Consider the following 56,878-nt stretch of genomic DNA (forward strand, 5'->3'; position numbering starts at 1 on the left):
GCCGACGGCGGCACGGCGGTCGAGCTCGTCCGTGAGCTCGGGGTGGGTGTCCGTCAGGCCCAGGCGCGCGACGACGTCGTCCGCCACGTGCTCGGCGTAGTCCCGGCCCGTGACCTGCTCGATGATCGCGCCGAGGACCCCGTAGCCGATGTTCGAGTACTTGAAGTGCTCCTGCGGGGCATAGGCGGCGCCGTGCTCCCGGACGACCGCGAGGAGGGCCTCCGGGTCGAGGAAGTCCTTGTCGAGCACCCAGAAGTCGGCGTCCACGCCGTCGCGGATCGCGCCGGAGGTATGGCTGAGCAGCTCGCGGACGGTGGCGCCTGCGAGGGGGGTGTCCGCGCAGCGCGGGAGGAGGTCGGCCACGGTGTCGTCCAGCCGCAGGCGGCCGGCCTCGACGAGGCGCAGCACGGCGACGGCGGTGAACGTCTTGGAGTGGCTGGCCACCCGGAAGAGGTGGTCCGTGGTGAGGGGATCGCCCGAGGACTCGTCCGCGACGCCGAACGCCTCGGAGAGGACCAGCTCGTCCCCGATGCGGACGGCGACCTGAGCGCCCGGGACCTGGCGGGTCTCCACCTGCGTGGCGATCCATCGGGAGAGGTAGGGGGCGATCTCGCGGAGGCGGGCGGGGGTGAGCTGCGGCAGCGTGCGGGTGACCATGGTCACCCAGCCTACGACCGGGCCGAGGCGCTGGAGGGCACCGCCGGTGTCGACCGGCGCACCCTCGCCTTCGAGAGCACCTCGGTGGGCTACACGACGACGGCCCAGCACGTCAGCCGCACGCGACGCCTGTATTCCCTTGCGGAGGGACGCACACGCCTGCACAGCGAGTTCGACGTGGCGGCCGCGTCCTGCCGGCTCGCGGTGGGACGCTCGCTCGAGGGGTGCTCGGGGGCGCTGCGCCCCTGCCGCATCCATTCGACTTCGGCGAGCGAGGGATCGGCGGGGCGTCCGCCTCCTCCGCTCGGCGCGACACCGCCCTCAGCGTCGGGGCTTGCGCCGCGGACGCCCGGTCCACGCCAGGTAGACGCTGCCGCCGGTGAGCGCGGCTCCTCCGGCGGCGACCACGGGCGCCGCGTACCGGCCGAGCTGGTCCTTGTAGGCCACGAGCACGTTGGTGCCGCCGGAGATCATCGCGGCCACCACCATCGCGGCCACGATCCGGTCCCCCGTGCGCTCGACGCGGGCGACGAGGGGCTCGAGCTCGCCGGTCTTGAGGTTCACGTCCACGCCGCCGTCGTCGAGGCGCTCGAGGAACTTGCGCGCGTACCCGGGCAGGTCGAAGCCGAGCTCGGCCGCGGCCGCGGCTGCGCCGGCCACGCGTGCGGCGAGGCGCCGGGGGTTCAGATGCTCCCCGGCCATGCGCGCGGCGAACGGGGTGAGGACGAAGGAGTAGTCGAAGCCCGGGTGGAGCCGCACGCCGACGCCGTCCACGATGATCAGCATCCGGCACAGCTGCACGAGCTCCGGCGGCAGCGCCAGCCGGTGGTGCCGCACGATCGCGAAGACCTGGGAGACGATCTGGTCCACGCGGATCTCCGCGAGCTCGGCGCCGTCGAGGCGGGAGGTGATGCGGAAGACCTCCCAGCGCAGGCGGCGCCGGTCCACGGTGCCGCGCGGAGGCGCGATCTCCAGGAGCCCCCGCACGAGCCCGTCGGTGTCCTGGCTCGCGAACGCCATCGCCATGCGGGCGAACTGGCGTCGGACAGCGGGGCTGATCCGGCCGACGGAGCCGAAGTCGATGAACCCGATCGTGCCGTCGGACTCGATGAACAGGTTGCCCGCGTGAGGGTCCGCGTGGAACACCCCGTGCTCGAACACCATGCGCAGCAGGACGTCGGCGGCGCGGTAGGCGAGGTCCTCGCGGTCCACGCCGGCGGCGTCCAGGGCGTCGACGTCGTCCACCCGCAGGCCGGAGAGGCGCTGCATGGTCAGCACGCGCGAGGACGTGGTCTCCCAGTCGATCCACGGGAAGCGCACGCCCGGAGTGCCCGCGAAGTTGGCCGCGATCTCCTCGCACGCCCGCGCCTCCACCAGGTAGTCCAGCTCGGCCCGCAGGGAGCGGTCGAACTGCTCCACCATCCCCACGATGTCCATGTCCTGCAGCGTCTGGAAGGCGCGGGAGAGGCGCCCGGCCAGCGTCCGCAGGATCTCCAGGTCGGTCTGGACCTCCTCCACCACGCCGGGCTTGCGGATCTTCACGACGACGTCGCGCCCGTCCCGCAGCCGCGCCAGGTGCGCCTGGCCGATCGAGGCGGTCGCCAGCGGCGTCGTGTCGAACCACGCGAAGATCTCGTCCACGGAGGCCCCGAAGTCCTCGCGCACGGTCTCGGCGAGCGCCTCGAACGGGATCGGGGTGGTGCTGTCCGTCAACCGGGCGAACGCACGGCAGTAGCTCTCCGGGAAGAGGTCGGGCCGGGTCGAGATCAGCTGGCCCAGCTTCACGAACGTGGTCCCGAGCTCCTCGAAGGTGCGCACCACGAGCTCGGGGCGGGCGGCGGCGTCGACGCCTCCCAGGTGAGCCTGCCGGTCCGTGGCCGGCAGCCAGCGGCCGAGCCCGGCCTGCACGGCCGTCGCGTAGAGGCCGTTCCGGGACATGACGTGGGCGATCTCACGGTAGCGCTGGAGCTGGCGGGCCATGGGGTCCACGCTACGCGAGGGGACGGCCCGCCCCTACCGCCTGGCGTAGCGCAGCATGTTCGGCCGGCACGGCGCCTCGGCGGCGATCAGCATGTCCGGCGCCACCGTCCCCTCGGCCCGGAGGGAGAAGAGCCGGTCCACCACCCGGTCTCGCACGCCGTACGGGCTGATCGCGTTGACGTTGATCTTCGTCGCGCCCTCGAAGCCGGCCAGCGTGGAGACACGCCACTTGAGGCACACCCGCCACGGCATGCCGGCCTCGACGTCGGCCGGGCGGGTGTGCCACTCCTCGTTGCAGGGCACGTCCGCGCCGGTCGCGGCGTGGGCGGCGTGGAGCAGGTCGGACATGCCGCGCAGCTCCTCGGGCGCCTGGGCCCACGGATCCGACTCCGCGCTCTTGGAGTACACCTCGAGGGTCGGGTAGCGGTGCCCGAAGCCGGCGAACATGACGGCGTGCTCGTTCTCCGCGATCACCAGGCTGTGGCGGGCCGCGTAGTTGACGGCGTCCTCGTTGAAGACGTTCGGGTCGGCGCGCAGCCGCGCGAGCACCGCCTCGTTCTGCGCTCCACGCTCGTCGATGGCCACCAGCTGCTTGTGCAGGTGGTCGAAGGAGGCGCCGGCGGGCTTGAGCCAGTTCTGGAACACCGAGACGTAGCGAACGTCGCGGTTGGCCTCGTACAGCGCGCGGGCGGCCTCCGCGGTGAAGGCGATGAACGCGTGGTGCTCGTCCAGGGTCAGCGTGCCGGCGCTGGCCAGCCGGTGGTCGTCCGCGGCGCCGTCCACGTAGTGGCGCCGGGCGATGATCACGTCGTGCCCGCCGCCGAAGAACCCCGAGGCCGCATCGATCGTCTCGTCCTCGGACATCGCGTCGATCTCGTCGGGGCTCCTCCCCGCGGCCCGCAGCTTCGTCTCGACGACGGCGCGCACGTGGGCCCGGCCGGCCTCCGAGGCGAGGTAGTCATCGCGGTGGCGCCGCGCCGCCGTCGTGAGCTCGTAGCCGTAGTTGGCGCGCCAGTAGTCGTAGCTGAGGATCTCGAAGAGGTTGGGGACCCGGCGGAACGCGGCGACGGTGTCGAAGAGGTGCTCAGCACCGAGGCCGGCGAGGGTCTCGAAGGACCCCCCCGCGCCGCGGACGACGCGGGCCTTCTCCGGCGGGGTCTCCAGGTATCGCCCCGCGCAGAACGCGCAGTGACGGTCGTGCTCAGCCGGATCGAGGGGGCGCGGCTCCGGCCGCGCGAGCCCCAGCGGGCGGTTGGCCCGCCCCGGGACGGTCCACACCTCGGTGCCGCTGAACGGGTTGACCTGCTTGATCGTGCCGTCCGCCATGGTGCGGAGGAACTGCGGCGCGTGCTGGTGGGGCTGGAGCATGGCTCTCCTCGCGGGGCGGCGGCGTCGGGACCAGGCTAGCGGCCCCTCCCGTGCCGTCTCGGCTCACCGGGCCATCCGCGGCGCGAGCGTCTGCCGGATCTCGCTGACCACGACGGGACCGACGTTCCGACGCCGGAGCGGTGGGGCGCCGATGCGTCTGCCTGCTGCCACGGATGGCGGTGGTCTGCGTCCTTCGCCCAGACTCGGGCGCGCAGCTGACCTCGTCTACAGGGTCCCCGCCGCGCTCGCGATCGCCCGGTAGTCCGCGGCGAGCGAGTCCAGCGTCGCGTGGGCATTGAGCCCGCTCGGATTCGGCGCCACGAACAGGCGGATGCTCGGCCACGGCGAGTCCTGCTCCCCCAGGCGCGCCTTCGGCACGCCGAACGCCGTCCGGTAGGAGGTCACCCCCAGCACCGCGACGGCGGCGGGCGCGTGCGCGGTGACGAGGGCGTCCAGCCGGGCGGGGGCGGCCTCGAGCTCGGCCCGCGCGAGCTCGTCGGCGCGGGCCGTGGCCCGCGGGACCAGGTTGGAGATGCCGATGCCCTTCGCCCGGAGCTCGGCCAGGCCGACGTCGGGATAGCCGCCGGAGGCGTCGATGAGGTGCGAGGTGATGCCGGCCCGGTGCAGGGCCGGGTAGAAGCGGTTGCCGGGTCGGCCGAAGTGCGCGCCCGTGGCGGCGCTCCACAGGCTCGGGTTGATGCCCACGAACAGCAGGCGCAGCGGGTCCGGGAGCAGGTCCGGCACGGTGCGGTCGCGGAACTCCTGGAGCTCGGCCTGGGTGAAGCGCATGCCGACACCCTGGCACAGGTACCCTGGCCCTTGCCCGTCCTCGTCCGCATCACGCCCCTGGAGGCTCCATGTCGTCTCGCATCCATCATCCCGGACTGAAGGCCAAGGTGATGTCCGCGGCGGAGGCGGCGGCGTTCATCCAGCCGGGGACCACGGTGGGCATGAGCGGCTTCACCGGATCGGGCTACCCGAAGGCCGTGCCCATGGCTCTCGCCGAGCGCATCAAGGCCGCGCACGCCCGCGGCGAGGACTTCCGCATCAACCTCCACACCGGCGCCTCCACGTCCACGGAGATGGACGGCGCGCTCGCCGAGGCCGACGGCGTCGCGCTGCGCACCCCGTTCAACACGGACCCCACGATGCGCGCGAGGATCAACGCGGGCGAGACCGAGTACGTCGACACGCACCTCTCCCACCTGGCCCAGACCGTGTGGGAGGGCTTCTACGGCCCGATGCACACCGCCGTGGTCGAGGTGTCCGCGATCCGGGAGAACGGCCGGCTCGTGCCGAGCTCGTCCGTGGGCAACAACAAGTCCTGGCTGGACCTCGCAGACCAGGTGATCCTCGAGGTGAACTCGTGGCAGAGCGAGGACCTGGACGGCCTGCACGACGTCTACTACGAGACCGCCCTGCCGCCGCACCGCAAGCCGGTCGGGGTCACCCACCCGGCGGATCGCATCGGCGTCACGGACTTCGGCGTGGATCCGGCCAAGGTGGTGGCCGTCGTCGAGACCCATGCGCCGGACCGCAACTCGGCGTTCAAGCCCGCCGACGCCGACTCGGTGGCCATCGCCCAGCACCTCGTGGAGTTCTTCGAGCACGAGGTGGCCCAGGGCCGGTACGACGAGCGCCTGCTGCCGTTGCAGTCGGGCGTGGGCAACGTGGCGAACGCCGTGATGGCCGAACTCGTGAAGTCCCGCTTCCACGGGCTGACCGCCTTCACCGAGGTGGTGCAGGACGGCATGCTCGACGCGCTGGACTCGGGAACCCTCTCCATGGCCTCGTGCACGGCGTTCTCGCTCTCCACGGAGGCCGCCGAGCGCTTCAACTCCCACGTGAACCAGTACCGGGACAAGCTCATCATCCGCACCCAGGAGATCTCCAACCACCCGGAGCTCGTGCGCCGCCTCGGCATCCTGGCGATGAACGGCATGCTCGAGGCCGACCTCTACGGCAACGTGAACTCCACGCACCTCATGGGCACGAAGATGATGAACGGCCTCGGCGGCTCCGGCGACTTCGCCCGCAACGCGTTCACCTCGTTCTTCCTCACGCCGTCCGTCGCGAAGAACGGGGCGATCTCCTGCATCGTGCCGATGGTCTCCCACGTGGACCACACCGAGCACGACGTGCACGTGCTCGTCACCGAGCAGGGCCTGGCCGACCTGCGCGGCCTCTCCCCCAAGCAGCGCGCCCGGGTGGTCATCGACAAGTGCGCCCACCCGGACTACAGGGAGCAGCTGCGGGACTACTTCGACCGCGCGATGCGCGGGTCGGACGGCCTGCACACACCGCACCTGTTGGGAGAGTCCCTGTCCTGGCACCAGCGCTTCCTCGAGACCGGGACGATGCGTCAAGGCTGACGGCCCGCAAGACCGGACACGTGCGGGACACCTGGGGGACACCTGCGACGGGGCGCCCTACAGGGGGCCGCGCCTCGCGGCGGGGTGAGATCACGCCGGCTCCGGGCACGTGCCCGGAGCCGGCCCAGGGCCGCAGGACCGGCGTCAGCGGCGCCCGCCCTGCTCCCGTTCGGGGATTCCCGCGGCCCACAGGGCGGCCGCGATGAGGGCGGGCTGGCCGAACAGCCGCGCCAGGCGGCGGCCATCGGTGTCCAGCCCGAAGCCGTCCTTGCGCTCGGCGTACTGCCCGATGTTCCCGGGGTAGATCGCCGTGTAGAAGGCCGCCAGGGCGGTGCCGGTCAGGCGGCGCTGCCCGGGGAGCGCCAGCAGAGCGGCCCCGAGGCCGATCTCGGCCACGCCGGATCCGAGCACCACGAGGTCCGCCGGGAGCGGGACCCACGAGGGCACCTGCGCACGGAACTCACGGCGCGCCACGGTGAGGTGGGACAGCCCCGCAGCGGTCATGAACCCGCCGAGGCCGAGGCGGGCGGCGGTCTGCGAGAGGGGGACGGACTGCCGGCGCTTCGTCATCACGCCTCCCCGAGCTCGAGGACGACGTCGATGTTGCCCCGGGTGGCGTTCGAATAGGGGCACACCTGATGCGCCTGCTCCACGAGGGCGCGGGCCTGGTCCGCGGGGACATGGGGCAGCACAACCTCGAGGGTGACCTCCAGGCCGAAGCCCTCACCCTGGCGGCCGATGCCCACGCGCGCGCCGACGGAGGAGTCGGTGATGTCGGCACGGGAGGCGCGGGCGACCATCTGCAGGGCCGAGTGGAAGCACGCGGCGTAGCCGGCGGCGAAGAGCTGCTCGGGGTTGGTGCCCTGGCCGGAGCCGCCCATCTCGGTGGGCACGGCGAGGTCGAGGTCGACCCGCCCGTCGGTGGTGCGGACATGGCCGTCGCGGCCGGCGCCGGTGCTGAGCGCCTCGGCGGTGTAGATGGTCTCCATGAGAGGTCCTTTCATCCGCCCGCCCCGTGCGGGACGAGTCGGCTCCAGCCTGCCACCCCGTTAGGTCGCGCGCAACCAAGTTGTTCCCCAGCGACCACTAGAATGCTCCCATGGATGCCGCGCCGACCCCCAGCCTCGCCCTCGAGGACCAGCTCTGCTTCGCCCTGCACCGGGCGACGCGCGCCGTCACGCGCGGCTACGGCCCCCTGCTCTCCCGCCTCGGCCTCACCTACCCGCAGTACCTCGTGATGCTCACCCTGTGGCAGGTGGGGAGTGACGCCTCGGCTGAGACGGAGGCGTCGACGTCGGACGCCGCCGGCGCACTGGGGGTCGGCGCGCTGCGGGACCGGCTCGGCATGGACAACGGGACGATCACACCCCTGGTGCGGCGCCTCGCCGGCATGGGGCTCGTCACGCGGGAGCGCGACGTCCACGACGAGCGACGCGTGCTGGTCCGGCTGACGGACGAGGGACGAGCGCTGCGGGAGTCCGCCCGGACGGTCCCGGTGGACGCACTCACCCGGATCCCCCTCGACGCCACCGAGCGCCAGGTCCTCATGGACCTGCTGAACCGGATCACCGAGGCCGTCGGGCCGCGCTGAGCCGGCGGGAGCGGCCCGCGCGCCGAGCGCGGGTCAGCGCACCCGGTCCAGGATCGCCCGGGCGACGGCGTCCGCCTCGCGCTCAGGCAGCCAGTGGTCCGCGTCGAGCGCCACGAACCGGTACTCCCCCGCCACCTGCCCCGCCGTGAGCTCGGCGGCCCGCGGGCCCAAGGCCGCATCCCGAGTGCCCCACACATACGTGGTGGGGACCGACACGGGCGCGTTGCGCGTGGTGGTCACCAGATCCGGGTTCGCCCGATACCAGTTCACCGGGCCGCGCAGGCTCTGCGGGGTGGAGAACCGGCGGGCGTAGTGCTCCGCCCCGGGGACCTGCCCCCGCTGCAGCAGGGAACCCAGCCGTCGCGCGAGGATCCGTTCGGGGAGGGCCGGTGCCTGGAAGGCGGCGATGTACCAGCTGCGGCGCAGCTGGTCCGGGCCACGCAGGGCGCGGGCCAGGGCGGCCGGATGCGGCGTGGACAGGACCGTCAGGGACGCGACGCGCTCGGGGTGGGCGGTGGCCAGCGCCCAGGCGACGGCGCCGCCCCAGTCATGGCCGACGACGTGGACGCGCCGCGCCCCCGCCGCGTCCGCCAGCGCGACGGCGTCCCCCACGAGCGCCGGGAGGCGGTAGGCCGCCGTCGCCCGCGGAGCGGCCCCCGGGGAGTAGCCGCGCTGGTCCGGGGCGAGGGTGCGCAGCCCCGCGGCGTGCAGCAGCGGCTCGACGTGCCTCCAGGACGTGGCGTCCTGGGGGAAGCCGTGCAGCAGCAGCACCACCTCCCCCTCGGCCGGCCCGCCGTCCCGGACGTCGAAGGTCAGGCCCTGATGCCGGAAGGTCGCCATGCCGCCCCCGAGTGCGCCGTCGCTCGTCACAGCCGCACGACCATCTTCCCCGTGTTCGCGCCCTCGAGCAGGTCGATGAACGCCTGGGGCGCGTTCTCCAGACCCTCCCGGACGGTCTCGTCCCACTGGATCTTCCCGTCGGCGACCCACGGGCCCACGCGCTCGAGGAACTCGGGGCGGACCTGCGCCGCGTACTTCTGCAGGACGAAGCCGCGCAGGGTCAGCCGCTTGCCGATTGCCAGCGCGAGGTTGCGCGGGGCGGCCGGCGGCTCCGTCGAGTTGTACTGGGCGATCGCACCGCACATCGCCACGCGGCCGTCGACCCGCATCGCGGCGATGGCGGCCTCGAGGTGGTCGCCGCCCACGTTGTCGAAGTAGACGTCGATGCCCTCCGGCGCGGCCTCGGCCAGCAGGTCCGTGGGCGAGCCGTCGTGGTAGTTGAACGCGGCGTCGAAGCCCAGCTCCTTCACCCACGCCACCTTCTCGGCCGTGCCGGCCGAGCCGACGACGCGCGAGGCGCCCAGGAGGCGGGCGATCTGGCCGGCGACCGAGCCGACGGCCCCCGCGGCGCCCGAGATGAACACGGCGTCGCCCTCCTGCATCTCGGCCACGTGCACGAGGCCGGTGTAGGCGGTCAGACCCGTCATGCCCAGCACGCCCAGGTAGGCGCTGTCCGAGAGCTGGGAGGTGTCCACGGCCTGGACGGTGTCGCCGTCGAGGACGGCGTGCTCGCGCCAGCCGAGGCCGTGGAGCACGGACGTGCCCTCCGGCACGTCGGCGTGGCGCGAGGCGATCACGGTGCCCACCGCGCCGCCGTCGAGCGGGGCGTCGAGCTGGAACGGGGGCACGTAGGACTCGACGTCGTTCATGCGGCCGCGCATGTACGGGTCCACGGACATCACGGTGTTGCGCACGAGGACCTGGCCCTCGGCGAGTTCGGGGAGCTCGACCTCGGTGAGGCGGAAGTTCTCCGGCGTCGGGGCGCCGTGGGGGCGGGAGGCGAGGTGGATCTCGCGCGTGTGGGTGGGGGTGCTCATGGTGGTCTCCTCGGGGTCGGGGCGGCGGGCTCGGCGGGGGGTCAGCGCGCGAGCAGGTCCAGGAGGCGGCGGGCGGCGTCGGCGGAGGAGGCCGGGTTCTGGCCGGTCACCAGGGTGCCGTCCGTGACCACGAAGCTCTCCTGATCCGGGCCCTTGCGGTAGTCCGCGCCGGCGGCGATCAGGGAGTCCTCGACGAGGAACGGGACCACGTCCGTCAGCTGGGCGGCCTCCTCCTCGCCGTTGGTGAACCCGGCGACCTGACGGCCGCGCACGAACGGGGTGCCGTCGGCGGCGGTGATCGGGTGCAGGATCCCGGGCGCGTGGCAGACGAGGCCGAGCGGGCGTCCGGCCGCGTCGCTGTCGAGGATGATCCGCGTGGAGTCGGCGTCGGACACCAGGTCCCACAGCGGGCCGTGACCGCCCGGGTAGAAGACGGCGTCGAACCCGTCCACGTCCACCTGGGCCAGAGGCGTGGTGTGGGCCAGGGCGGCCTTGGCCTCCTCGTCCTGGTCGAACCGGCGGGTGGCCTCGGTCTGCATCTCCGGCTTCGAGCTCGTCGGGTCGATGGGCGGCTGGCCGCCGCGGGGCGAGGCGAGGGTGACCTCGTGGCCGGCGTCCGTGAAGACGTAGTAGGGCGAGGCGAACTCCTCGAGCCAGAACCCGGTCTTGCGGCCGGTGTCGCCCAGCTGGTCGTGCGAGGTGAGGATCATCAGGATGCGGGACATGTCGGGAGCCCTTTCGTTGGTGGGGACTGAACTCTCATGGTCGTACACAACCGAATCTCGGGCAAGGGTGACGGTGCCCGGGTCGTCAGCGCTCCGTCACCCGCCCGTCCTGGACCTGCCAGCGGCGGTCCAGGCGGACGGTGTCCAGCATGCGGCGGTCGTGGGTGACGAGCAGCAGGGCGCCCTCATAGGTCTCCAGGGCCTGTTCGAGCTGTTCGATGGCCTCCAGGTCCAGGTGGTTGGTGGGCTCGTCGAGCACCAGGACGTTCACCCCGCGGGCCTGGAGCAGGGCCAGGGATGCCCGGGTGCGCTCGCCGGGAGAGAGCTCGTCCACGGGGCGGTTCACGTGGTCGGCCCTGAGGCCGAACTTGGCCAGCAGGGTGCGCACCTCCCCGGAGGCCATCTCGGGCACGAGCGCCTCGACGGCCGCGGCGAGCGGGACGGTTCCGGCCAGCAGCGAGCGCGCCTGGTCGATCTCCCCGATCTGCACGCTGGACCCCAGGGCGGCCGTGCCCTCGTCCGGGGCCTGGCGGCCCAGCAGCCCGCGCAGCAGGGTGGACTTGCCGGCCCCGTTGGGCCCGGTGATGCCGATCCGCTCCCCCGCGTTCACCTGGAGGGACACCGGGCCGAGCGTGAAGCCGCCCTGCCGGAAGACGGCGTCGTTGAGGGTGGCGACCACCGAGCTGGAGCGCGGCGCCGCACCGATGGTGAACTCGAGCCTCCACTCCTTGCGCGGCTCCTCCACCTCCTCCAGGCGCGCGATGCGGCTCTCCATCTGCCGGACCTTCTGGGCCTGCTTCTCGCTCGACTCACTGTTGGCCTTGCGGCGCAGCTTGTCGTTGTCCGGGGACTTCTTCATCGCGTTGCGCACGCCCTGGCTGGACCACTCCCGCTGGATGCGGGCGCGGGAGACGAGGTCCTGCTTCTGCTCGGCGAACTCCTCGTACTTCTCCCGGGCCTGGCGGCGCAGGGTGGCCCGCTCCTCGAGGTAGGCCTCGTAGCCGCCGCCGTAGACGCGGTTGGTGCGCTGGGCGAGGTCGAGCTCCAGGACGCGGGTGACGCAGCGGGCCAGGAACTCGCGGTCGTGGCTCACCAGCACGACGCCGCCGCGCAGCTCCTGCACGAAGGCCTCCAGGCGGGTCAGACCGTCCAGGTCCAGGTCGTTGGTGGGCTCGTCCAGGAGCACGACGTCGAAGCGGGAGAGCAGCAGCGCGGCGAGGCCGACGCGGGCGGCCTGCCCACCGGAGAGGGAGGTCATGAGGACCTGTTCCGGGGAGGCGGAGAGGTCCAGGCCGAGGTCGGCCAGGACGGCGGGGAGGCGCTCCTCCAGGTCCGCGGCCCCGGAGGCGAGCCAGCGGGAGAGGGCCGAGTTGTAGCGGTCCGCGGCGGCGTCGGTGACGTCCGGGTCCGCCAGGGCCTCGGCGGCCTCGTCCATCTCGGTCTGCGCGGCGGCGCACCCGGTGCGGCGGGCGATGTACCCGGCGACCGTCTCCCCCGGCACCCGCTCGTGCTCCTGCGGCAGCCAGCCCACGAACGCGTCGGCCGGGGCCAGGCTGACCGTGCCGGCCTGCGGCGCGAGGTCCCCGCCGAGGATGCACAGCAGGGTGGACTTGCCCGCGCCGTTGGCCCCCACGACGCCGACGACGTCCCCGGGCGCGACCGTGAGGTCCAGATCCTCGAAGAGCGTGCGGTGGCCGTGGCCGCCGGCGAGGCCGGAGGCGACGAGGGTGGCAGTCATGCTTCTCCTGGCTCGGGTGGGCTTCCCTGGGGCGGGTCACCGCCATACTGCTACAGATCCCCCGGGGCACCGGCCCCGGGCCCGGGCTCCCAGACCTGCAGCGCGCTTCCTTCCTTGCCCTGACACGGGGAGAGTCATAGCGTCGCAAGGGTCAGGTGCGCGGCTCCGCGCGGCGCACACGGCGCTCCAGAGAGGGAAGGCAGAGCACTGATGACTGAACCGGTGACGTACACGCCCGACATCGAGCACTCGGTCGACCGCGAGGAAGACCTGACCCGCGAGATCCTGGCCCAGATGGGCGCGGCACAGCGCCGCGCGGCGGGAGAGCACAAGCACGCCCACCGCGACGCCCACGCCAAGAGCCACGCCGTCCTCAAGGCCACGCTGGAGGTGCATGAGGGCCTGGCTCCCGAGCTGGCGCAGGGCATCTTCGCCCGTCCGGGCACCTACGAGGCGGTGGCGCGGCTCTCCTCCGCACCCGGGGACATCCACACCGACCGCACTCCCGCCCCGCGGGGCTGGGCCTTGAAGGTGCTGGGGGTGGAGGGCAGGAGGTTGCTGCCGGATCTGGACAGCCACAATCAGGACTTCCTCATGGTGAACTTCCCGACGCTCGCCTTCGGCACCGTGGCCCGCTACAAGGAGATGCTGAGCCTGCTGGAGAAGAACTCCCAGTCCCCCGAGCTGCTGCAGCGCCTGACGACGGGCGCTGCGCGCGTGGTCCGGGGTGCGGTGGAGACCGTCGGGGGGACCCCCAGCGCCACCTTGGAGGGCCTGGGGCGGGACAACGCCCACGTCCTCGGCGAGACGTACTTCACCCAGGGTGCCCTGCGCTACGGGGACCACGTCGCGAAGATCTCGCTGGCCCCGGCGTCCGAGAACGTGCGCGCCCTGACCGGCCAGGACATGAAGGTGGAGGACTTCTCCTCGATCAGCGACATCGTCGCCGACTTCTTCTCCCATGAGAGCGCAGAGTACGTCCTGCGGGCGCAGCTGGCGACCGACGCGGAGCGCATGCCGGTGGAGGACGCCTCCGTCCTGTGGGACGAGGAGGAGGCCCCGCACCAGCCCGTCGCCACCCTGCGCATCGAGGCGCAGGAGAGCTACAGCCATCCCCGCCGCGTCTACGGCGACGATGCGCTCACCTTCAACCCCTGGAACGGCGTGGTCGAGCACCAGCCGTTGGGCTCCATCATGCGCGTCCGCAAGCGCGCCTATGAGCAGTCCACCCGCTTCCGCCACGAGTTCAACGACCGCCCGGCCCCCGAGCCGACGTCGCTCGACGAGATCCCGGACTGATCCCGGCCTCGCCCCTCACCACTCACCACTCACCCCAAAGGATTCTCGAAGGAGGACCTCATGACTGACCGCTCAGACCCCCGGCTCCAGGACGAGAGCCGTCTCGACGACATCAAGCGCGCCGTCGAGGACGCCGCCCAGGACGCCCCCACGCTGGCCAAGATCGCCCTCGAGGCGATGGTCCGCGACCACAACCCGGACCTGTCCGGCACGGCCGACTCCGCCGGCCGCGTGGGGATGCGCTCGGGCAAGGTCTCGGAGCTGACCGCGATCGCCCGCCTCAAGCCAGGCGGCGCCGAACGGCTGCAGCGCATCTTCGACCTGACCCGCGGCAACATGGACGGCGCCCAGCGCGTGTCCACGCTCCACGACATGCGCTTCGTCTTCTTCGACGACAACACCCGGATCCTCTTCGCCACGGCCTACGACGGCGACTGGGATGCGTACATCAACGACTTCGCCACCAAGATCCCCGAGCTGATGGACCTCCTCTTCCAGAACGTGGAGGGGTGGCCCGGCATCGACAGCCCGGCCGTGAAGGACTTCATCGCCGAGCACCAGATCACCGCCTCCGGGTGGTTCGTGGCGAACCCGCAGGTCACCGTGGTGGACACGCGTCGGCTGCAGCGCACTGAACACGCGGTGAACACCTTCCTGGACCAGATGGCCGGGCGCACCGACCTGGACAAGGACACCGCGGCCGCCCTGAAGCAGCTCACCGACACGATCTCCACCCCCGAGGCGGTGGACTACTGAGATGGGCGTGCTCAAGGACCTGAAGGAACGTTTCGATCGGGAGCGGGTCGAGCTGGACCTGGACGACATCCAGGGCCTGGTGTTGCGGGAGCGGCCCGAGCCCTACGTGGGCGCCCACGCCATGCTGACCGTGGAGGAGGCCGAAGGCGGCCGGGACTTCGTCCGCCGCCTGGCCGAGCACGTCACCTCCGCGCAGGACTGGGCCGACGACCTGCAGTCCTGGACCGGCGTGGCGATCAGCTTCGCCGGCCTGTGCGCCCTGGGGCTGCCTGAGGACTCCCTGTCCAGCTTCCCTTTGCCCTACCAGCAGGGGATGGCTGCCCGCGCTCAGCAGCTCATGGACACCGGGCCGAACGCCCCGGAGCACTGGGACGAGGCGTTCACCCAGGACGCCTGCCACATCGCGCTGACGATCTACGCGGCCGACGCCGATGCCCTGGACGCCGCCCTGGACCAGGCGCGGCAGGTGCTGGATCACTCCACCGGAGTGACCCTGGCGGCCACCCACCGGTTCGGGGTCGACGAGCTGAACAAGAACCCCTTCGGCTTCCGGGACTCCATCTCGCAGCCGACGGTGGCCGGCAGCGGGGTGCGGCCACAGCCGGGCCAGGAGCGCTCCATCTCCGCCGGCGAGTTCATCCTCGGCGAGAACAGCGAGACCGGCTCCCCGCTGGCCGTGCCGCAGCCGGATGTGCTGGGCCGCAACGGGACCTACGTGGTGCTGCGCAAGTTCGCCAGTCGGGTGGGCGCCTTCAACGAGTACCTGGCCTCGCAGAGCCCGGACCCGGAGGAGCAGCACCGGATCGCCGCGAAGATGTTCGGCCGGTGGCGCAGCGGCGCCCCGCTGGTGCTCTCCCCGGACCACGACGACGAGGCGCTGGGCAACGACCCGGAGCGGCGCAACGACTTCACCTTCGCGGACGACCCGAAGGGCCTGATGTGCCCGCACTCCAGCCACATGCGTCGCCTCAACCCGCGGGACAGCGATCTGTCGATCATGACGGACGTGAACATCAAGCGGATCATCCGGCGCTCCTCGACCTACGGTCCCGGGTGGTCGCCGGAGGTGACCTCGTCCGACGACGCGAAGGAGGACCGCGGGATCTACTTCATCTTCATCAGCGCCCGGGCCTTCGACACGATCGAGTTCATGCAGCAGGAGTGGATCAACGGAGGCAACTTCGTCGACCTCGGCTCCGAGCGGGACCCGATCGTCGGTCTGCACGAGGACGACCCGACGCAGGGACGGTTCACCATCCCCGCCGAGCCGGCCCGCAAGCGCATCGACGGCATCACCACATTCAACCGGATGGCCGGGGGCGAGTACCTCTTCATGCCCTCGCTCAGCGCCCTGCGGTGGATCGGTGAGGGGGGCTGGACCTCGGACCAGTCGGGCGCCGAGGCGTGATGCAGCTTCCGCCCCCGGGCGGCCCCGCGGGCGCCCAGCCGTGGCAGGTGGACCTGGACTGGCTGTGGGGCACCCCGCCGGGCAATGACGGCTCCCCCGCGACTCTGCGGCTGGACGTCGTCGGCCCCGGGGCGGCCCGGGCGGCCGCCGCGTGGCTGGGCTCCCTGCCCGGGGACGAGGACGACGTGCGGGGCAGGGGCGGCTGGCGCGCCGACCCGGGCGAGCAGCCCGACGCGGACGACCACGCGGTCCTGCTGCTCACCTCTGCCGGTGAAGACGTGGCGGACGGGCTGGAGGAGGCCGCCGACGACGCCCACGCGGCGCTGGCCGCCGTCGGGGGCCTCACCCTGCGGTGGACTCCCCTGCGCCGTGACCCGTCCCTCTGAGGCGCTCCGCCGCGTGACTTTCGCGCGAGAACCCCACCAACGTGCAGGATGCGTTGGTGGGCCCCATGCGGATGACCCGTAGTAGAGGGGCTACTCATTGAAGCGGAGCCCCGCCACGATCCGCAGTCGATTCGCATCAGCGGGGGCGGTCAGCAGGAGCACCGTGAGCCCGGCCGGTTAGGGCAAGCCGTCGAACCTGTCGTGACGGCCACGCCATCCCCGATAGCCGCGCTTGTGACAAGCACGGAGGGGACTCGATCAGTCAATCCGTCGACCGCGAACCGCAGGGGTGCTGTACCGTGCGCGTCGAACCTAGTGCATTACATCGATTTAGGGACAGCCCCACCGCGCCTACAAGATGTTAAAGCAGTCGCCCGCTGTCGCGGCCAAGCACGACCGCATCCGTGCAGGCCCTGGCTACTTCGCGTGGCAGGCCCACAGCTGCTCGCTGCTCATCCGGCTACGGCGCGGGTGGACCACACACTGACGGGAAAAGCTATTTGCGGGCCGCCGCCCGCATCCAGTACAGGACGGCCTTAGTGCACTGCGCTGCATATCGAGAACGCCGAGGGGTTCGAGTTCGAGGGCTCCGCGGACCGGCAGTCCTCAAAAAACGAGCCCGCGCAACCCAGGCCGGTACAGGAGCGGAACTACACATTGGGCCTCAATCCGAGCGCCTAACGAAACCGTTTCGCATCCCCTATTGCGGACCGTGCAGGGATGAGACACCCGGAGCCATCCGACGGTGACGTGTGTTGCGCGCCGAGATCAAGGGCGACAAGCTCTCGCTGCTAGCCGCCGGCCGGTATCGGACGACGATCGGGTGCTCCCGCGAAAGCCAGACGCGGGCGACACGAGCGGCACCCCGGCCCGTGGCGCCGCACACGCGCACGACGACTCGCCCACGCGGCCAGACTGCACCCATCTGGAATACCTCCAAGGCCCCTGCACGACCCCCGAGGTGCCCTACATCACTATAGTGAGACTCCATGAGCACCCCTATGAACACCACGCCCACCGAAGAGGACATTGACTTCGACGATGTCGCCTCCGAGCTTGAGGATCGTCAAAGTTCTCCCCCTACATATGAGATCGCGACATATCCCGCCGACTTCACACTGGAGGTCCTGGTCGGCAAGTGGAAGTCTAAAGAAATATTCATCCCGCCATTCCAACGAGGATATGTTTGGAATCAGGTGCAGGCAAGTAAACTCATCGAGTCATTTTTGGTAGGTTTGCCTGTGCCCTCAATATTCCTCTATACAGAGAGCGACACCGAGCGTTCCATGGTGGTCGACGGACAACAGCGCCTAAGGTCTGTGTTTTACTTCTTTGAAGGATTCTTTGGTGAACCCAATGCACGCGGTATGCGTCCCGTATTTTCTCTCAAGGGCCTCAATGAGGACTCCCCATTCGCTAACAAAACCTTTGCTGACCTTGAAAGTGAAAATGAAACTGCAGCCAGAAGACTTAAGAACAGCGTCCTACGCGCCTTTATGCTTCGCCAACTAAACCCAAATGATGACACCTCCGTTTTTCATGTTTTTGAGAGGCTCAATACCGGTGGCACACTCCTTCATAATCAGGAGGTGAGGAATGCCATCTGCGCCGGCTCATTTAACGAGATGCTCCATGAGTGCAACAGCTATGGACCCTGGCGAAGACTGCTGGGAAAGCCCCGCCCTGACAGTCGAATGCGCGACATCGAGCTGATCCTGCGCTTCTTCGCGCTTCGACACGCGAGCGACCGTTACGAGAAGCCCATGAAGGATTTCATGTCAAAATATATGAGCACCCACAAGAATGACGATTCGTCAACTATCGAGCAATTTCGCAAAGAGTTTCACGAAATGATCGACGTCATTGATTCCGAATTGGGGGAGCGCCCATTTCATCTGTACGCGGGATTCAACTCAAGTGTCTTTGACTCGGTGGCCGTCGCGGTGTCGAAGCACATCGACGAGATCCCCCGCGACCTTAAGAATCGATGGGACGAACTCGCTAAATCCGAGGATCTCCGGGAGAACGTGATGGGGGGGACAACAGACGTAGACCAGGTCAGGTCTCGTATACGCCTCGCGGAAGATGCCCTTTTTCATGATTGACCTGCCGCGATCAAGCGAGATAAAGAAAACTTGTGAATCCCACATTCACGACTCCCGCGGATACGCAAGCATGTCGGCTCATGCTGCCATTGAATCAGTACTGGCTAGACACACGGCATCTGTTATATATGCGGAAGCGGAGGCAATTATCCGCGTCTTAGTAGCACAGCGCGCCGCGCATGGTACTGAGGATCCTCGAGTGAACTCTTTCTCGAAGGTTGCGTCCCAAAGATTAATCCGGTCAATTAAGATCAGCGAACTGTCGGGTATCCTTGGTCACTTCAGCTCGGATTGCAAGAACCATTTCTCTCAGTCGCTGACTAGCAAACAAAAAACCGATTGGGACTCTTTAATGGGCTACAGACATGACACCGCGCACGAGAATAGCGGATCTGTCGAGCACCTCACCCTCGCGGACATTGACGGCTACTTCGCCAGCATCGCCGAGGTTCTGGACGTATTTGCCGACAGCTTGCACCATTAGGAGACAGTAGAGGGATGAACGGTGACTGACACTTCAGTCGCCTGCCGGAAGAAATAGACGCCGGTTCACACAGATGGGAGGGCTTGGAAAAATATGAATCGGAAGTCAAATAGAACTAAATGAGGCGGGGAAGCCGATGCCGTCTCGAGTCCACCGAGGACGAACTTAATAGCGAGGGAACCCCACCAGTCACACGAGCCGGGCAAATGAAAACGACCGGCCCACGTAGTAAACCTAAACTCCACCACGTCGCCGACCTTCATGACTCACGCTGTGTGCACCTTGCCAGCAGCCTCGGCGCAGCCGGTACGGCGGGCGATGTACCCGGCGACCGTCTCCCCCGGCACCCGCTCGTGCTCCTGCGGCAGCCAGCCCACGAACGCGTCGGCCGGGGCCAGGCTGACCGTGCCGGCCTGCGGCGCGAGGTCCCCGCCGAGGATGCACAGCAGGGTGGACTTGCCCGCGCCGTTGGCCCCCACGACGCCGACGACGTCCCCGGGCGCGACCGTGAGGTCCAGATCCTCGAAGAGCGTGCGGTGGCCGTGGCCGCCGGCGAGGCCGGAGGCGACAAGGGTGGCGGTCATGGTGCTCCTGACGGAAGTGCGGCGGGCGTCAGGCCATTCTGCCGCGACTGAGCTCCACGAGCTTCTCGGCCCGGGCGCGCGTCGCCTCCTCTCCCGCCGCGATGGCGACGCCGGAGCTGCGGAAGTCCGCGACCGTCATCCCCTCGATCGGCGGGCTGATGAGCACGTCCGGCCGGTAGAGCGAGAGACGGACGGTGGTGAGCTGGGCCTGCATGACGTCGATCGCCCGCATGGCCTGGCGCAGCGACGTGGCGGGCGAACGGCGGGTGCGGGTGCGCGCCCCGGCCTCCGGCCGCTCCAGGGGCTCGAGCGTGGTGGCATCGACGGCGATCACCCGCTGCGCGCCCAGGAAGCGCGCCCCGTCCACCGGGATCTGGTTGAGGATGCCGCCGTCCACCAGCACGGAGTCCCCCACGGTCACGGGCTCCAGCGCGCCGGGGTAGGCGGTGGTCGCCTGAATCGCGGTGATGAGGTCCCCGGTGTGCAGGTAGCGGGTCTGGCCCTCGACGACGTCGGCCGCGGTCAGCACCAGGGGGATCTGCAGCTCCTCGAAGGTGTCCGGGAGCAGCTCGCGGAGCCAGGCCCGCAGCCGCTGGCCAGAGAGGATGCCGCCGGTCAGGCCCCAGTTGATGAGCCGCGGCCAGTCCACGCTCCGCGCGATCTTCTCGAGCGAGGCGGCGTCATGACCGGCGGCCATGAGCGCGCCGAGGAGGCCGCCCATGCTCGTTCCCGCGAGCACGTCCGGGCGGATGTCGAGCTCCTCGAGCACCCGCCAGACCCCAATGTGGCACAGCCCGCGCGCTCCTCCGCCGCCCAGGGCGAGGCCCAGCCGACCCGTGGGCCGTTCGTCACGCATCATGGGCCCAGCGTGCCACGGACGTGACCGTGAAGGGAGCGATGCCGGTCAGTCCGTCTCCGGCAGGCCGGCGGCCCACAGGGCGGCGAGCACCACGAGGTCCTCGTCGATCGGGAGCCAGGACGGCGCCTGTGAGCGGGGGGTGGGGCGCGCCGCACGGGACGTCCGCGGTGCCGTGGCAGGATCTCCGGCATGACAGGCGTGGATCACCAGCACCAGAGCGACGAGGACGGCACCGAGGATCCGGTGAGGCGGACCCACGAGGAGGCGGCAGACGAGGGCGCGGAACGCCTGCATCGGTCCCTCACCGTCCTGACGACCACCGGGTTCCTGGGCGGCGTCGAGATCACGATCGGCCTGCTCGCGTACCTGCTCACGCTCCACGAGACGGGCAGCCACCTGCTGGCCGGACTCGCGTTCTCCATCGGCCTGGTCAGCCTGTTCCTCGCCCACTCCGAGCTCTTCACGGAGGGGTTCTACTACCCGATCACCGCGATCGCCGCCGGCCGGGGCACGTGGGTGGAGCTGCTGCGTCTGTGGGCGGTGACCCTCGTGATGAACCTCCTCGGCGGCACCGTGATGATCGCCCTCGTGGTGGCGGGGTTCCCCGACCTGCGCGGCACCCTGGCCGAGAGCGCCCACCACTTCCTGGACATCGGCTTCAGCTGGCAGGGCGCCGCCCTGGCGGTCCTGGCCGGGGTGGCGATCACCCTCGTGACGCGGATGCAGGCCGGGACGGACAGCCCGACGGCGATGATCGTCGCGTCCGTCGCCGGAGCCATCGTCCTCGCGGGCGGTTCACTCTTCCATTCGGTGATGGACTCAATCCTCATCATCGGAGCCATCCTGTCCGGAGCGCACGGCGTGGGCTGGCTCGAGTGGCTCAGCTGGGTGTGGTGGGTGATCCCCCTGAACATCCTCGGCGGGTTGGCGCTGACGACGGCGCCGCGCCTGCTGCGTTCCAAGGAGGTGCGGGAAGAGAAGGGGCGGTGAGGGCAGGGTCCGAATGGCAGGGGTCAGACGGCGTCACGCGTCCCGTCGGCGGCGGGCTCGGGCAGCTCCTCGGTCACCCGGGAGGTGTTGGGGAAGACGAAGCGGTAGCTGAGACCGGCGACCGCGGCGCCCAACAACGGGGCCACGAAGAACAGCCAGACCTGGCCGAGGGCGTCCCCGCCTGCGAACAGGGCCACGCCGAAGGAGCGAGCGGGGTTCACGGAGGTGTTCGACACGGGGATGGAGATCAGGTGGATCAGCGTGAGGGTCAGGCCGATGGCCAGCGGCGCGAAGCCGGACGGTGCACGGCGGTCCGTGGCGCCGAGGATGACGTAGAGGAACACGGCGGTCAGCAGCACCTCGGTCAGGAACACCGCGCCCATCGAGTAGCCGGCGGGCGAGAGTTCGCCGTAGCCGTTGGTGGCCAGGCCGTTCTCCGCAAGCGAGTAGCCCGGACGACCGGAGACGATCGCCAGCAGCACGCCGCCGGCCGCCACGCCGCCCACGAGCTGGGCGATCCAGTACGGCACAGTGAGCTTCCACGGCAGGCGACCCGCGAGCGCCGCACCCAGGGTGACTGCCGGGTTGAAGTGACCGCCGGAGACGTGGCCCACGGCGTAGGCCATGGCCACCACGGTCAGGCCGAAGGCGAGGGCGACGCCGAGGAATCCGATGCCCATGTTGACGCCTGTGGCGTCGTCGATCACGGATGCGGAGAACACGGCCGCACCGGCGCCGCCGAAGACGAGCACGAAGGTGCCGAGGACCTCGGCGGAGAGCTTGGAGACGAGCGGGGAGTCGTTCATGGTGGTCCTGTCAGAAGGTCTGGGGGTGGGATCCTTTCGGTACGGTACCCGAGCCGGGGCATCCTCCCCGGAGGGTCCTCGACCTCTTCCGCTGCCACGGCAGCGCCGTCCGCGGGACCGTCCCGCCGTTGCCTGGGCGCACCGTCTCGTCCCGCGGCCACCCTCCTGGCCGGGCCGCCACGATCACCTCCGCAGATCAGGCGGCGGCCCTCATCCGGGACGGGGACGCCGCCGGGCACCGCTCGTCCGGCCGGGGGCCGGGCCTCAGCCCGCCGGCTGATCCACCCCCGCGGCGGGACGCCCGTCCTCCAGGTAGACGCAGTGCGCGGCGTCCCAGGCGGCGTCGACGCGGCGGGCGATCGCCGGGCGCAGGAGCTTCCGGGCCTCCTGGCGCGTCACGAGGCGATGCTCGGAGGCCTCGTCCTCCTGCAGGCCGATGGCGGCGACGTCGGCGGCAGTGAGCGGGTGGACGGCGCGGAAGAGGAAGCGCAGGCCGATCCGACCGTCGGCCTTGCTGGGCCGCGTGTCGACGGCGACGAGCCGCCCCGCGCGCACCTCCAGCCCCGTCTCCTCCCAGACCTCGCGGCGGCAGCCGCCCCAGGGGGTCTCGCCGTCGTCCTCCATGATCCCGCCGGGGATGGTCCACCCCTTCTTGTAGGTGGGCTTGAGCACGAGCAGGCGGCCGGCCTCGTCGAGGAGGAGGCAGCCGCAGGAGACGGGAACGGAGGGCAGGAGGAAGGACATGGCGCCAGCCTAGAGGCGGGCGCCGGCGGGGCGCTGGCCGGCGGGCTCGTGCCCCGCGCGGCGGGCACGCACCGTGCAGACAGCCAGGATCAGCCAGGCGAGCACGGCCAGGATCAGCCAGGCGAGCACGGCCAGCGCGGCGAACACCGCGGGCAGCACGTGCCCCAGGAGCACGGAGGAGGCGACGGAGGCGAGGAACGCGGCCAGGTTGAGGACGACGTCGTACACCGGCGCAATGAACCGCCGATTCACCACGTGGAGCCCGGCGATCGCCACGCCGCACGCGAACGTCACCGAGAGCAGGAGGTCGACCACCGGGGGAGGGTATCAGCGGCGGTCGAGGCGGACGGCCTCGAGCATGCGGCGGTCGTGGGTGACCAGCAGCAGGGCGCCGTCCTAGGCCTCGAGGGCCTGCTCCGGGCGTTCGAGGCCCGCAGACGGGCGTCAGCCTTGCCGGGCATAGGCGCGCTCGCGTTGCGTCACTGACCCTTTGCGTCATGGCCGCGAGGCTTTGTCCGCGAGAGGCGGGCATCCCCTCGCTACGCTGAGGCCATGGCGACGGTTCTCCTCGTGCGGCACGGCCGCACCACGGCCAATGCGACGGGACTGCTGGCAGGCCGGACCCCCGGGGTCAGCCTGGACGAGCACGGGCGGGAGCAGGCGGCACGCACCGGGGAGCGGATCGCGGCCGTGCCCGTGGCCGCGGTGGTGGCCAGCCCCCTGCAGCGGTGCGCGCAGACCGCGCACGCCATCCTCGAACGGCAGCCGGACGCGATGCCCTCGCTGGTCGACGATGGCCTCACCGAATGCGACTACGGCCAGTGGCAGGGACGGACGCTCAGCGACCTGGCCACCGAGCCCCTGTGGGCGAGCGTGCAGACCCAGCCGTCCGCCGTCGTCTTCCCGGGCGGCGAGTCCATGGCGGGGATGCAGGCCCGGGCGGTGGCGGCGATCCGCCGGCACGACGCCGCCGTCGAGGCCGTGCACGGGCCGGGGGCGGTGTGGGTGGCGGTGAGCCACGGGGACGTCATCAAGTCGATCCTGGCCGATGCGCTCGGCACGCACCTGGACCTGTTCCAGCGGATCGAGGTGGGCCCCGCATCCGTGTCCGTCGTGAGCTACGGCCCGAGCCGCCCGCGGGTCTGGGCGATGAACACCGACGCCGGGGACCTCTCCTGGCTTGCGAAGCTCGGCCCGTCCGACGAGGCCCCGGTGGGCGGCGGCGCGGGCGCACCGACGACGGCGGCGGACACGTCCGCTGGCGCGGGCACCGGCGCGGCGGGCGAGCAGCCGACGCCTAGGATCGGCGCATGACCGAGACGCCTGCCCATGTCCATGAGTTCGACTGGCCGGATCGGGTGGTGATCGGGACCGTCGGGCGTCCCGGTGCCCGGACGTTCTACCTGCAGGTGCGCGCCGGGGCGCGGCTGATGAGCGTCGCGCTGGAGAAGCAGCAGTCCGCCATCATGGCGGAGAAGATCGACGAGATCCTCGACGAGCTCATGGCCCTGGAGGGCAACCCGCACAGCGTCCCGGCGGGCACGCCCGCAGAGCTCGTGGACAACGATCCGCTGGAGCCGGTGCAGGAGCGGTTCCGCGTCGGCGCCATCGGCCTCGGCTGGGATCCCTCGACGGCACAGGTTGTCGTAGAGGTGCACCCGCTCGTCGAGGACGAGTCCGACCAGCTCCTCGGGGCGGAGTCCGAGGCGGTGTTGGTTCGGATGCCGGTCGGCGCCGCCCGCGCGTTCACGCGGCGCACCCGGGAGGCCGTGGACGCCGGACGCCCGATGTGCTCGGACTGCGGCCACCCCATGGACCCGGACGGTCACGTCTGCGGCGGCCCCGAGGCCTGATGAGCGCCGAGGATGGGGTGGGCGAAGAGCTGATGACCGGCGAGCTGACGCTCACCGGCCGCATCACGACGGCGTCCAATGCCACGTTTCTGGGCGCCATCGGTGACACGGTGGTGGTCTACAAGCCTGTGGCGGGCGAAGCGCCGCTCTGGGACTTCCCCGCCGGGACCCTGGCCCGCCGGGAGGTGACGGCGTACCTGGTGTCCGAGGCGCTGGGGTGGGACATCGTGCCGCGCACGTGGCTGCGGGACGGGCCGTTCGGGGAGGGCATGGTGCAGCTCTGGCAGGAGGAGGATCCTGAGCAGGACGCCGTGGACCTGTTCCCGGCGGACGAGGTGCCGGCCGCGGGATGGCTCACGATCCTGGAGGGCGAGGACGAGGACGGGGATCGGCTGGTCCTGGCCCACGAGGACTCAGCGGCCCTGCGCCGGATGGTGGTGTTCGACGTGGTGGTCAACAACGCCGACCGCAAGGGCGCCCACATCCTCGCCATGCCCGGCGGGCACCGTTACGGGGTGGACCATGGGCTCACGTTCCATGTGGCGGACAAGCTGCGCACGGTGCTGTGGGGATGGGTCGGGGACGCCCTGAGCGCGGAGGAGCGCGCCGGCGTGGGGCGCGTTCTGGAGGCAATTGACGGGGAGCCGGGTGAGCGGCTGGCGGAGCTGCTGAGTGCCGAGGAACGCGAAGCCCTTGCCGAACGCTGTGCCCAGTTGGTCGACGACGGGATCTTCCCTGCCCCGAGCGGGCTGACGCCGGCCGTGCCCTGGCCGCTCTTCTGACGGGCCTGAGGCGTCAGGCAGGACTCGCTGGCGCCGAAGTCCTTCGCGATCTGGTTCAACCGGGCGCCAGGTTCGCGGTTCAGTGTGACGCGGACGACGTCATCACGGAACTCTTTGGGGTATGGGGCGGGCATGGTGCACATCCATCCCTGCGGTGTGGGAGCACCACAGATCGTATGTCACCTGTACCTGCACCAGTCCCTGCGCTGCTGGGCGATCCACGGTTGCAGGCGGCCACCGACCGACACAGCGCATCCCTGTGACCGACATCCTGTAGTTCGCGATCGGAACCGGCTGCCTCGCGGTGCTCGTGGCACAGGCTGGTGACGCTCACCGGCCGCGCACCTGGTGTCCGAGGCACTGGGGTCGGACATCGTGCCGCGCACGTGGCTGCGCGACGGCCCCTTCGGCGAGGGCATGGTGCAGCTCTGGCAGGAGCAGGATCCTGAGCAGGACGCCGTGGACCTGTTCCCGGTAGACGAGGTGCCGGCCTCGGGGTGGCTCACGATCCTGGAGGGCGAGGAATCCTCGATCCGGAAGTTCACGAATGGCACGCGCCAGTTGTGTCGTGAACTCCTCCCAGCCCAGTCCCGCCCGCTGCAGGCTCACGTGGCCCACTCCTTGTTCGCCTTCCGCAGGTCGACCTCGGGTTGAGTGAGGTACAGCGCCTCCACAACTTTCGAGCGGACGATCATGACACCGCCCCGTGACTCCAGATCGAAGTAGGCGCGATCAACCTCGCCGCGACATAATGCGCCTTTACCCCAGAGCTTTTCGGCCCCGTCGACATACTCGGGGAAGCGGCCGGCGATGAATCGAGCAAAGTCGTCGGTGATGTGCTTCTCGTGATCGGTGAGAGTCAGCAGGATCCTCTTCACGGGGTCATCTGCCGGTCCGATGCCCTCGATGTCGGGAAAGCTCAGTCCAAAGAGGTCGTTGGACACCCAGCCGTCCTGGTCCTGGGTCCAGCCGATCTCGCTGGACGACTCCGCGGCTTCCCGCTCGGTCATCGGCCAGTTCGCGTCCACCCAGAACTGCAGCATGTCGAGCGCTTCATCGACCGGAATCGACTTCCAGATGGACCGCACCGTCAATGACGGAAGCTCGTCGAGCCCGTTCAGCTCGAGCGTTTTCTGAGTGGCATCGACAACCTGTTGGGCGGACCAGTCGTCGGGCAGGGTCAGCAGGGTGCCGGTCTCTACTCGCTCTGCCTGAACCCCGTCGGCGATGTGATCGATTCTGCCGACGGCGTCAGCGAGCCAGAGCCGATACCCGGGAGTGATCTTCCAGTTTCCGCGGCGCGCCAGACGCTGCATTTCGATCGTTCCGAGCCGAACCATCAGGGGATCCCACCCCTCGACCGCTGAACTGACGACAGCATCGGTGAAGGCCCGCGGGATATGTTCACCGTCGACCGCGGTGACCTCGATGTCAGCGCGTTGGGCCGGGATGCGTCCCCCCGTGTGATCCTGACCCGCGCTGACATGCGCGACTGCCATCGCCTCACTGGTGAAGCCTCGCACCCAGAACGCGTAACCGTCCCCATCGCCCTGCCGCGCCAGCCCTTCGGTCGACTTCATCTGCGAGACCAGTTCCGCTTGTTCTGCCTGGTCCTTGGGCCACGGCGTGCGTTCGGTCCCCAGGGTCCACACCGAGATACCGGTACGTTCTCGCATTCCGTGCATGAACAGATCGACCTGGCGGGCGATCTCCTCGGGGGTTTCCTGCGGCCGCGCCCAGACGACGCGGACGCTGACCTCTCCGACCGGCGCGGTGGTGGTCGTGTTCATCTGCTCATACCTCCAGTGTTGAACGACAGCGACGTCGGGACGACTTCGTCACCTACGCGTCATCGGGACGGTGAGGCTCTCGACCGGCAGGGGGTTCTGCCCCGCATCGAGGGAAGAGATCTCCTCGTCGGTGTAGGTGCGGCCTGCGTGCATGACTTCCGGCTCACGCCATGCGGCGTAGCTGAGTTGCTCGGGGGCCGAGGTTACGTACACATCGCGCAACGCGACGACACAGCTGTATGCGAGCTGGTCGAACCGTGCTGTGATCGCCGGAAGGTCGAGGCGCTGGGGTGGGACATCGTGCCGCGCACGTGGCTGCGAGACGGCCCGTTCGGCGAGGGCATGGTGCAGCTCCGGCAGGATCTCCGAGACGATCCGCTCCGCACTCTCGATAGAGATGTCCACATCCACGCTCCTGACGCAGGTCCCCGCGGGGCCGGTCTGTTGTCCTGAGGACCATCGAGACGGCCGAACCCTGTTCGCCAGAACATCGCCGCTGAAGTCCCATCGGTCCTAGTCTGGCTGGAATCCCCTGCCGCCCAAAGGACTCCCGATGACTGGAATACCGTTTTTGCTCGTCTTCATCCTCGCCGTCGCCCTGATGATCGTCATGATCTCCAGATGGAAGATCCACCCCTTCCTCTCGATCATGGTCGTCGCCTTCGCCTTGGGGATCATCGGTGGGATCCCGCTGGTGAAGTCGACCGGCGCCGAGGGGGAAGCGCCCGTCAAGGGCATCGCCGACGTGATCGGGGAGGGATTCTCTGGGATCTTCACCTCGATCGGCATCGTCATCATCCTGGGCACGCTCATCGGCCTCATCTTGGAGCGCACCGGCGGTGCCTTCAGGATCGCCGATGCGCTCGTGCGGGTCGTCGGCAGGCGCTACCCCGTCCTGGCTATGCAGCTCATGGGTTGGGTGGTCTCCATCCCCGTGTTCTGCGACTCCGGATTCGTCATTCTCAACCCCATCCGCAAGGCCCTGGCCCGTCGCACCGGGGCGTCGCCCGTGGCCATGACCGTGGCCCTGGCGGCAGGCCTGTACACCTCGCACGTCTTCATCCCGCCGACCCCGGGGCCCATCGCAGCCGCCCAGAACCTCGGCATCGGTGACCACCTTCTGTTGGTGATCGGCCTCGGCGTCCTCGTCTCGATCCCCGCACTCCTCGTCGCGTACCTGTACGCCCTCTACATCGGCAAGAGGGTGACCTCCCCCGAGGAGACCGGCACGGAGGACGCGGATGAGCTCGAGGCGGCCTACGACGCGCTTCGCCGGTCCTACGGGCGGATGCCTGGGACCGCTGCGTCCTTCGCGCCCATCATCGTCCCCATCCTGCTCATGGCTCTCGGCTCGCTCGCATCCGTCCTGAAGTGGACCGGCCCCGCGGGCGACTTCGCCCGATTCCTCGGCACGCCGATGATCGCGCTCGCCGTCGGCACCCTCTGTGCAGTCGGCGTGCTGTTCAGCGTGCGCCGTGGCGAGACGTTCTACAACCTGACAGAGGAGACCCTCCGGGTCGTCGGCCCCATTCTGTTCATCACGGCGGCCGGCGGTGTGCTGGGGCGCGTCATCGCCGCCACCGACCTCGTCACCTTCATCGAGAGCAACGCTGCGCAGTTGTCGGTCATCGGACTGTTCTTCCCCTTCCTCGTCTCCGCCGCCCTGAAGACCGCGCAGGGCTCCTCCACAGTCGCACTCACGACTACGTCGGCCATGGTCTTCCCGATGATGCCTGCATTGGGCTTCGAGACCCCGGTGGCCAGCGCGCTCGTGGTCATGGCCATTGCGGCCGGCGCCATGACCGTCTCCCACGCCAACGACTCGTACTTCTGGGTGGTCACCAACTTCAGCGGCATGACGCCCTCGCAGGGTTACCGCACCCAGACGATGGTCACGCTTCTGATGGGACTCACCTCCATCGTGTTCATCTGGGTCCTCGGCCTCGTCCTCATCTGACCCCGTCCCCTGACCTAGGAGATCCACGCGTGCAGCGCATCATCGTCATCCCCGACTCGTTCAAGGGGGCCCTGTCGTCGCGGGAGGCGGGCTCCGCGATCGCGGCGGGTCTCGCGTCGGTCACCGACGCCGAGGTTCTCGTGGTGCCCATCGCCGACGGCGGGGAGGGCACCGTCGAGGCCTTCGTGGCTGCCGCAGGGGGCGCCTTGCGATCCGCGACCGTCTGCGGGGTGTTCTACGGCGAGCGTGTGCCCGTCCACTACGGACTGGTCGAGCCGGACGTGGCGGTGGTGGAGACAGCCTCATGTGCCGGGCTCCCGCTCGCCTCCGGACGCGAGGACACGGGACGGGCGACGACGTTCGGGGTCGGCGAGCAGATCCTCGACGCGGTGTCCGCTGGCGCGCGCAAAGTCATCGTCGGGGCTGGCGGGAGCGCCACGACGGACGGCGGCACGGGCGCTGCCGCAGCCCTCGGTGTCCGGTTCCTCGACGCCGCGGGTGAGGAGTTCGTTCCGACCGGCGACACCCTCACCCGGATTGCGCGGATCGACTCCACCCCCGCACGCGACCGGCTCCGCGACGTCGACGTGGAGGTGATGTGTGACATCAGCAACCCCCTCACGGGATCGCAGGGTGCAGCCCACGTGTTCGGCCCCCAGAAGGGGGCGGACCCTGCATCAGTGGCGAGCCTGGACACCGGACTGGTCCATCTCGCGGGCATCGTCGAGCGAGACCTCGGGGTCGCGATCGATGCGCTCCCCGGTTCGGGAGCGGCGGGGGGTCTCGCCGGTGGCCTGCACGCCTTCATCGGGGCCACCTTGAAGTCGGGTATCGACGTCGTCCTCGAGACGGCGGGTTTCCACGACCTCGTGAAGACCGCTGACCTCGTCATCACCGGGGAGGGGCGCATCGACGGCCAGTCCTTGGCCGGGAAAGTGCCGATCGGCGTGGCCCAGGCCGTGCGCGCAGCCGGCTGCGTGATCCCGGTGATCGTCCTCGCCGGCTCCGTGAGCCAGGACGCGGACACCCTCTACGACGAGGGCATCACCGCGATCATGCCCATTGGCCGCGGGCCCCAGGACCTGGCGACAGCGATTCGCCGCACGGCAGAGGACCTGACCGCGACCGCCCGCAACGTCGGGCGGCTGGTGATGGCCTGCTCCCCCGCCGGGCTCACACGTTGAGGAGGGTGGGGACGGGTGCAAGCTGGTCTTGACCCATGAGGACGCGCCTGTGCTGCGCCGCATGGCCGTGTTCGACGTGATCCTCAACAATGCCGGCCGCAAGGGCGCCCACATCCTCGCCATGCCCGGCGGGCACCGCCACGGCGTGGACCACAGGCTCACGTTCCATGTGGAGGACAAGCTGCGCACGGTCCTGTGGGGATGGCTGGGCGAGGGGCCGACCGAGAAGAAGCGCGACGGCGTCGCCCGGGTTCTCGCCGGGCTCGACGGTGAGCTGGGGCGGGGGCTGGCGAAGCAGCTGGGTGCCGAGGAAGTCGACGCCTTGGCCGAACGCTGTACCCAGTCGCTCGACGACGGGATCTTCCCTGCCCCGAGCGGGCTGACGCCGGCCGTGCCTTGGCCGCTCTTCTGAGCTGAAGGGGCCCTGAGTACGGCGGGCCAGGAAGGCCGAGAGTCACCGCGTCCGTCGCCCATCACGTGACTCAAGGCGAGCCGACTCCCCTGCGGCGTTCCATAGTTGTGAGCCAGGAGGGACAGAGCACCTCGGACTTAGTTGGATGGAAGCTACGCCCGTGGCATAAAAGCCGACCGGGCGGGATGGCGCAGCCGTCGCAACGCGTGCGTCCGTTACTAACTTCCTGTGCCACTCTCATTCTCACGGCAGCTGTGGCCATGAAACTCTGAGGGTGTGCCTTTTCAAGCACTCTTACGGTAGGTCGCGTCGAATACCGCGTTCGCAAGCCACTGCTTGAAGCTGCTGTTGTCCTGGAACTCCTTGAAGAGCTGAGTGTCGTCGGAGATGAGGCGCAGCATTGCCTGGCTGAGTGCGCGGTCGCTCTCGACGCGGGCGTTCACTGGATCGTCGTTGGCCTGCGCGTTCTTGTAGGCCTCGTCCTCGGACACCAGCCGCGGGATCTCTTCGGTGATGAACCGCTGCACACGATCCGCATCGTTCCACTCGATGTTGCCGAAGTGATCGTTGAAGCTGCGCACAATCGCGGAGAGCCTCTCGAGCTCTGGGTCTGAGCGGTGCCCACCGCCGGCGGCTGGCACCGGATCGAGAGTGCCATCCTCATCGTCAAGGACGATCTTCATGGCGCTGAGCTTCTCGGCCCGGTACGACTCCAGATCGATATTCTCCAGGATGCCGGCCGAGAGGTCCTCCTCCTTCGGCGCGGGCAGCTTTGGCACCAGGTGGTCGAGGAAGATCGAGCGCTTCTCCCACTCGCTGCTCCCGTACGGCAGCACAGTCGAGAGGAAGTTGTAGGTGCGCAGGAACGCCTTTGCGCCGCCCTTGAACGCCACCTGCTCGTCCTCGTCGGGCATCTCGATGTACTCCGCGACACTCCCATCGAGCAGCGGGTCGAGCTGGTCACGGCTCTCGCCAGCCAGGTAGCGACTCACGAACTCGTCGATCTGCTCGGTCGTGTAGACGGCGAAGGTGTCGAGATCGTTGACCAGGTCATGAAGCTTGTTGGCGTCGGTCTCCTCGGCCAGCACGGTCGTACGGTAGTACGGCTCGAACGCACGCTGGATCTCGTCGGCGTCGTTGGCGAAGTCGAGCACGAACGTGTCGTGCTTCGCGGGATGGGCACGGTTGAGGCGCGACAGTGTCTGCACTGCCAGCACTCCGGAAAGGGCCTTGTCGACGTACATCGTGTGCAGCAGCGGTTCGTCGTATCCCGTCTGGAACTTGTTGGCGACCACCAAGATCCGGTATGGATCGGACTTCACCTGCGCGGCGATCGCGTTGGACGGGAAGCCGTTCAGGCTGGCCTCGGTCACCTTCATTCCCTTGTACTCGTGCTCCCCGGAGAAGGCGACGACTGCTCGATACGGACTCTTGCGCGCAGCGAGTGCATCACGGATCGCGTGGAAGTACTCGATGCATCGCGCAATCGACGAAGTCACCACCATGGCCCGGGCCTGCCCATCGATCTTGCGCTTCGCCACTACCTGGCCGAGGAAGTGCTCGACCATGATGTCGGACTTCTGCGCAATGGCGTGTGCGTTGCCCTCGACGTACGCGCGGAGCTTCTTCGATGCACGCTTCGCGTCGAACTCGGGGTCGTCCTCGACGGTCTTCATCAGCTTGTAGTAGCTGCCGACGGGGGTGTAGTTCGCGAGGACATCGACGATGAAGCCCTCCTGGATCGCCTGCTTCATCGTGTACGAGTGGAAGGGGCGGAATCCCGTGCCACCCACTGCGTTCGGTACTGGCTCGCCGAACATCTCGAGCGTCTTGTTCTTCGGCGTCGCGGTGAACGCGAAGTAGCTCGCGTTCGGCAGCAGCTTCTTCCCCTCGATGATCCGGTTGATCTGGTCTTCGACGGTGTCGTCTTCGATGTCGTCGACGCCGGCGAGAGCTCGGGAGACTGCCGCCGATGTCTTCGACCCCTGCGACGAGTGTGCCTCATCGATCACGATGGCGAACGTGCGGTCCCGATGGTCCGCTCCGATGTCATCCAGGATGTATGGGAACTTCTGCACCGTCGTCACGATGATCTTCTTGCCGGCCGAGATCGCGCGGCGCAGGTCCCCCGACCGATCCGCATGGACAACCGTTGAGCCCACCTGCAGGAATGACTTGATGGTCTGTGTGAGCTGGTTGTCGAGGATGATGCGGTCCGTGACGACGATGATCGAGTCAAAAGCGATGCGACTTTCATGGGCCGTCTCGGTCAGCTGGTGGGTCAGCCAGGCGATTGAGTTCGACTTGCCGCTGCCTGCGGAGTGCTGGATCAGGTACCGGCGACCGGCTCCGTTCGCTTCGACATCGGCGAGCAACTTTCGGACAACGTCGAGCTGGTGGTAGCGCGGGAAGATCGCCTTCGAGACCTTCTTGCCGGTCTTCTGGTTCTTCTCAACGACGATCTGTGCGTAGTTCTCGATGATCCCCGCGAGGCTGAGCGGAGCGAGCACCTGCCGCCAGAGGTAATCGGTCATCACGCCGTCGGGGTTCGGCGGGTTGCCGGCCCCGTCCTTGAAGCCCTGGTCGAAGGGCAGAAACCAGGAGGAAGCGCCTTTGAGCTGGGTGCAGAATCGGGCTCGCTGGTCGTCGAGGGCGAAGTGAGCGATGGTCCGGCCGAACGCGAACAGCGGCTCACGGGGGTCCCGGTCGCGCTGATACTGCTGAACCGCGTCCTCGACCGTCTGGTTCGTGAAGTTGTTCTTCAGCTCAAACGTGAACACCGGCAGCCCGTTGACGAACACGACCAGGTCGACAGCGTCGCCAGTGTTGCTCACGCTGTAATGCACCTGTCGTGTGACCACAAATCGGTTCGCCTCGAAGAGAGCGGCAGCCTTCGGGTTCGCCGCATCGGGCGCCGGATAGTAGAGATCTACATGCAGACCGAGGTGGTCGATGCCGTTGCGCAACATGTGCACGACGCCACGGCGCGTGATCTCCCCCTGGAGCCGCGCAAGGAACTTATGAGCTGTGGGCGTGTCCGACGTCAGTCCAAGTGGCTCAACGAGGCCGGGCTGGGTCGCATCGATGAACTCGCTGAACTGGCCGAGATCGAGCCCGTAGGACGCGACATAGTCGGCAGGCGCGCCCTCGGCCCATCCGCCGTCGACCATCTGGTCGACGATGAGCGCCTCCAGGCTCTCTTCATTGAGACGTCGCATGCTCACTCCTCGCCTTCGCCCAGTACGTCCGCAACGTCATCATCCAACATGAAGTCCAGATCGACGTACTGGTCCAAGCCGTCAGGCAACGACGCGGCGATCGCACGGACGTCAACCTGGCCCGTCACGACATCAGCGACCAGGCGGGCTCGAAACTCTTGTAGCAGAATCATCTCATTTCGAGCTTTTCTGGCGGCTTCGTCAGAATTGCGGCGGACTTCTTCAATCTGGGCAACAACTCGCCTCTGGACGTCGAGTTCAGGGACTGCCACTCGCATCCAGCCGATGTCGTCCATGTTGAAATGCCCGACAGTGGACCCCTGGGTCGCGAGTGCAATTCGCTCCCGAGGCAACCCGCCTTAGATCTGATGAACAAGGAACTGCGGGCACATAATTTCGTTGCGGAGCTTCATTAGGACAGTTCGCTGCCCAAGTGCAACCTTACGGCCGGGAGGAATCACGGCCGCCTCACCAACCGGTGCCTCTCGTGTAAAGATTACGTCACCGGGGTCGGGCACCGCTCGCTGGGTCCAGGCCTTATATGAACTTGCACCCGTCGTGTACGCCCCAGACCAATCAATTTCTCCGCGCTTCACCGAGGAAGTGCGAAGAATCCAGAACTCGCCGCCTTCGACGTACGGGGCGGTCTTATGCTCGCAATCCACGATCCTATGCAACACGTGTCGCAATTCACGACTGGGGGCATCGAGATTCCTGAAAGTTTCGGCGGTTACTGCTTGCTTCCTCTCCTCGAGAAGAGCAATTAGCCCACGCTTGGCGGCTCTTCGACTTTGAGCGTGGTGGGGCCCTGACGTAGGGCTCGCGGCCCTACGCCAGCATGGGTGTTGTCTAGACATCTCATGAGCGAGGACCGCGAGCGTGCACAAGCCTACGTTCGACGTCGATGCGGCGTCGATCCTGTTCAACCTGTCCGGTTACCGAGTCGTCTCGGCCACCCCTGGCGTCGACGTTGAGCAACCGCGGCAGGTGCTGATCGAGACGACCACGAGCGAGGGCGCCTGCCCCTCCTGCGGGGTGCTGTCCTCGCGGATCCAGGCAAGACCTACCCAGCGCGTGAAGGACGTGCCGTGCGGGGGTGAGCGGCTCGACGTGCTCGTGCGCAAGCGCCGCTACGCCTGCCGTGAGTCGTTGTGCCCGCGGCGGTCGTTCACCGAGGAGACCGAGCAGCTGCCCGCGCGGGCGAGGGTCACGACCCGGCTGACCGAGCAGGTGATATCCGCCTGCCGGGCCGAGCCGCGGGCGGTGTCCCGGGTCGCGCACGAGGCGCACCTGTCCTGGCCCACGGTGATGCGGATGCTCACCACCACCCTGGACCTGGACACCGGCGTGGACCGCCGGCACGTGCGGCACCTGGGGATCGATGAGCACCGGTTCCGCACCGTGCGCTACCTGCGCGACCCGGACACCCACGCGGTGAAGCGGGTCGAGCCGTGGTCCATCGTGTTCACCGACCTCGACGACGGCGCGATCCTGGACGTCGTCGACGGGCGCCGCGGCAAGGTCGTCACCTCCTGGCTCGCAGCGCGGCCGCGGTGGTGGCGCCGACGCGTGCAGGTCGTCGCCCTGGACATGTCCAGTGAGTTCCGCGCCGCGATCCGCAAGGCACTACCGCGGGCGAAGGTCAGCGTGGACCACTGGCACGTCGTGCGCCTGGCCAACGAGATGATCACCAAGGTGAGGAGGCGCCGGGTGTGGGAGCTGCACGAGCGCCGCGGCCGCGCTACCGACACCCCGTGGAAGTACCGCAAGCTGCTCACCTGCGCCGGCGACCGGCTCACCGTCCGCCAGCGCACCAAGCTGCAGGAGATCCTGGCCGAGGACGTCGAGCTGGCTGTGGCGTGGGGCATCAAGGAACACGTCCGCCAGGTCCTCACCGCCACCGACACGTCTTCGTTCCAGCGGCACTGGGCCGGCCTCGAGCGTGCCGTGCGAGCCACCCGCCTGCCCGAGCCGGCCGCGCTGTTCCGCACGCTGCGCGCCTGGCGTCGTGAGCTGCTCACCTTCTGCCGAACCAGGGTCACGAACGCTCGCACCGAGGCGGCGAACCTGACCGCCAAGACGATCAAGAGGGTCGGGCGCGGGTACCGCAACCACCGAAACTACAGATGCCGCATCATTGGCTATGCGCCCCGACCGATCGCGGCGTGAACACCCAGCACCACGCTCAAAGTCGAAGAGCCCGCTTGGCGGAGATGGCCTTGTCGATGCGGGCGTTCGCGTGGGCGAGGTACTTCACAATCGCCGCCTGCTCATCCGCCTGCGGTAGCGACACTTCGATGTTTCGCATGCGAGAAATGTCGAGATCCCACTGGCCGATCCGCACGCCGTCCGACGCTGCACCGAATTTTGCCACATAGGGCTTGCTTCGCAAAAGATACTCACCGAAACGCGGTACTTCGAAGTCGGCTTCAAACACGAAGTAAGCAGGACTAACTATGCCGTCGACCGGGGCGAGCCCCAATGAGCCCTGCCAGGCCTTCATCTTGTTTATGACTAAGTCTCCCGACCGTGCAACTTTGTAGTTACTAAGATCGTCAGGGATCGCATTGTGATTTGCATCTTCATCCGCTCGGACGAATACGCCGCGTTCACGAGCGACGGTCAGGAGTGGAAGATCAGGCCTGTCCCTTTCGCTGCGGGGAGTCAGGAGCGACCGAAGAGATCGGGTTTCCCATGCATCCGCCGATCTATCCACCCGCGGAGGAGAAAACAATGACACTGCCATCAGTCCTCACCTGCGATCTCAGCGATCAGGTCCTCAGTCTCCGCCTCGAGAGCACGGATGTCTGCCTGGATCTCGGCAAGTGTGCGCATTGGCACGGGCTTGTAGAAATGACGAGTGAACGAGATCTCGTAGCCGATCTTCGTCTTCGAGTCGTCGATCCAGGCGTCAGGGGCGTATGGCTCGACTTCGCGATGAAAAAACGCTTCGATGCCGTCGGCATAGTCACCCGCGGGCTCGGTGAGCGGTACTTGCTCGGTGTCGCGCAACTCGGTGTCAGGCTCGTACTCGACGACGCGGGCGCGGCCGTCGATGACGGCTTCGTACCTCCCGTGCAGCGGATCGGGTGTCGCGGCGTACGGCAGTGCCTTGCGGATGAGAGACGGTGCACTTTCGTCGCGCACGCCGTCCTTTTTCAGCTGCTTGATCTCCTTCGCGGTGTAGACACGGTGTGGGTCGACACCGGCGATGCGCAAGGGCCGTTCGACGGTGATCTTGTGGTATCCGAAGTCCACACCGTCGAATACCTTCGAGTGGTCGGTGTCTTCGTACTCGTCGAACGCCTTGAACGCCTCGAGGACCTTGTCGGCGTCAGTCGAGCTGACCTCGACGCCCTTCTCGCCCAGGTTTTTGCGCAATGGCGTGAACCAGTCGGTGGCGTCGATGAGCTGGACCTTGCCCTTGCGGCGATCTTCCTTGCGGTTGGAGAGCACCCACACGTACGTGGCGATGCCGGTGTTGTAGAACATCTTCAGCGGCAGCGCGACGATCGCTTCGAGCCAGTCGTTCTCGATGATCCATCGACGAATGTTGCTCTCGCCCTGGCCAGCGTCACCGGTGAACAGCGAGGAGCCGTTGTGCACCGATGCGATCCGAGAGCCGAGCTTGGTGCCCTGCTTCATCTTCGAGATCAGATTCGCGAGGAACATCAGTTGTCCGTCGCTGCTGCGCGTCACGAGCGAGTACTCGCGGTCATTGTCGTGATTGACGATGAATCGCGGGTCGATGATCTTCTTCGCGCCACCGAGGCGGTCCTGGTCAGTCTTCCAACTCTTGCCATACGGCGGGTTGGAGAGCATGAAGTCGAACTCCTGCCCTGCGAAGGCGTCATTCGATAGTGTGGAGTACTCGGGACCACCGACGATGTTGTCGGCCGCCTTGCCGTCGCCCTTGAGGATCAGGTCGGCCTTCGCGATCGCATACGTCTCGGCGTTGATCTCCTGCCCATACAGATGCGTGGAGACCTTCTTGCCAGACGACTCCGTGAGGTGCTTCAGGGTCTCCTCGGCGACGGTGAGCATGCCACCGGTGCCCATCGCACCGTCGTAGAGCCGATAGGTACCCGACGGGATCGCGTCAGCAATCGGTTCAAACATCAGCCGGGTCATGAGTCGGACAGCGTCGCGCGGTGTCCAGTGCTCGCCGGCCTCTTCGTTGTTCTCCTCGTTGAAGCGGCGCACCAGCTCTTCGAAGACCGTACCCATCCCATGGTTGTCCATCCCTGCCGGGGAGAGATCCAGATCCGGCGCGAGGAACTTCTCGATCAACGCACCGAGCGCGTCAGCCTTCGTGAGCCGAGGTAGCTGGTTACGGAACTCGAAGTTGTCGATGATCTCCTGCACGTTGGGCGAGAAGCCATCAAGGTACGCCTCGAAGTTCTGCCGCAGCCGTGTGGAGTTCGAGATGTGCCGCAAATCCTGCAGCGAGAAACCAGACGTGTTGTAGAAGTCCTGCTTGGCCGCATCACGCAGCGGTGCGTCCTGGTCGGCAACCCCAGCCTCATCCAGCATCTTCTTCATCGCCACCACTGCATCGCGCGTCGGGCCGAGGACGCTGTCCAGGCGACGCAGAACCGTGAAGGGAAGGATCACGTCGCGGTACTTGCCCCGGACATAGAGGTCGCGGAGGACATCGTCAGCGATGTTCCAGATGAGCGCCACAATTCGAGAGTGGTTGATGGAGCTGTGTGGCACGGGGATCCTTCACTTGTGACTAGACAACCTGCCGAGCGGCAGTGCGACGAGACTGGCACTCGTGATGCCGCCCAACCAATGCTGAAGGTAGACGGCACCACTGTCACTATCTCAGCTCGAACGAAGTCTTGCCCGCCCGGGTCAGGCTTCCACGATGCTCATCCCGTCCGCCAGCCAAGACCAACTCACGCAGCGGACATCACCGGCGAACGATTAGAGCGTGCGCCTCGACGCCCAGTTGCTCGGCCAAGGCGTCGACGGAATCCAGGGTGAGGTTGCGTTCTCCACGCTCGATGCCAGCGAGGTACCGAGTCGAGACACCGAGCTCCTCAGCGAGGCCCTCCTGCGACAGATGGCGCGCAAGGCGCAGATCGCGCACCTGCGCTCCGAGCACCTTCTTCAGCGGTTCTGTCACACAACCAGCCTCAGATCTGGTAGTCATGACTTCCAGGAAGTTATCGCTTCCGGTAGCGGCCGAGACAGGGTCGCGCGACTCGCGCTGAGCCGCATCCGGCCTCGAAGGAGAGCGTGTCGATGTTCGAATCGCAGCAGATCCCCGACGGGAGCTCGACAGCTCTCCCCCGCGTCCTGCACACACCACGGAGCAGGGCGCTGCTCTCAGAATCGTGGGCCCAAGCAGACGAGGCGAAGCGGAGGGAGCGGGCAGGCGACGACCTCCAGCTTCCGTATGACGCCTATGCAGCCGGCGAACCCTGTCGCGCATGTGGGCGCGCCCTTCTCGGTGAGCCAGCCCTGGGTACTGATGAAGAGGCCTTGCACTGATCGACGCCGACAATGCCCAGTTCCGCGCCGAGCACGCGGGATGCAGCATGGGCGTCTGGCGTCTCAAGAACAGCAGGGTGGAGCACTGCCACCTGTGCTGCCCATTCCCGCTACTTTCGCCGGCTCAACTCGATGAGCTCCAACAGCTCCTATACCCACCCTCATTGCACATTGACCGCAGCGCCACCTGGCGAGTGGAACTGACCTGCCAGCATGTCGAGACCCTGGCCGGGCATTCCCCTCGCTACGTTGAACCAACCGTTCAATGCACCGAATGCGCCGTCATCCGCGGCGTGGTCAAAGCCGTGCCGATCGATGACCAGGCAAAGGATAGTGACGACGGCAGAGACATCGAGAGCCTCCAGCCCGGCTATCAACGACTCACAGATGAGCAATGGAGCTGGATCGAGCACATCGTTCACACAGAAGATGGCCCTCGCCGCGGGCGGCCACGCGCTGACGTCGCACGATCGTCGACGCGGCTTTCTACAACACCCGCACTGGCATCACTTGACGCAAGCTCCCGGCAGAGTTCGGGTCATGACAGACCGCCTTGCGCCGGCACCACCAATTGATCGCGAGCTCCCAATGGGACGAGATCACTCGCACACTGGCGGAACGAGACCTGCCCCAGTGAACCGCGCCGTCGTTGAGACGACCGACTTTTAAGTCAGGCTGCTTATTGAGTCAGCGCACCTGCCGAGAGATCGCGTGTCGCACTACTCGAACCCACCCCGGAACTGGCCGGCCGACGCGGCTTGCACGCTCCGCCTACGCGCCGCGAAAGGAAGACTCGACCCCTGCAGAAGCTCCACAGAGGTCGATCAAAGCCCCAGGTGAGCGAAGAAAACGCTTAGCAACTGATGGTAGATCGGAACTGGTCCGCCGAACTAGATCGGAATCTGCGAGAGTAAAAACCCTGGTCAGACGCCCCTCTTAGACATTGAAGCGGAGTTCAACCACGTCGCCGCGGTCGCGACAGGGGCATACAACCCGATGGAGCCGGCTTACGTAGAGTAGTTGCGCGGCCGCACTCGGCTCCGGCGCGGAATCGGCCTGCGACGCACTCTCAACTATTGCGCCGGCGGGCGACGAAGGCGACGCCAAGCGGCAACGAGCATGGTCAGGGCCGCGCCCGTGCCTAAATCGCCTTCGGGGAGCAGTTCCGAGGAACGCTGGTCGTGCGAGTCGAGGCCGCTGACCGGGATGCTGTAGAAGTAGCCCATTCCGAATTTCCAGTCCGCCATAGCACGACGAACGCATCGAAGAAACCATGAAGACAGTTCGTTGCGAACGACGGTGAAAGGGCGCGGGAATCAGGGTCAAGAGCCTGGCCGGGGAAGAGCTGCCAGCCTAAAGCTCGGGCAGACGATGCAGAGGGGCGTCACGAAAGGCCAGAGGACGCTCATCGTGTTCTGCGCGGCGGGCGCTTCTACGCGATAGTCCGTCAGGCCACCCCACGCAGAATCGCTTCGAACCCGCGCGGCTGGAGCACCGAAACCACCACGAAGGAGAACCGGACAGCTACGTGGAGCGCGTAGCTAGCCCCTATCCTTCAAAGCATCACGTGCTTCCTCGAAGTCCTCAGCGAGCGTCTTCGATCGCTTCATCAGCTTGAGCTGCCCCTTCGAATCACGGTCTGTCCAGTAACCACCCTCCAGGCGCTTCGCCGGCGAGCCTGTCACAGCAAGCACCGCTGACCCGTGGTGGATTGGGCTTCGCCCACGGATTTCGAGGCGCGGTTCATTTGTATAGACGTAGTGGAGTAGCCAAGACCCGTCCTCCTTGACCACGCGGGCAAGCGACGACTTCGACTTGGATTCATCCGAGATGAGCGTGACAGACGCGGCGGAGCTTGTCTGCCGAATAACCATGTAGACGGTCTTCGCAGGCGGCGACGAGCTTGTCGCGGGATTGATCCAGAACGACTCGAGGGTCGCTTCCCAGGTGCCGCTCAAGTTGCGACTCACTCCCGGGAACATTTGGGCGAGCTTCGACTTCCAGATCCATTGGTCCCACATCATGACCAAGACCGTGCACACGAAAACAGCGATCGAGAAGAAGCTGAACAGGCTAATATTCGGCGCACCAGTGGTAATCCACGATCCGACGACGAAAACCAAGGAGACGATTGCCACGAGCACTCGAATAAGGGTCCCGTTGATCATTCGAACTCCATATAATCCCAGGCGTCGCTCGCGAACTTATGAACCTGCGCTCTAGTCCACTTCTGAGCAGGGTGAAACAGGAACTTCGCACCATTCGCTTCCACCCATCGATCATTATCAGGCTCACGTCCCATGGTGGAGTTGAAGATCTTCGCCAGGCATCCGCGCATCGTTCCGCGCCAAGTGTCTCGCGAGAAGTACTCTTCGGGGCAGTTGTAGATAAGGCACTCGAGAAGGTATGACGGAACTTCCTCGGTCAGGCCCTTCGCGACGAGCTCGTTCTCCAGCCGCTTGAGGATGCGCACAGTCTTCTTGTAGAAACCATTCGTGCGCACGTTCTTTTCCTTGCCGCGCTCAAGCTGGAGCTTCGGATAGTTAACGATGGACGTGCCGTCTTTTTTGAAGACCTTCGTACCTTGGCGATAGGTACCGTCTGAGAAGTAGAGCTTGTACTGGAACGAGGGCACCACGTCGGCGTTGACGCGTGCCGAACTGGCTTCAACCTCGAACGCCGTCGACCCCGCCGTGACAGCCCCGGGGAACTTCTTCTCAAGCGCTGCGGCGATCTCCGCCCTCAGTTTCTCCGGGGTCCATGGACCCGTGTAAGGACTCCCTGCAGGGTGTCCACCCTTGGCAGGATCGTACTCCTGCCAGTAGCAGACATCTGTGCACTCGATGACGATGTCGACGTCGCTGTCTGACTTCACGTTCGTGTTGTTGGCGTAGGAGCCCTTCGCGTAGACGGAGAAGTCATTGCGGTAGCCATCGAACCCCTCGTGAGCGTCGATCGCCTCTCGAATCATTCGCTCGGTGCGCTCCTGTTTGTCTTTCTCGGTCGGGCTCGAGGGTCCCGTCCACCCAGCCAATTTCTCTTCAGTAACCACGAATCTCCTTTGCCTTGTTTGTCCCATCGAGCACAAGTTCGGTCCGCACTCTCCCACCCGGCGACCGCGCCGGAGGGCGACCTATAAGCACAGCAGAGTCGCCACGACGGCTAGCCCAGAACCGCGTCCGGTCGAGCGGGACCTATTCACCGTCTTGGTCCGCAGCTTCATCGTGACTCTGGTGATACTCGTCCCGCTCGAACTCGGACTCACCATCTCAATGCTGGAGATCTTCCCCTTTCTGAAGTACCTTCCCGCTCTCACCGGCGTCCGGCTCCTCACCGGCTATCCAAGCACAGCTATCCTCGACCCGATACAAGGAGACCTAGTTGTGATGGCAACGTGGCCAGGGGCTGCCTCGGTGAGCGCATTGATCGTGTTCGAGCGGCGAGATGCCGGTAGTTGGGCGACCGTAATGTTTAAGCTAGGACCTGCAACGATCGATCCCAGTCGAGTTCCGAGTTTTGAGTCAACGCGAGCTCCGAGTCAGCCCTCTCACCGACAAATCCCCCGCTGAACGACTTTGACCACCCTCCAACATACCACCCGAGGCGGCGTCCCAGAGACGCTCCCGCACCGCAGAAAGCAGGATCGGCCCCTGCGGAAATTCCACAGAGGCCGATCAAAGCCCCAGGTCAGCGGCACAAACGCGTAGCAACTGATGGTAGATCGGAACTCGTCCGCCGAGCCTGATCGCCAGCCGCGAAGGTAAACCCCCCTGGTCAGACGGCCTTTTTAGACATTGAACCTGAATTCAACCACGTCCCCGTCCCGCATCACGTAGTCCTTGCCCTCCATGCGCACCTTGCCGGCAGCCTTGGCATCGGCCATGGACCCGGCGGCGATTAGGTCGTCGAAGCTGACGATCTCCGCCTTGATGAAACCGCGCTGGAAGTCGGTGTGGATCACGCCAGCGGCCTCGGGCGCCGTCGCGCCGACCGGGATGGTCCACGCGCGCGTCTCCTTGGGCCCCGCCGTCAGGTACGTCTGCAGGCCGAGGGTGGAGAAGCCCACGCGGGCCAGCTGGTCCAGCCCGGACTCGTCCTGCCCGGCCATCTCCAGCATCTCGGCGGCCTCCTCCTCGGAGAGCTCCACGAGGTCGGACTCGAGCTTGGCGTCCAGGAACACGGCGTCGGCGGGGGCCACCAGATCGCGCAGGTCCTGCTGCTTGGCCTCGTCCCCCAGCACACCCTCGTCGGAGTTGAACACGTAGATGAACGGCTTGGCGGTGAGCAGGCTCAGCTCGCGCAGCCGGTCCATGTCCAGCTTGTCCTTGTCCTTCGCCGCGAAGATCGTCTCGCCCCGCTCCAGCACCGCGAGCGCGGCCTGGAGCGCCTCGAGGTCGGCGGGCTCCTTCTTCTTGCCCTTGACCTCCTTCTCGACGCGCGGGATCGCCTTCTCCACGGTCTGCATGTCCGCGATGATCAGCTCGGTGTTGATGGTCTCCATGTCCGAGGCCGGGTCCACCTTGCCGTCCACGTGGATGACGTCGCCGTCGTCGAACGCGCGCACCACCTGCGCGATCGCGTGGGCCTCACGGATGTTCGCCAGGAACTGATTGCCTAGGCCCTCCCCCTCGGAGGCGCCCTTCACGATGCCGGCGATGTCCACGAAGGACACCGTGGCCGGCAGGATGCGCTCGGAGCCGAAGATCTCGGCCAGCTGGGGCAGCCGCTCGTCCGGCAGGTTCACCACGCCCACGTTCGGCTCGATCGTCGCGAACGGATAGTTCGCCGCGAGCACGGTCTGGCGCGTCAGCGCGTTGAACAGGGTCGACTTGCCCACGTTGGGCAGTCCCACGAATCCGATAGTCAAAGCCACAGTCCGGCAGTCTACCGGCGGGCTCACCGCAGCGGAGGCGTCCCGCACCGGCCCCGTTCCGTGGGCAGAACCGGCAGCCCCGCCCGCTCCGCGGGCAGAGAGCGCGCTCTCCCCTGTTCCGGGGGCAGAACCGGCAGGGTTTTCGCTTCCGGGGGCAGAAACCTTCGCTCTCCTGCCCACGGAACCCAGAGGCCCGGCGGCCACGGGGTCCGGCAGCCCCAGCCCCCGCGTGCCCACGGAACCCAGAGACCCGCACCGCCCAGCACGCATCCCCGCCCAGATGACCGATCCGTAGGGTCGACGGGCCGCCCAGACCCCGTCGAGAGTAAGCACACCTGCGTCTGCCGACCAGAGGGCGACAGCCGAGACCGCGGGGCCACCGGGTCCACCCCACGCCAAGTCCCGCGGCACCGTGCGCCTGCGCTCCAACGACTACCGGGACAAGCCGGCCGTGGACCCGCGCTACTTCACCGACCCGGAGGGCCATGACATGGCCGTCGCGGTGGCCGGCACCCGGCTGGCCCGGGAGATCGTCTCCCAGCCGGCGATGGCGGAGTGGGCCGGCCGGGAGCTCGCCTCGGGCGTGGAGGCGCAGACGGACGAGGAGATCGCCGACTACGTGCGCCGCACCCACAACACCGTGTACCACCCGGTGGGCTCGGTGCGCAGGGGCGCCGACGACGACGCCATGAGCCCCCTGGACGCCCGCCTGCGCGTCAAGGGCGTGACAGGCCTGCGCGTGGCCGACGCCTCCGTGACGCCCGAGCACGTGACCGTGAACCCCAACATCACGTGCTTCATGATCGGTGAGAAGGCAGCGCAGCTGATCCTGGCCGATCGCGCCTGACCGCCACGCAGATGCGGCGGGCCCCCGGTGGGGGCCCGCCGCATCTGCGTTCGGGGGACGGACCGCGCGCCGGTCACGCCGGCCGCGCGCGGCTCCGTCAGAGGCCGGTCACTCGCCGGTGGTCTCGGCGGTCTCGCCCTCCACGGTCTGCCCGGCCACGGGGGCGGTGCCGCCGTGGGTGACGGAGATCTTGCGGGGCTTGGCCTGCTCCGCCACCGGGATGGTGAGGGTCAGGACGCCGTCGCTGTAGTCGGCCTGGATGCGGTCGAGGGCCAGGCCCTCGCCCAGGGTGAGCTGGCGGGCGAAGGTGCCGGCGGAACGCTCACGGGTGAGCCAGCGGCGGTCCTCGCGGGCCGGGTCCTCCTTGCGCTCGGCGCGGACGGTGAGCGTGCGCTCCTCCACGTCCACGTCGATGGAGGCCGGGTCGACGCCGGGCAGCTCGACCTCGGCGCCGAAGGCGTCGCCCTCGCGGTACAGGTTCATGGGCATGGACGCGGTGCCGGTCGCGCGGGTCGTCAGACCGTTCACCAGGCGCTCCATCTCACGGAAGGGACGCTCCATCTCACGGAATGGATCGATGGGACGGGCCATGTCGGTTCACTCTCCTCGGGAGTCGGGTGGGCGCCGCTGACACCGCGGCGTCTGACCACCACAACAGCACGCCCGGCGAACCCATTCCAGAAATCTGCGTGAACTCCGCTCAACTTCCTGAGGGACGGCCCTCACGCCTCGTCACGGCCCACCCATGACATCCGTCATGGCGCATTCCTGACGTCTGCCGCTCCCGCGGGGCGCGTCCCTCGGCAAGGCTGGAGCCATGAGCAACGCACCCGCACTCGCAACCCGGGGACTCACCCGCCGCTTCGGACCGGTCCGGGCCGTGGACGGCGTGGACCTCACCGTCCCCGCCGGCGAAGTCCTCGCCCTCCTCGGGCCCAACGGCGCCGGCAAGACCACGCTGCTGGACATGGCCCTGGGCTTCAGCCCGCCCTCGGACGGCACGGTCCGCGTCCTCGGCTCCGACCCCGTCGCCGCCGTCCGCCAGGGCCGGGTGGGCGCGGTGCTGCAGACGGGCGGCCTGCTGGAGGACCTGAGCGTCCGCGAGACCGTGGCCATGGTGGCCGGCTGCCACCGCCGCCACATCGGCGTGCCCGCCGCCCTGGAGCGCGCCGGCCTCACCGGGCTGGCCGGCCGCCGGGTGAAGAAGTGCTCCGGAGGCGAGCGCCAGCGGCTGCGCTTCGCCCTGGCCCTGCTCACCGACCCCGAGCTGCTGATCCTGGACGAGCCCACCGCGGGCATGGACGTCCGCGCCCGCCACGACTTCTGGGACACCATGCACGCCGAGGCGGACCGGGGCCGCACCATCGTGTTCGCCACCCACTTCCTCCCCGAGGCCGAGGACTTCGCGGACCGGATCGTCCTGATGCGCGAGGGCCGGATCCACGCGGACGGCACGCCCGCCGAGCTCGCCACCGGCGGGTCCGTCACCCTCACGGGCCGCTGGGCCGGCGGCGGAGACGATCCGGACGCGCCCGCCCGCCTCGCCACCGCCCTGAGCCTGCCGCAGGACGCCGTCCAGCTCGAACCACAGCACCTCTCCCCCGGCCGCCTGCGCGTGCGCGTCCCCGCCGGGGGCTCGGTCACCGGCGACGACGTCGCCCGCCACCTGCTGAACAAGCGCCTCGTCGAGGACCTGGCGATCACCCACGCCTCCCTCGACGACGTGTTCCTCTCCCTGACCGACGCCGGCCAGCCGACACCCTCCGAGCCGCAGGAGTCCCTCGCATGAGCACGACCACCACCGCCCCCGGCCGACTGTTCGGCTACGCACGCCGCGAGTTCGTCCGCAACGTGCGGATGATCGAGGGCTCGTTCTTCATCGTCGTCCTCCCCGTGGCGCTCTACCTCATGTTCGGCGCGCTCTCCGACTGGGGAGACCGCCCCGTCGGCCACGGGAACGTGTCCGCGTACACCATGACCGGCATGACCGTGTACGGGGCGGTCATGGCCACCACATCGATCGCCGGCTCGGCCGCCGTCGAGCGCCAGTCCGGCTGGGGCCGCCAGCTCTCCCTGACCGCGCTCACCCCGGGCGCCTACCTCGCCGGCAAGTGCCTCGTGGCCTTGGCCATCGCCGCCCTGCCCGTGCTCGCCGTGCTCACCGCGGGCGCGCTCACGGGCGCCGAGCTCGACGGCCCGCTGCGCTGGCTCACGACGGGCGCCCTCGCCCTGGTGTCCTCGCTGCCGTTCGCGCTGTTCGGCCTGGCGGCCGCCCTGCTCTTCCGTTCGGAGGCCGCCGTGTCCGCGGCGTCGGGCATCCTGGTGGTGTTCGGCTTCCTCGGGAACCTCTTCGTCCCGCTCTCGGGGATCATGCTGGACATCGGGCGCTTCACTCCGGTGTACGGGGCCGGCGCCCTCGCCCGATGGCCGCAGATGGAGGGAGAGAGGGCACAGATGGGAACGGAACCCGCCGCCGCTGCGGACCCGCTGTGGCTGCCGCTCGTGAACCTGCTGGCCTGGACGGCCGTGTTCGCGGTGGTCTGCCTGCTCGCCTCCCGCTCCCGGACGGCCCGCGCGTGACCCCCTCCGGCGGATCCCCGGCGCCGGCCCGCCCGGCGGTCGGCACGGCGGAGCACGACCCCGCCGTCCTGCCGCTGCACCTGTGGCCGTCCACGCTGGGGTTCGCCGGGGTGTGGCTCATCAGCTTCGGCTTCGTCCTCGTCGAGCTCCTCCGCCGGGCGTTCACGCCCGGGGACGGGCGGGGCGAGGCGATCCTGGGGGTGGCGGCCATCGCGGTCTTCATCCTCGTCTACCTGGCCGCGTTCGTGGTGCCGCGCCCGGTACGCGCGTGGCCGGCCTGGGCCAACGCGGTCCTCACCTGGCTCGTGCTCGCCGGGTGCGTGGCCGTGCTGACCCGGATCCTGGGTGTCCAGGCTCTGCTCTACTCCCCCTTCCTCGTGGCCACATGGCTCTTCCCCCACCGGCTCCGCGTGGGCCTGATCGGCGCCGGGGCCACGGTGGCCGCGGCGCTGGCGACCGGGCTGCTGTCCTTCCCCGGCGATCCGGCCCTGCCCGTCGTGCTGGGCAACCTCGCCGTCCTCCTGGTGGTGCTGGTGGGCATGCGCTTGGCGATCGCCCGGGACGACCGGGTCGTGGAGATGACGCATGAACTCGACCTCGCCGGCCAGCGGGAACGGCTCGGCCGGGATCTGCACGACATCCTGGGCCACTCCCTGACCACCATCAACGTCAAGACCCAGCTCGTGCACCGGCTGATCGACACGGACCCCGCCCGGGCCAAGGAGGAGGCCGCCGAGGTGATCGCCCTGTCCCGCACGGCCCTCGCCGAGGCGCGGGCCGCCGTCGCCGAGCTCGCCGCCCCGGAGCTGGGCGGGCAGCTCTCCCTCTCCACGGGGGCGCTGCGGGACGCCGGGATGGCCGTCGAGGCCCCGCCGCCCGGCGCGGTCACCGAGGTGCCCGAGCGTCGCCGCGCCCTGGCCGCCTGGATCGTGCGCGAGGCCGTGACCAATGTGCTCCGCCACGCCGGGGCCCGCCGGGTGCGCATCAGCCTGGACGCCCACCACGTGGCGGTGCTCGACGACGGCGCCGGACTGCCGGCCTCCGTCGCCGCGGGTGTGGGCCCCGGCACCCTCGCCGAGCGGGCGGCGGCGGAGGGCGCACGCCTCGAGGTGGGGCCGGGGCTGGGCGGGGCCGGCACCGGCGTGGCCGTGCACTGGGGCGGGAGCACGTTGGAGGCCGCGCGCGGGGTGCTGCCCGCCGCCGAGGGCAGGATGGACGCATGAGAGAGTCAGCCGACCCGGCCCCGTCCCCGGCGTCGCCGCCCTCAGCCGGTCACGGGCCCGGGGCTCCGCTGCGCCTGCTGCTGGCCGACGACCAGGCGCTCGTGCGCGGCGCCCTGGCCGCCCTCCTGGACACCGAGCCGGACCTGACCGTCGTCGCCCAGGCGGCCTCCGGGGACGAGGTGGCGGACGCGGTCGAGGCCCATGACGTGGATGTCGCCCTGCTGGACATCGAGATGCCCGGAGTGGACGGGTTCGAGGCCCTGCGCCGGATCCGGGACCGCGGCCTGGACTGCGCCGTGCTGATGGTGACGACCTTCGGCCGCCCCGGCTACCTGGAGCGGGCCCTGGCCGCCGGGGCCCGGGGATTCGTGGTCAAGGACACCCCGGCCGAGCAGCTCGCCGACGCCGTGCGCGCGGTGGCCCGCGGTGAGCGCGTGGTGGATCCCTCGCTCGCGGTGGACACCCTCGCGGCGGGGCCGAGCCCGCTGACCCCGCGGGAGGTCGACGTGCTGCGCGAAGCGCTCACGGGGGCCTCCGTCCGGGCGATCGCCGGGCGCCTGCACCTGTCCGCGGGCACGGTGCGCAACCATCTGAGCGCGGCGATCGGCAAGACGGCCACCAGCACGCGCGGCGAGGCCGCGGCGGTCGCCCGCGACCGCGGGTGGCTGTAGGGGAGGCTCAGCGGAGGCGCTCAGGTGAGATGCGCGAGCGCCGCACGGAACGCGGCCTCCGCCGTGTCGCCGTAGGGCACGAACAGCACCTCGTCCACGGTGCCGCCCACCTCGTCCGCCATCGCGTGGCAGGTCTCGACGGCGATCCGCGCCGCGTCTTCCATGGGCCAGCCGTAGATCCCCGCGGAGATCGCCGGGAACGCGACCGTCCGGGCGCCGAGCCCGGCCGCCACCTTCAGGGACTCGCGGTAGCACGAGGCGAGGGTGTCGGACTTGTCGATCGTCTTGGCCCACACCGGGCCCACCGTGTGGATGACCCAGCGCGCGGGCAGGCGCCCCGCCGTCGTCGCCACGGCCTGGCCGGCGGGCAGCCCCTCCGGCAGGTCGGTCTCGCGCAGGCGGCGGCACTCGGCCAGGATCTCGGGGCCGCCGCGCCGGTGGATGGCGCCGTCCACGCCTCCGCCGCCGAGCAGTGTGGAGTTGGCGGCGTTGACGACGGCGTCCGCGTGCGTGGCCGTGATGTCCCCGGGGGCGATGGTGAGCTGCATGGGTTCACGCTAGGCGCGGGTGGGCGCCGTCGGACAGGGCCGGTAGCCTCGGGCCCATGAGCACCCCGACGCCCACCGGACCGACCCCCACGCCTCCCGGCGACGAGCTGCTGCCGCTGATCAGCCTCGCGGTGGAGCACGTGTTCGACACGCTCGGCCGGCAGTCCGTGTTCGCCCCCACGATCCTCGCCGTCACCGCCGACGGCCAGCGCGGCATGTGGGAGCACCCGGACCTCGAGCCCGAGCAGGCGGCCGCCACGGTCGCGAAGATCAGCCCGCGCCCCACGCGGGCGGTGGCCGTGTTCGACGGCGAGATCGAGACGGCGGACGGACCCCGCCCGGCCGTCGCGGTGGAGGCCTTCGACGCCGCCGCCCTGGCCTCGACCCGCATGGTCTTCCCGTATCTGCCCGGCGTGGCCGCGGCGGGCCTCGCCGCCCGCGTCGACGGCGACCCGCAGGTCGTGGCCAACGGCCCCAACCCGCTCTTCGGCTGAGCCGCCCGCCACGACGACGGCGCGCCGCTGCCTACCGTGTCCGTGCGGCCTGCCAGGGTGGGGTCATGGAGATCCTCAGCCTGCTGCTCGCCCTCATCCTCGGACTCGTCCTGGGCGCCCTGGTGGGCGCGTGGCTCATGTGGCGCCGGGCGGCCGGTGGCGGTGAGGAGGCCCGCCGGGCTCAGGCCGAGCTGGCCGCGCTGCGCACCGAGCACCAGGGGGCACGAGAGGAGCTCGCGGCCGCCCGGGCGGAGCAGCGCGCGCTCACGGCCGCGCGCGCCGAGGACGCCGAGCGCCAACGCGCGGAGTCCAAGGTGATGTCCACGCTCGCGCCGCTGGGCCAGCGGCTGGCGGCGCTCCAGGAGCAGGTGAGCGTGCTGGAACGGGATCGGGCGTCCCAGTTCGGCCGGCTCGGGGAGCAGCTCCGCGCCGCCGCGGCCACGGACCGGGACCTGCTGAACCAGACCACGTCGCTCATGGCCACGCTCAAGTCCACCTCCGCGCGGGGCCACTGGGGCGAGGCGCAGCTGCGGCGGGTCGTCGAGGCGGCGGGCATGCTCCACCACGTGGACTTCACGGAGCAGGCCACGCTGTCCGGCAGGGACGGCGAGCGCCTCCGCCCGGACCTCGTGGTGTCCCTGCCCGGCGGCAAGGCCATGGCTGTGGACGCCAAGGCCCCCATCGGGGACGCGCTGGCGGCCGAGGCCCTCGCGGACGAGCCCGGCGAGGAGGCGTACGAGCGGCGTCAGGCGCTGGCCGCCCAGCACGCCGCGGCCGTGCGCCGCCACGTGGACCAGCTCTCCGCGAAGTCCTACTGGGCCGGCCTCGAGCACTCCCCCGAGCTGGTCCTGTGCTTCCTGCCCGCCGAGTCGCTCCTGGCCGCGGCCCTGGACGCAGACCCCGGGCTGCTGGACCACGCGTTCTCCCGGAACGTGGCGCTCGTCGCCCCCGTCTCCCTCCTGACCGCCCTGAAGTCCGTGGCCTACGCGTGGCGGCAGGACACCCTGGCCGAGAACGCCCACACCGTGGTGGCCAGCGCGAAGGACCTCTACGAGCGCCTCGGCACGCTCGGCACCCACCTGGACCGCATGGGCGGCTCCCTCAAGACCGCCGTGGACCGCTACAACCAGCTCGTCGGCAACGTCGAGTCGCGCGTGCTCCCCGCGGCCCGGCGCCTCCGCGACGCCGACCCGGGCCTGGCCCCCACGCCGGACATCCGCACGCTCGAGTCCGCGCCCCGGCCACTGGCCGCTCCGGAACTGGTCGCGGGTGTGGAGGAGGATGAGCTGCGCCGTCGTCGGGCGGAGTCGGCGCGGGAGGCGTGAACGGGTCCGCCCCGGGCGCCGGGGTGGGCGGGCCGTCGCACACGCGAGGATGACCCCTCGTGACCCAGATCACTTGATACGGTGAAACTCACAGAGAATTGCCAGCCCGCACGTGGGCCCTGACCTGATGAGGAGGCGCCCATGGCGTCCCGTCCACTCCCCCCGCCGCGCAATGTCAACGAGCACGTCTCGCGCTTCGACCCCCGGGCGGCCGCCCAGGAGTTCGAACACGAGCTCTCCCCGGGCATGCGTGACGAGCCGCTGCCCGGCGGCGAGAACGTCAAGCGCGTCATCGGCCTCGTGGCCGGCCCCCTGCTCGCCGTCGCCCTGTTCCTGCTGATGCCGGGCGACCTCGGCGTCTGGCCCCGCCTCGTCGCCGCCACCGCCGTGCTCATGGCCGTGTGGTGGATGACCGAGGCCCTGCCCATCCCCGCCACCGCCCTGCTGCCGCTGGTCGTCTTCCCGCTCGGCGTGCCCGCCGAGGAGTCCGACGGCGGCATCACCTTCGACGCCGTCGGCGCGAGCTACGGCAACAACATCATCTTCCTGTTCATGGGCGGCTTCATGCTCGCCCTGGCGATGCAGCGCTGGAACCTGCACCGGCGCATCGCGCTCGGCGTCCTCAAGTTCATGGGCGCCAGGACCGTGAACCTCGTCCTCGGCTTCATGATCGCCACCGGGTTCATCTCCATGTGGGTGTCCAACACCGCCACCGCCGTGATGATGCTCCCCATCGGCGTGTCCATCCTCGTGCTCGTCCAGCGCTACGGCACGGACGACGCCCTGACCGGGGACGAGGCAGCGGGCCAGGCCGACCGCCCCGCCGCGCCCGCGCCCGGCGAGGCCCCCACGCAGGCCGAGATCCGCTCCCTCACGAAGACGAACTTCGGCACCGCGCTCATGCTCGGCATCGCCTACGCCGCGTCCATCGGCTCGCTCGGCACCATCATCGGCACCCCGCCCAACACCCTGCTCGCGGGCCACATGGCCGCCGAGCACGGCGTGGAGATCGGCTTCGGCCAGTGGATGCTGGTCGGCGTGCCCATCGCCGTCGTGCTGCTCTTCGCGTGCTGGTTCCTGCTCACCCGGGTGCTGTTCCGCCCGGAGATCGACGAGGTCCCCGGCGGCCGCGACCTGATCGCCGCCGAGCTGGCCCGCCTTGGCCGCATGAGCGCCCCCGAGGCCAAGGTCCTCGCCGTCTTCGTCCTCGCCGCGCTGGCCTGGATCACCGTGCCGCTGATCTCCGAGTACGTCCTGGACCTGACGTCCCCGCTGCTCTCGGACGCGGCCATCGCCATGGTCGTCGGGCTCATCCTGTTCCTCCTGCCGGCCGGTGGCGGGGCCGGGCGCGGCGTGCGCCTGCTCGACTGGGAGGCCGCGAAGGAGCTGCCGTGGGGCGTGCTCCTGCTGTTCGGCGGCGGCCTGGCCCTGTCCGGCCAGTTCTCCAAGTCGGGCCTGTCCACGTGGCTCGGCGAGCAGGTCAAGGGCTTCGGTGACATCCCCGTGTGGGTGCTCGTGGTGATCGCCGCCGTCGGCATCCTGCTGCTGACCGAGATGACCTCGAACACGGCCACCGCGGCCACGTTCCTGCCGGTCGCCTCCGGCGTGGCCCTGGGCACCGGCGTCGCCCCGCTCATGCTGGCCGCGCCCGTCGCCCTCGCCGCGACCTGCGCGTTCATGCTGCCCGTGGCCACCCCGCCGAACGCCATCGCGTACGGCTCCGGCTACGTGACCATCGGCCAGATGGTGAAGGGCGGCGTGTTGCTGAACATCATCGCCGCTGTGCTCATCTCCCTCGCGTCGATGACCCTGCTCGTCTGGGTCTTCGGACTCTGAGTCCCTGACCACCCGCAGACCCCGGCGCACACGAGGGCCCCGCACCGTCCGGTGCGGGGCCCTCGTGCATCGGTGCGCCCCGGGGCGCGTGGCCGTCATCATCCGCCCCGGCCAGGAACGCCGAGGCCCGCAGACTCGCCGCTACGCCGGCGTCGTGACGGCGAGTCTGCGGGCCTCAGCGAGGAGACGAGGGGCGCGGTCAGGCCTCGGCGTCGCGGCGGCGTCCACCGAGGGAGCGGGACTCGTCCCCGGCCTTCTTCAGCTCCGCGCGCAGCTCCTTGGGCAGGGAGAAGATGATGTCCTCCTCGGCCGTGACCACCTCGTCCACCTGCGCGTAGCCGTAGTCCGCGAGGAGCGCGAGCACGTCCTGCACGAGCACCTCGGGCACGGACGCGCCGGAGGACAGCCCCACCGTCGCCACTCCCTCGAACCACGCCTCGTCGATCTGGCTGGCGAAGTCCACGCGCTCGGCGCGGGTGGCCCCGTACTCGAAGGCGACCTCCTTCAGGCGCACCGAATTCGAGGAGTTGGCCGATCCCACGATGATCACCAGGTCGCACTCCGGGGAGATCAGCTTGATCGCCGCCTGCCGGTTGGACGTGGCGTAGCAGATGTCGTCCGAGGGCGGGTCCTGCAGGTTCGGGAAGCGCTCGCGCAGCACCGCGACGATCTCGAGGGCCTCGTCCACGGAGAGCGTGGTCTGCGAGAGCCAGATGAGGTTGTCCGGGTCGTCCACCTGGACGGTGCGGGCCTCCGCGACGTCGTTGATCACCGTGGTGTGCTCGGGTGCCTCGCCGTACGTGCCCTCGACCTCTTCGTGGCCCTCGTGGCCGATCAGCAGGATGTGCTTGTCCTGACGGGCGAAGCGCACCGCCTCGCGGTGCACCTTCGTGACCAGCGGGCACGTGGCGTCGATGGTCTCCAGGTTCCGCTCGGCGGCCTCGGCCACCACGGCCGGGGAGACGCCGTGCGCGGAGAACACGGTGAGGGCGCCGTCCGGCACCTGGTCCAGCTCGTCCACGAACACCACGCCGCGCTCGGTCAGGGTGTCCACCACGTGGCGGTTGTGCACGATCTCCTTGCGCACGTACACGGGGGCGCCGTGGTGCTCCAGGGCCTTCTCCACGGCGACGACGGCGCGGTCCACGCCGGCGCAGTAGCCGCGCGGGGCGGCGAGCATCACGCGCTTCGGGCCGGTGACGGGCGCGGCGGCCTCCACCTCGGCGCGGGAGCGGCGCGTGCGCGGCACCTGAGGCATGCCGAGGCCGACGGCGGACGGGCGGGTGGCGGCAGCGGTGACGGACATGCCCCCCATGGTATCGGCCCGTGGCCCGGCCCCTCCGGGTGGGCGGGGCGTCCGCTCAGCGCGAAGGCGGCGACGCCGTCCGGACCGCGCCCCGCGGCCGCTCAGGGCCGTCCTGACTCACCGGCGGGGGCGACCTCGCGTGAGGGCCAGCTCGAGGAGGAACACCACCACGCCGACCCCGAGCGTGATCGAGGCCGCCGTCGTGAGGGTCGCCGCGTAGGGGGTCAGGGCCGTGTCGATCGCCGGGCGCAGGGCACGCTGGGCCTCCACCGCGAGGTGGGCGACGCCGTCGGCGACGCCGTCGGGCGCCACCACGGAGAAGGCGTCGGAGCGGGTCGCGTTGCCCAGCAGCATCCCGCCGACGAGCATCACGGCGCCCGCGAGCGCGATCGAGGGGCCCCGCCACCGCGGCCGGGCCAGCACGAGGGCCGCGAGGAGCAGCAGCCCCGCCGCCACCGCGGCCCACCTCCAGTGCGCGGAGGCGGCGGCCCACCACGCGACGGTGGAGCGGTCCACGTCCTTCAGGGAGTCGACCGTGACGGTCATGGTGAGGTCCGTGCTGTCCCTCAGCTCGGCGGCGCGGTCGTACATGGGGGCGATCACGGTGTCCGCGGCCCAGTCCCCGAAGTCCGTGCCCGTCACGGCCTCGAGGATCCCCTGGCCGGGCACGTCGAGCTCGTTGCGGCGCAGGCGCGTCTCGATGTCGCCGAGCGCCGCCGCGACGCCGGACTGCGCCACCGGGCCGAAGGGGACGATGAAGTCCCCTCCGGGCACGAAGCCCTCGGTCCCCCGGGCGTCCTTGAGGTCCAGCAGCCATGCGCGCCGCGCCTCGTCCGCGGTGTCGGACCAGCCCTGCACCACGCTGGGATCCTGCGCCACGTTCTGCGCCACGGGCCGGATCAGGTCCTCCACGGCCTGCGTGAGCGGGTCCGGGACCTCCTCCGGCACCAAGTCCTCCACCGCCCCGGTGACGGCGCCGGGGATCGCGGCGCGCACCTGCTCGTCCGAGGCCACCTGCTCGGCGACGCCCCGGACCAGCTCGGGCCGGTGGGCGGCCTCGTCCACGAGCGCACCGGCGGTGGCGAGCACGGCGGACAGTCCGGCGAGGAGGGCCAGGAGGAGGGCGAGGAGCGAGCGCATGGGCGGGACCTTCCGGTGCGGGCGAGGACGACCGACGGCGGCGTGCGGCGGCACGGACGGGCCGGGCATTACTGTGTCCGAGGGTACTGACACACTCGGGACGTGTCCCCGGCGGGCCCGCCCGCCCGAGGCGTCCGCCGCCGTCGTCCCGCCGCGCCGGCACCCCAGCGGCCCGAGACAGGAGATCCCGTGGAACCCCAGCGCACCGAGACCGACCCCGCCCCGACCGCAGCGTCCGGCGCGCCCGGCCCGGTGGACGTGCCCGCGCTCGCCTCGGAGACCTCCGCCGAGCGGCCCTGGCCGCTGCGCCGTCTCTCGGAGAACCTGAAGATCCACATCGAGCGGGCCCCGGCCACGTGGATCGAGGGCCAGCTGATCGAGTACAAGAACAACCGCGGCAACGTGTACATGACCATGCGGGACCTCGAGGAGGAGTACTCCCTGCCGGTCACCGCGTGGCGCACGGTGGCCATGGGGTTCGAGGGCACGGTGCAGCAGGGCTCGCGCGTCGTCGCCCGGGTGAAGCCGAGCTTCTGGACGAAGGGCGGCCGGCTCTCCATGGTGGTGCAGGAGATGCGCCCGGTCGGCCTGGGAGACCTGCTGGCCCGCGT

Annotated in this window: 50 protein-coding genes and 6 pseudogenes (2 of these 56 only partly in view); 26 read left to right on the forward strand and 30 right to left on the reverse strand. The window is 69.1% G+C overall.

Annotated features, from left to right (window positions below):
• The 4 genes from LG274_RS04460 to LG274_RS04475 form a co-directional block, all read right to left on the reverse strand.
• A protein-coding gene (locus LG274_RS04460) for a serine hydrolase (RefSeq protein WP_404465639.1) crosses the window boundary here: on the reverse strand, positions 1-657 show its start. It extends 798 nt beyond the left edge of the window; the window shows 657 of its 1,455 coding nt (coding positions 1-657); its start codon is at positions 655-657; its stop codon lies off the left edge, out of view.
• 321 nt (positions 658-978) lie between these two features.
• Entirely contained in the window at positions 979-2,637 is a 1,659-nt protein-coding gene (locus tag LG274_RS04465; protein WP_298987583.1) for an AarF/ABC1/UbiB kinase family protein, read from the reverse strand.
• A gap of 33 nt (positions 2,638-2,670) precedes the next feature.
• The gene (locus tag LG274_RS04470; protein ID WP_404465641.1) at positions 2,671-4,005 is read right to left on the reverse strand and encodes a DUF4921 family protein; all 1,335 of its coding nucleotides are present in this window, start codon (positions 4,003-4,005) and stop codon (positions 2,671-2,673) included.
• A gap of 225 nt (positions 4,006-4,230) precedes the next feature.
• Entirely contained in the window at positions 4,231-4,794 is a 564-nt protein-coding gene (locus tag LG274_RS04475; protein WP_404465643.1) for a mismatch-specific DNA-glycosylase, read from the reverse strand.
• Between the two features lie 68 nt (positions 4,795-4,862).
• Between LG274_RS04475 and LG274_RS04480 the strand changes: the two genes are divergently transcribed.
• Complete coding sequence (locus LG274_RS04480) at positions 4,863-6,377, forward strand: acetyl-CoA hydrolase/transferase family protein (protein ID WP_404465645.1); 1,515 nt, start codon at positions 4,863-4,865, stop codon at positions 6,375-6,377.
• A gap of 144 nt (positions 6,378-6,521) precedes the next feature.
• Here the strand turns inward: LG274_RS04480 and LG274_RS04485 are convergent, their stop codons facing one another.
• Positions 6,522-6,947: a hypothetical protein gene (locus LG274_RS04485; RefSeq protein WP_065573496.1), complete on the reverse strand. Its 426-nt coding sequence runs from the start codon at positions 6,945-6,947 to the stop codon at positions 6,522-6,524.
• Positions 6,947-7,366, reverse strand: a complete 420-nt coding sequence (locus LG274_RS04490) for an organic hydroperoxide resistance protein (protein ID WP_404465647.1) — start codon at positions 7,364-7,366, stop codon at positions 6,947-6,949. The genes LG274_RS04485 and LG274_RS04490 overlap by 1 nt, the downstream gene beginning before the upstream one ends.
• Positions 7,367-7,476: 110 nt before the next feature.
• Between LG274_RS04490 and LG274_RS04495 the strand changes: the two genes are divergently transcribed.
• Positions 7,477-7,968, forward strand: coding sequence for a MarR family winged helix-turn-helix transcriptional regulator (locus LG274_RS04495; protein WP_298711925.1), 492 nt, complete (start codon positions 7,477-7,479; stop codon positions 7,966-7,968).
• 33 nt (positions 7,969-8,001) lie between these two features.
• Here LG274_RS04495 and LG274_RS04500 read toward each other — a convergent pair whose 3' ends face one another.
• From LG274_RS04500 to LG274_RS04515, 4 genes are all read right to left on the reverse strand, one after another.
• Complete coding sequence (locus tag LG274_RS04500) at positions 8,002-8,808, reverse strand: alpha/beta fold hydrolase (protein WP_404465649.1); 807 nt, start codon at positions 8,806-8,808, stop codon at positions 8,002-8,004.
• A gap of 26 nt (positions 8,809-8,834) precedes the next feature.
• The gene (locus tag LG274_RS04505) at positions 8,835-9,845 is read right to left on the reverse strand and encodes an NADP-dependent oxidoreductase (RefSeq protein ID WP_298987630.1); all 1,011 of its coding nucleotides are present in this window, start codon (positions 9,843-9,845) and stop codon (positions 8,835-8,837) included.
• A 41-nt stretch (positions 9,846-9,886) separates the two neighbouring features.
• The gene (locus LG274_RS04510; protein ID WP_158491460.1) at positions 9,887-10,570 is read right to left on the reverse strand and encodes a type 1 glutamine amidotransferase domain-containing protein; all 684 of its coding nucleotides are present in this window, start codon (positions 10,568-10,570) and stop codon (positions 9,887-9,889) included.
• Positions 10,571-10,655: 85 nt separating this feature from the next.
• Positions 10,656-12,308: an ABC-F family ATP-binding cassette domain-containing protein gene (locus LG274_RS04515; protein ID WP_404465652.1), complete on the reverse strand. Its 1,653-nt coding sequence runs from the start codon at positions 12,306-12,308 to the stop codon at positions 10,656-10,658.
• A gap of 210 nt (positions 12,309-12,518) precedes the next feature.
• Between LG274_RS04515 and LG274_RS04520 the strand changes: the two genes are divergently transcribed.
• From LG274_RS04520 to LG274_RS04540, 5 genes are all read left to right on the forward strand, one after another.
• Positions 12,519-13,607 carry a catalase family protein gene (locus LG274_RS04520; RefSeq protein ID WP_298987642.1) on the forward strand — a complete coding sequence of 363 codons (1,089 nt, stop codon included), beginning with the start codon at positions 12,519-12,521 and terminating at the stop codon, positions 13,605-13,607.
• Between the two features lie 60 nt (positions 13,608-13,667).
• Complete coding sequence (locus tag LG274_RS04525) at positions 13,668-14,363, forward strand: hypothetical protein (protein ID WP_298987645.1); 696 nt, start codon at positions 13,668-13,670, stop codon at positions 14,361-14,363.
• Position 14,364: 1 nt separating this feature from the next.
• A complete protein-coding gene (locus LG274_RS04530) occupies positions 14,365-15,771 on the forward strand; it encodes a Dyp-type peroxidase (protein WP_298987647.1) in 1,407 nt (468 codons plus the stop codon).
• Complete coding sequence (locus LG274_RS04535) at positions 15,771-16,157, forward strand: hypothetical protein (RefSeq protein WP_404465655.1); 387 nt, start codon at positions 15,771-15,773, stop codon at positions 16,155-16,157. Before LG274_RS04530 ends, LG274_RS04535 begins: the two co-directional genes overlap by 1 nt.
• Positions 16,158-17,146: 989 nt before the next feature.
• A complete protein-coding gene (locus LG274_RS04540) occupies positions 17,147-18,262 on the forward strand; it encodes a DUF262 domain-containing protein (protein WP_298988311.1) in 1,116 nt (371 codons plus the stop codon).
• A gap of 762 nt (positions 18,263-19,024) precedes the next feature.
• Here LG274_RS04540 and LG274_RS04545 read toward each other — a convergent pair.
• Together LG274_RS04545 and LG274_RS04550 are read right to left on the reverse strand one after the other, a co-directional pair.
• Positions 19,025-19,330: pseudogene (locus LG274_RS04545) on the reverse strand (ATP-binding cassette domain-containing protein); the annotation flags it as partial.
• Positions 19,331-19,358: 28 nt separating this feature from the next.
• On the reverse strand, positions 19,359-20,189 hold the full coding sequence (locus LG274_RS04550; protein ID WP_298988314.1) for a patatin-like phospholipase family protein: 831 nt from the start codon (positions 20,187-20,189) through the stop codon (positions 19,359-19,361).
• A 189-nt stretch (positions 20,190-20,378) separates the two neighbouring features.
• On the opposite strand from LG274_RS04550, the gene LG274_RS04555 reads away from it, so the two are divergent.
• Positions 20,379-21,179: a formate/nitrite transporter family protein gene (locus tag LG274_RS04555; protein WP_404465657.1), complete on the forward strand. Its 801-nt coding sequence runs from the start codon at positions 20,379-20,381 to the stop codon at positions 21,177-21,179.
• Between the two features lie 23 nt (positions 21,180-21,202).
• Here the strand turns inward: LG274_RS04555 and aqpZ are convergent, their stop codons facing one another.
• From aqpZ to LG274_RS04575, 4 genes and pseudogenes are all read right to left on the reverse strand, one after another.
• Positions 21,203-21,985, reverse strand: coding sequence for an aquaporin Z (gene aqpZ, locus LG274_RS04560; protein WP_404465659.1), 783 nt, complete (start codon positions 21,983-21,985; stop codon positions 21,203-21,205).
• A gap of 264 nt (positions 21,986-22,249) precedes the next feature.
• On the reverse strand, positions 22,250-22,729 hold the full coding sequence (locus LG274_RS04565) for an NUDIX domain-containing protein (protein ID WP_404465661.1): 480 nt from the start codon (positions 22,727-22,729) through the stop codon (positions 22,250-22,252).
• Positions 22,730-22,738: 9 nt separating this feature from the next.
• On the reverse strand, positions 22,739-23,044 hold the full coding sequence (locus LG274_RS04570) for a hypothetical protein (protein ID WP_404465663.1): 306 nt from the start codon (positions 23,042-23,044) through the stop codon (positions 22,739-22,741).
• 12 nt (positions 23,045-23,056) lie between these two features.
• Positions 23,057-23,158, reverse strand: a pseudogene (locus LG274_RS04575) (ABC transporter ATP-binding protein); the annotation flags it as partial.
• A gap of 123 nt (positions 23,159-23,281) precedes the next feature.
• On the opposite strand from LG274_RS04575, the gene LG274_RS04580 reads away from it, so the two are divergent.
• The 4 genes and pseudogenes from LG274_RS04580 to LG274_RS04595 all read left to right on the forward strand — a co-directional run.
• Positions 23,282-24,043: a histidine phosphatase family protein gene (locus LG274_RS04580; RefSeq protein ID WP_404465665.1), complete on the forward strand. Its 762-nt coding sequence runs from the start codon at positions 23,282-23,284 to the stop codon at positions 24,041-24,043.
• A complete protein-coding gene (locus LG274_RS04585; protein WP_404465667.1) occupies positions 24,040-24,582 on the forward strand; it encodes a DUF3090 domain-containing protein in 543 nt (180 codons plus the stop codon). The genes LG274_RS04580 and LG274_RS04585 overlap by 4 nt, the downstream gene beginning before the upstream one ends.
• Positions 24,582-25,364 (forward strand): SCO1664 family protein, encoded by a 783-nt coding sequence (locus LG274_RS04590; RefSeq protein ID WP_404465669.1) that lies wholly within the window; start codon positions 24,582-24,584, stop codon positions 25,362-25,364. Before LG274_RS04585 ends, LG274_RS04590 begins: the two co-directional genes overlap by 1 nt.
• Positions 25,365-25,691: 327 nt before the next feature.
• Positions 25,692-25,889: pseudogene (locus LG274_RS04595) on the forward strand (phosphatidylinositol kinase); the annotation flags it as partial.
• Between the two features lie 80 nt (positions 25,890-25,969).
• Here LG274_RS04595 and LG274_RS04600 read toward each other — a convergent pair.
• Positions 25,970-27,154 carry a DUF6301 family protein gene (locus LG274_RS04600; RefSeq protein WP_404465671.1) on the reverse strand — a complete coding sequence of 395 codons (1,185 nt, stop codon included), beginning with the start codon at positions 27,152-27,154 and terminating at the stop codon, positions 25,970-25,972.
• A 279-nt stretch (positions 27,155-27,433) separates the two neighbouring features.
• Between LG274_RS04600 and LG274_RS04605 the strand changes: the two are divergent.
• The 4 genes and pseudogenes from LG274_RS04605 to LG274_RS04620 all read left to right on the forward strand — a co-directional run.
• Positions 27,434-27,517: pseudogene (locus LG274_RS04605) on the forward strand (phosphatidylinositol kinase); the annotation flags it as partial.
• A 190-nt stretch (positions 27,518-27,707) separates the two neighbouring features.
• The gene (locus tag LG274_RS04610; protein ID WP_404465673.1) at positions 27,708-29,111 is read left to right on the forward strand and encodes a GntP family permease; all 1,404 of its coding nucleotides are present in this window, start codon (positions 27,708-27,710) and stop codon (positions 29,109-29,111) included.
• A gap of 29 nt (positions 29,112-29,140) precedes the next feature.
• Complete coding sequence (locus LG274_RS04615; RefSeq protein WP_404465675.1) at positions 29,141-30,295, forward strand: glycerate kinase; 1,155 nt, start codon at positions 29,141-29,143, stop codon at positions 30,293-30,295.
• A gap of 1 nt (position 30,296) precedes the next feature.
• Positions 30,297-30,707: pseudogene (locus tag LG274_RS04620) on the forward strand (phosphatidylinositol kinase); the annotation flags it as partial.
• 284 nt (positions 30,708-30,991) lie between these two features.
• On the opposite strand, the gene LG274_RS04625 reads toward LG274_RS04620, so the two are convergent.
• Together LG274_RS04625 and LG274_RS04630 are read right to left on the reverse strand one after the other, a co-directional pair.
• On the reverse strand, positions 30,992-33,925 hold the full coding sequence (locus LG274_RS04625) for a type I restriction endonuclease subunit R (protein WP_404465677.1): 2,934 nt from the start codon (positions 33,923-33,925) through the stop codon (positions 30,992-30,994).
• A 2-nt stretch (positions 33,926-33,927) separates the two neighbouring features.
• Entirely contained in the window at positions 33,928-34,221 is a 294-nt protein-coding gene (locus LG274_RS04630) for a restriction endonuclease subunit S (RefSeq protein ID WP_404465679.1), read from the reverse strand.
• A 583-nt stretch (positions 34,222-34,804) separates the two neighbouring features.
• Between LG274_RS04630 and LG274_RS04635 the strand changes: the two genes are divergently transcribed.
• On the forward strand, positions 34,805-36,094 hold the full coding sequence (locus LG274_RS04635; RefSeq protein ID WP_404464059.1) for an ISL3 family transposase: 1,290 nt from the start codon (positions 34,805-34,807) through the stop codon (positions 36,092-36,094).
• Between the two features lie 16 nt (positions 36,095-36,110).
• On the opposite strand, the gene LG274_RS04640 is transcribed toward LG274_RS04635, so the two are convergent.
• The 7 genes from LG274_RS04640 to ychF all read right to left on the reverse strand — a co-directional run bounded on the left by LG274_RS04640 (position 36,111) and on the right by ychF (position 44,297).
• The gene (locus LG274_RS04640; RefSeq protein ID WP_404465681.1) at positions 36,111-36,428 is read right to left on the reverse strand and encodes a restriction endonuclease subunit S; all 318 of its coding nucleotides are present in this window, start codon (positions 36,426-36,428) and stop codon (positions 36,111-36,113) included.
• Between the two features lie 242 nt (positions 36,429-36,670).
• Complete coding sequence (locus LG274_RS04645) at positions 36,671-38,641, reverse strand: N-6 DNA methylase (protein ID WP_404465683.1); 1,971 nt, start codon at positions 38,639-38,641, stop codon at positions 36,671-36,673.
• A 199-nt stretch (positions 38,642-38,840) separates the two neighbouring features.
• On the reverse strand, positions 38,841-39,056 hold the full coding sequence (locus LG274_RS04650) for a helix-turn-helix domain-containing protein (protein ID WP_404465685.1): 216 nt from the start codon (positions 39,054-39,056) through the stop codon (positions 38,841-38,843).
• A gap of 529 nt (positions 39,057-39,585) precedes the next feature.
• Complete coding sequence (locus tag LG274_RS04655) at positions 39,586-39,846, reverse strand: hypothetical protein (protein WP_404465687.1); 261 nt, start codon at positions 39,844-39,846, stop codon at positions 39,586-39,588.
• 1,119 nt (positions 39,847-40,965) lie between these two features.
• Complete coding sequence (locus LG274_RS04660) at positions 40,966-41,562, reverse strand: hypothetical protein (protein ID WP_404465689.1); 597 nt, start codon at positions 41,560-41,562, stop codon at positions 40,966-40,968.
• A gap of 26 nt (positions 41,563-41,588) precedes the next feature.
• Positions 41,589-42,476 (reverse strand): nucleotidyltransferase, encoded by an 888-nt coding sequence (locus tag LG274_RS04665; RefSeq protein ID WP_404465691.1) that lies wholly within the window; start codon positions 42,474-42,476, stop codon positions 41,589-41,591.
• Positions 42,477-43,211: 735 nt separating this feature from the next.
• On the reverse strand, positions 43,212-44,297 hold the full coding sequence (gene ychF / locus LG274_RS04670; RefSeq protein WP_404465693.1) for a redox-regulated ATPase YchF: 1,086 nt from the start codon (positions 44,295-44,297) through the stop codon (positions 43,212-43,214).
• A 379-nt stretch (positions 44,298-44,676) separates the two neighbouring features.
• Here ychF and LG274_RS04675 point away from each other — a divergent pair.
• A pseudogene (locus tag LG274_RS04675) lies at positions 44,677-45,144 on the forward strand (GMC oxidoreductase); the annotation flags it as partial.
• Between the two features lie 108 nt (positions 45,145-45,252).
• Here LG274_RS04675 and LG274_RS04680 read toward each other — a convergent pair.
• Complete coding sequence (locus LG274_RS04680) at positions 45,253-45,735, reverse strand: Hsp20/alpha crystallin family protein (RefSeq protein WP_404465695.1); 483 nt, start codon at positions 45,733-45,735, stop codon at positions 45,253-45,255.
• A gap of 226 nt (positions 45,736-45,961) precedes the next feature.
• On the opposite strand from LG274_RS04680, the gene LG274_RS04685 reads away from it, so the two are divergent.
• The 4 genes from LG274_RS04685 to LG274_RS04700 are packed head-to-tail and all read left to right on the forward strand — an operon-like array spanning position 45,962 to position 49,618.
• A complete protein-coding gene (locus LG274_RS04685; RefSeq protein WP_404465697.1) occupies positions 45,962-46,933 on the forward strand; it encodes an ABC transporter ATP-binding protein in 972 nt (323 codons plus the stop codon).
• Complete coding sequence (locus LG274_RS04690; RefSeq protein ID WP_404465699.1) at positions 46,930-47,724, forward strand: ABC transporter permease; 795 nt, start codon at positions 46,930-46,932, stop codon at positions 47,722-47,724. Before LG274_RS04685 ends, LG274_RS04690 begins: the two co-directional genes overlap by 4 nt.
• Positions 47,721-48,947, forward strand: coding sequence for a sensor histidine kinase (locus LG274_RS04695; protein WP_404465701.1), 1,227 nt, complete (start codon positions 47,721-47,723; stop codon positions 48,945-48,947). The genes LG274_RS04690 and LG274_RS04695 overlap by 4 nt, the downstream gene beginning before the upstream one ends.
• Entirely contained in the window at positions 48,944-49,618 is a 675-nt protein-coding gene (locus LG274_RS04700; protein WP_404465703.1) for a response regulator, read from the forward strand. The genes LG274_RS04695 and LG274_RS04700 overlap by 4 nt, the downstream gene beginning before the upstream one ends.
• A 20-nt stretch (positions 49,619-49,638) precedes the next feature.
• Here LG274_RS04700 and LG274_RS04705 read toward each other — a convergent pair whose 3' ends face one another.
• On the reverse strand, positions 49,639-50,166 hold the full coding sequence (locus LG274_RS04705) for an O-acetyl-ADP-ribose deacetylase (protein WP_095694818.1): 528 nt from the start codon (positions 50,164-50,166) through the stop codon (positions 49,639-49,641).
• Positions 50,167-50,222: 56 nt separating this feature from the next.
• Between LG274_RS04705 and LG274_RS04710 the strand changes: the two genes are divergently transcribed.
• The 3 genes from LG274_RS04710 to LG274_RS04720 all read left to right on the forward strand — a co-directional run bounded on the left by LG274_RS04710 (position 50,223) and on the right by LG274_RS04720 (position 53,821).
• Complete coding sequence (locus LG274_RS04710; RefSeq protein ID WP_404465705.1) at positions 50,223-50,660, forward strand: hypothetical protein; 438 nt, start codon at positions 50,223-50,225, stop codon at positions 50,658-50,660.
• Between the two features lie 65 nt (positions 50,661-50,725).
• Positions 50,726-51,985: a DNA recombination protein RmuC gene (gene rmuC / locus LG274_RS04715; RefSeq protein WP_404465707.1), complete on the forward strand. Its 1,260-nt coding sequence runs from the start codon at positions 50,726-50,728 to the stop codon at positions 51,983-51,985.
• A 141-nt stretch (positions 51,986-52,126) separates the two neighbouring features.
• Positions 52,127-53,821 carry an SLC13 family permease gene (locus LG274_RS04720; RefSeq protein ID WP_404465709.1) on the forward strand — a complete coding sequence of 565 codons (1,695 nt, stop codon included), beginning with the start codon at positions 52,127-52,129 and terminating at the stop codon, positions 53,819-53,821.
• Between the two features lie 199 nt (positions 53,822-54,020).
• Here LG274_RS04720 and LG274_RS04725 read toward each other — a convergent pair whose 3' ends face one another.
• Together LG274_RS04725 and LG274_RS04730 are read right to left on the reverse strand one after the other, a co-directional pair.
• On the reverse strand, positions 54,021-55,136 hold the full coding sequence (locus LG274_RS04725) for a 4-hydroxy-3-methylbut-2-enyl diphosphate reductase (protein WP_404465711.1): 1,116 nt from the start codon (positions 55,134-55,136) through the stop codon (positions 54,021-54,023).
• A 108-nt stretch (positions 55,137-55,244) separates the two neighbouring features.
• Entirely contained in the window at positions 55,245-56,267 is a 1,023-nt protein-coding gene (locus LG274_RS04730) for a hypothetical protein (protein WP_404465713.1), read from the reverse strand.
• 189 nt (positions 56,268-56,456) lie between these two features.
• Here LG274_RS04730 and xseA point away from each other — a divergent pair, with 189 nt between their 5' ends.
• Positions 56,457-56,878, forward strand: the beginning of a protein-coding gene (gene xseA / locus LG274_RS04735; protein WP_404465715.1) for an exodeoxyribonuclease VII large subunit. It continues 913 nt past the right edge of the window; 422 of the gene's 1,335 nt are visible here — the first part of the coding sequence; its start codon is at positions 56,457-56,459; the stop codon falls past the right edge of the window.

The organism is Micrococcus antarcticus, assembly GCF_044872765.1.
Taxonomy (GTDB): Bacteria; Actinomycetota; Actinomycetes; order Actinomycetales; family Micrococcaceae; genus Micrococcus.

Bases quoted from the DNA above. Each gene is read 5' to 3' on its own strand.
- LG274_RS04600 (WP_404465671.1), bottom strand. From the start codon at position 27,154: ATGAACACGACCACCACCGCGCCGGTCGGAGAGGTCAGCGTCCGCGTC.
- LG274_RS04610 (WP_404465673.1), top strand. From the start codon at position 27,708: ATGACTGGAATACCGTTTTTGCTCGTCTTCATCCTCGCCGTCGCCCTG.
- LG274_RS04705 (WP_095694818.1), bottom strand. From the start codon at position 50,166: ATGCAGCTCACCATCGCCCCCGGGGACATCACGGCCACGCACGCGGAC.
- LG274_RS04680 (WP_404465695.1), bottom strand. From the start codon at position 45,735: ATGGCCCGTCCCATCGATCCATTCCGTGAGATGGAGCGTCCCTTCCGT.
- LG274_RS04495 (WP_298711925.1), top strand. From the start codon at position 7,477: ATGGATGCCGCGCCGACCCCCAGCCTCGCCCTCGAGGACCAGCTCTGC.
- LG274_RS04550 (WP_298988314.1), bottom strand. From the start codon at position 20,189: ATGATGCGTGACGAACGGCCCACGGGTCGGCTGGGCCTCGCCCTGGGC.
- LG274_RS04585 (WP_404465667.1), top strand. From the start codon at position 24,040: ATGACCGAGACGCCTGCCCATGTCCATGAGTTCGACTGGCCGGATCGG.
- LG274_RS04590 (WP_404465669.1), top strand. From the start codon at position 24,582: ATGAGCGCCGAGGATGGGGTGGGCGAAGAGCTGATGACCGGCGAGCTG.
- LG274_RS04485 (WP_065573496.1), bottom strand. From the start codon at position 6,947: ATGACGAAGCGCCGGCAGTCCGTCCCCCTCTCGCAGACCGCCGCCCGC.
- LG274_RS04475 (WP_404465643.1), bottom strand. From the start codon at position 4,794: ATGCGCTTCACCCAGGCCGAGCTCCAGGAGTTCCGCGACCGCACCGTG.
- LG274_RS04480 (WP_404465645.1), top strand. From the start codon at position 4,863: ATGTCGTCTCGCATCCATCATCCCGGACTGAAGGCCAAGGTGATGTCC.
- aqpZ (WP_404465659.1), bottom strand. From the start codon at position 21,985: ATGAACGACTCCCCGCTCGTCTCCAAGCTCTCCGCCGAGGTCCTCGGC.
- LG274_RS04525 (WP_298987645.1), top strand. From the start codon at position 13,668: ATGACTGACCGCTCAGACCCCCGGCTCCAGGACGAGAGCCGTCTCGAC.
- LG274_RS04505 (WP_298987630.1), bottom strand. From the start codon at position 9,845: ATGAGCACCCCCACCCACACGCGCGAGATCCACCTCGCCTCCCGCCCC.
- LG274_RS04530 (WP_298987647.1), top strand. From the start codon at position 14,365: ATGGGCGTGCTCAAGGACCTGAAGGAACGTTTCGATCGGGAGCGGGTC.
- LG274_RS04540 (WP_298988311.1), top strand. From the start codon at position 17,147: ATGAGCACCCCTATGAACACCACGCCCACCGAAGAGGACATTGACTTC.
- LG274_RS04630 (WP_404465679.1), bottom strand. From the start codon at position 34,221: ATGGACGACATCGGCTGGATGCGAGTGGCAGTCCCTGAACTCGACGTC.
- LG274_RS04465 (WP_298987583.1), bottom strand. From the start codon at position 2,637: ATGGCCCGCCAGCTCCAGCGCTACCGTGAGATCGCCCACGTCATGTCC.
- LG274_RS04725 (WP_404465711.1), bottom strand. From the start codon at position 55,136: ATGGGGGGCATGTCCGTCACCGCTGCCGCCACCCGCCCGTCCGCCGTC.
- LG274_RS04685 (WP_404465697.1), top strand. From the start codon at position 45,962: ATGAGCAACGCACCCGCACTCGCAACCCGGGGACTCACCCGCCGCTTC.
- LG274_RS04625 (WP_404465677.1), bottom strand. From the start codon at position 33,925: ATGCGACGTCTCAATGAAGAGAGCCTGGAGGCGCTCATCGTCGACCAG.
- LG274_RS04700 (WP_404465703.1), top strand. From the start codon at position 48,944: ATGAGAGAGTCAGCCGACCCGGCCCCGTCCCCGGCGTCGCCGCCCTCA.
- LG274_RS04515 (WP_404465652.1), bottom strand. From the start codon at position 12,308: ATGACTGCCACCCTCGTCGCCTCCGGCCTCGCCGGCGGCCACGGCCAC.
- LG274_RS04520 (WP_298987642.1), top strand. From the start codon at position 12,519: ATGACTGAACCGGTGACGTACACGCCCGACATCGAGCACTCGGTCGAC.
- LG274_RS04470 (WP_404465641.1), bottom strand. From the start codon at position 4,005: ATGCTCCAGCCCCACCAGCACGCGCCGCAGTTCCTCCGCACCATGGCG.
- LG274_RS04730 (WP_404465713.1), bottom strand. From the start codon at position 56,267: ATGCGCTCGCTCCTCGCCCTCCTCCTGGCCCTCCTCGCCGGACTGTCC.
- rmuC (WP_404465707.1), top strand. From the start codon at position 50,726: ATGGAGATCCTCAGCCTGCTGCTCGCCCTCATCCTCGGACTCGTCCTG.
- LG274_RS04535 (WP_404465655.1), top strand. From the start codon at position 15,771: ATGCAGCTTCCGCCCCCGGGCGGCCCCGCGGGCGCCCAGCCGTGGCAG.
- LG274_RS04710 (WP_404465705.1), top strand. From the start codon at position 50,223: ATGAGCACCCCGACGCCCACCGGACCGACCCCCACGCCTCCCGGCGAC.
- LG274_RS04720 (WP_404465709.1), top strand. From the start codon at position 52,127: ATGGCGTCCCGTCCACTCCCCCCGCCGCGCAATGTCAACGAGCACGTC.
- LG274_RS04565 (WP_404465661.1), bottom strand. From the start codon at position 22,729: ATGTCCTTCCTCCTGCCCTCCGTTCCCGTCTCCTGCGGCTGCCTCCTC.
- LG274_RS04690 (WP_404465699.1), top strand. From the start codon at position 46,930: ATGAGCACGACCACCACCGCCCCCGGCCGACTGTTCGGCTACGCACGC.
- LG274_RS04640 (WP_404465681.1), bottom strand. From the start codon at position 36,428: ATGAAGGCCTGGCAGGGCTCATTGGGGCTCGCCCCGGTCGACGGCATA.
- LG274_RS04510 (WP_158491460.1), bottom strand. From the start codon at position 10,570: ATGTCCCGCATCCTGATGATCCTCACCTCGCACGACCAGCTGGGCGAC.
- LG274_RS04555 (WP_404465657.1), top strand. From the start codon at position 20,379: ATGACAGGCGTGGATCACCAGCACCAGAGCGACGAGGACGGCACCGAG.
- LG274_RS04490 (WP_404465647.1), bottom strand. From the start codon at position 7,366: ATGGAGACCATCTACACCGCCGAGGCGCTCAGCACCGGCGCCGGCCGC.
- LG274_RS04580 (WP_404465665.1), top strand. From the start codon at position 23,282: ATGGCGACGGTTCTCCTCGTGCGGCACGGCCGCACCACGGCCAATGCG.
- LG274_RS04500 (WP_404465649.1), bottom strand. From the start codon at position 8,808: ATGGCGACCTTCCGGCATCAGGGCCTGACCTTCGACGTCCGGGACGGC.